We start from the raw sequence: 56304 nt of genomic DNA, 5'->3' as shown, positions 1-56304 counted from the left end.
GCGGTGCTGGGCGCGGCGCTGGCCCGGGCCGGCCACCACGTCGTGGCCGGCTACGGCGTCTCGCTCACCAGCCGCACCCGGGCCGGCGCGCTGCTGCCGGACGTGCCGCTGGTCGACGTGCCGCAGGTGTTCGCCCGGGCCGGGCTCGTGCTGCTGGCCGTCCCCGACGACGCGCTGCCGGCGCTGGTCGAGGGGCTGGCCGCGACGAACACCGTCCGGCCCGGTCAACTGGTCGCGCACGTCAGCGGGCGGTACGGCATCGGCGTGCTCGACCCGGCGACGAAGGCCGGTGCGCTGCCGCTGGCGCTGCACCCGGTGATGACGTTCACCGGCACGTCCGTCGACCTGCAGCGGCTGTCCGGCACCACGTTCGGCGTGACGGCGCCGGAGCCGCTCTGGCCGGTCGCCGAGGCGCTGGTCGTCGAGATGGGCGCCGAGCCGATCCGCGTCGCCGAGGAGCACCGCGCGCTGTACCACGCGGCGGTGACGCACGGGGCGAACCACCTGGTCACGCTCGTCAACGAGGCGATGGACCTGCTCCGCGCCACCGGCATCGCCGAGCCGGACAAGGTGCTGGCGCCGCTGCTCTCCGCGGCGCTGGACAACAGCCTCCGGCAGGGCGACGACGCGCTCACCGGGCCGGTCTCGCGCGGCGACGCGGAGACCGTCGCCAGCCACCTCGCCGAGATCGCCATCGCGATGCCGGAGTCGGTCAGCACCTACGTCGCGCTGGCTCGGCGCACGGCCGCCCGCGCGCTGGCCGCCGGCCGCCTCAAGGCCGCCGACGCCGAGGCGCTGCTCGACGTGCTCGCGGAGCCGCCGGCGCCCTGATCAGGACGTCCGCAGCGGATCGAGCAGGCGGCGCGGTTCGCGCAGCGCCACGCTGACCGCGTCGGTGCGGGTGCTGACCAGGCCGGGGCCGGGCCGGACCTCGACGTCTTCCAGCTCGACGGCGCCGCAGGAGGGGCAACTGCCGTTCCGCAGCCGTGAGCCGCACGGCAGGTGCGTGTAGAGGCGGCGCGGGCCGCGCTCGGTGAGGTGCTGCTCGCCCCACTGGCCGAGCAGGTGCAGCGCCGGCCACAGCTCGCGGCCCTTCGCGGTGAGGACGTACTCCTCGCGCGGCGGTGAGTCCTGGTAGCGCTCCTTCGCCATGACACCCGCGTCGACCAGAGCCTGCAGCCGCGCCGCCAGGACCGCCCGCGGGATGTCGAGGTGGTCGAGGAAGTCGCGGTACCGGCGGACCCCGACGAAGGCGTCGCGCAGGATCAGCGGCGTCCACCGCTCGCCGACCAGCTCCAGCGCCCTGGCCAGCGAGCAGTCCTGACCGCTGTAGTCGGTTCCGAGCGCCATGCGTCCAGTGTACGACGCATGAGTTCATTCATCGAACCTACGTGTGTATGCTGCCATCGGTTCAGTCAACGAACTCAGGAGACCTCGGTGACCCTCCAGACCGCCGCGCCGCCCGCCGTCACCGGCCGCGCGTCCCGGACGACCCTGCTCGTGGCCAGCGCGGCGACGCTGCTGGTGCTGATGAACTACACCGCGCCGTTGGCGACCCTGGGCGAGATCGGCGCTGTTCACCGCGCTGATCCAGGTGCGCGACGGGCTGACGGCGTCGGCCGTGGCGTTCGCGCTGGCCGCCGTCGCGCTGCTGGGGGCGTTCGTCGTCGCCGAGTGGCGCGGCCGCGAACCGATGCTGGACCTGCGCCTGTTCGCCCGGCGCGACTTCGTGGCGGCGACCGCCGGCGCGCTGGCCACCGGTGTCGCCGTCATCGGGTTCTTCAGCTACCTGCCGACGCTGATCCAGCAGGGCCTCGGCCTCTCGGCGCTGTCGACGGCGCTGCTCTCGTCGCTGTGGGCCACCGTCGCGTTCGTCGTCGCGCTGGAGGTGCGCCGGCTGGCCCGGCGCTGGCCCGGCTGGGCGATCGTCGCCATCGGGCTGGCGCTGTCCGCCGTCGGCACCGTCGCGCTGCTCGGCTCCCTCGGCGCTGGATCGTGGCAGCGGCTGCTGCCCGGCCTCATCGTCGCCGGCATCGGCAGCGGCCTGGTCAACGGGATCCTGCCGCGGCTGGCGGTCGACTCGGTGCCGCCCGGCAGCGCCGCGATGGGCTCCGGCGCCAACAGCGCGGCCCGCTACATCGGCGCGGCGGTCGGGGTCGCGGTGGCGGTCGCCGTGGTGGGTGCGGCCGGGCCGGACCCGGCCCGCGCCACCGACGTCATGCTGGCCGTCGGCGCCGGGCTGGCCGCGTTGAGCGCGCTGTTCATGGTGCTGCTGCGGGACCGTCGTCGCTGACCTGGGCCAGGTAGAGGCGGCGGACGACGTCCTCGATGTCGGGTTCCTCGATGGCGAGGTCGCGCACCTGGCCGCGGCGGCCGATCGCCTCGAGGATCGCGCCCGCCGTCGTCCGCTCCGGGGTGAACGCGAGCCGGTGCCGCATCCCGTCGGACTCGACGGCGACGCGGCGGGCGCCGTCGATGGCGCCGAGGTCGGGCAGCGGCTCGACCAGGTCCACGACCATGACGCGTTCCGCGCCGACCTGCGCGGACAGCCCGGGCAGCGTCCCGTCGTAGACGAGGCGGCCGTGGTCGACCACCAGGATGCGGTCGGTGAGCCGCTGCACGTCGTCCATGTCGTGCGTGGTGAGCAGCAGCGTCGTGCCGTGCAGCGCGCGCTGCTCGGCCAGGAAGACGCGCAGCCGCTCCTTGCTCAGCACGTCCAGCCCGATCGTCGGCTCGTCCAGGATCAGCAGCCGGGGCGAGTGCAGCAGCGCGGCCGCGATCTCGCCGCGGATCCGCTGGCCGAGCGACAGCTGCCGCACCGGCGTCGCCAGGAACCCGCCGAGGTCCAGCCGGTCCACCAGCTCGTCGCGGCGGGCCGGCCAGCTCTGCTCCGGCAGCCGGTGGATCGCGGCAAGCGCGCGGAACGACTCGGCCAGCGGCAGGTCCCACCAGAGCTGGCTGCGCTGGCCGAACACGACGCCGATCTGCCGCGCCAGCTCGCGGCGGCGCCGCACCGGGTCCAGGCCGCACGTGCGCACCGTCCCCGCCGTCGGGACCAGGATCCCGGTCAGCATCTTGATCGTCGTCGACTTGCCGGCGCCGTTCGCGCCGATGTAGCCGACGGCAGCACCCTCGGCGAGGTCGAACGTCAGCCCGTCGACGGCGGCGACGACAGTGCGCGCGCGGCGCAGCCGCCCGGCCGGGCTCCTGACGACGAACTCGCGGCGCAGGTCGCGCACCTGGATGATCGGCTCGGTCATGATCCCGTCCCGGTGTAGTGACGAAGTCCGGCCCGCCAGCCCAGCAGGGCGACGGCCCAGACGGCGACGGCGGCCAGCGGCGTGCACCATCCCAGCCACTGCGGCGTGCCCGCGGGCCCGGGCAGGTCCAGCAGCACGAGCACTGGCAGGTACGCGGCGAACGCCGCCGGCACGACGAACGTGAACAGCAGCCGCATCGGCAGGCTGAAGATGCTGGCCGGGTAGGCCGAGGCGTAGGAGCCGCCGTAGGTGAAGGCACTGGTGACCTCCGCGCCCTCGACCAACCAGAACTGCACGGCCGCCGCGCAGACGAACAGCCCGGCGAAGATGGCGGCCGCGGTCAGCGGCGTCAGCACGAGCAGCGCGACCCTGGCCGCCGTCCACTCGATGTCGTTGAGTGGCAACGCGACCGCGAGGACGACGACGGCGACACCGATCCGGCCGAGCCGGCGCAGCGACACGTCGCTGGTGACCAGTTGGGCCAGCACCGGCAGCGGCCGGAGCAGGAACGCGTCCAGCGTCCCCTCGCGCAGGTACACCGGGAGGGTGTCGACGTGCCCGACCAGCAGGTCGGCGAGGCTGAAGCCGAGGTTGGCCAGCGCGAACACCAGGGCGGCGGCGGCGAAGTCCAGCTCGCCCAGCACGTCGACGTTGGCGAAGACGATGTAGACCTCGGCGAACTCCATCACGCCGATCGCGACGCTGCCCAGCACGTCGGACACGAACGAGCGCCGGTACGCCGTCTGCGCGCGCATCCGCGAGCCCAGCAGCACCCGGTACGGACGCCAGCACTCAGCCACCCTGCACCACCAGCTTGCGGGCGCCGCGGGCGAACACCAGCCGGCCGAGCAGCAGGACGCCGGCCAGCCAGGCCACCTGGACCGCCAGCTCGCCGAGCGCCGCCGTCCCCTCGACCCGGGCCGTGACGATGTCGACCGGCGTCTGCAGGATCGACGGGTACGGCGTCAGCGCGGCCAGCGTGGCCAGCCAGTCCGGGAACCAGTGCACCGGGATGGCCAGGCCGGACAGGATCGCCATCGCCACGACGTTCAGCGTGAGCACGCCGCGCAGCTCGACCAGCCAGAACGCCGACAGGTTCACCAGCCACCAGACGCCGAACGACACACAGACGCCCAGCACGACGCTCACCGCGCCGAGCAGGTACGGCAGCGGCGTCGACGGCAGCGCCAGCCCGGTGACCAGCGCTCCGGCCAGCAGCGGCGGCCCGCCGCGCGGGATGAGCTGGTGGATCGCGCGGCCGACGAAGCCGGCGAGGTAGGCCAGCTGCGGGTCCACCGGCCGGGCGAGGTCGATGGCGATGTCGCCGTCGCGGACGCGCAGCGCCAGCTCGCTCCAGTTGAACACGTTGACGGTGGCGACGAGCGCCTGCACCAGCCACGCGTACGTGGCGCCGGTCCGCGCGTCGTAGCCGGCCAGCTCGCCGCCGGCCGCGCCGATCGCGCCGACCATGATGGACGCCTTGATCAGCCCGAACACCGTGTTCGTGAACGCGCCGGCGGCCGTCGCCAGCCGGTACGTCGACCAGCGGCGGAACCCGAGGACGACGAGTGTGGCGAACAGGCGCACAGTCGCAGGACAGTACCGGCAGCACTTGGCGCTGTCATGCGGATTTGTGTTACGTTGCCGCCGGGCACACGCATGACCGTCCGTACCTGGTCCGCGAGGAGCGCGAAGCGTGATTGCCCGTCCACGAGCCGCCGGCCTGGTGGTGTGCGCCCTGGCGCTGACGCTGGCCGGCTGCGGCGAGACCGGTGGCGAAGAGCCCACCGGCCTCAGCGACGCGACCACGACCGCACCGGAAGGCCCGGCGACGACGCCCGCGGGGGAGCCGTCGGAACCGCCGCCCGGCCCGACGGAGCACGCGTTCCCCGAGGCCGGGGTCACGATCGTCACGCCGCCGCCCGGCGGCCCCGCCGAGGAGGCCGCGCTGGCCGCCTACGTCGAGTTCGCTCGCGAGTGGCGCTGGTCGCTGGCCGAGGTGCGGCTCAGCGAGCAGCTCGCGGCGCTGGCGGTCGGGCCGGTCATCGAGAGCGTCCAGCGGTCGCTGGACTACCAGGTCGACAACGGCATCCGCTACGGCGGCCAGATGGTCATCACCCCGGTCGTCGAGGAGAGCAGCGACGCGCTGGTCGTGCTCGGCGGCTGCGTCGACGGCTCCGAGGTCGTGCTGATCGACGACGGCGAGGAACGGGCGCCGGACGGACTGGACGAGAACCCGGTCATCCCCATGCGCGTCGTCGTGGCGAACGACGGCCACGGCTGGCGGGTCAACGAGAACACACTCGACGAGGACGCATCATGCTGAACCGACACGGGATCATCTGCGGCGCCGCCGCCCTGCTCGTCGCCGGCCTGGCCGCGCTCGCCGTCCCACCGGCGGCGGCCGACCCGGCGCCGCGGTGCGGCATCAGCAGCTGCGACGACGAAGGCGGCGCCGAGGGCGGGTCCGGCGACGGCTCCATCACCATCCTGGTGTGGGGCTCGGGCACCACCGGCGGCGGCGACGGCTACGAGATCCCCGGCGAGTCGGTCGTCGTGCTGCCCCCGTGCCGCTACTTCAACACCGACTGGAGCGGCCAGGAGTACTACGAGATGGTCCAGAGCGGCGAGTGGACCGGCGGCCGCGGCCCGGACGGCGAGTCGATCCCGCCGTACCCGAACTACGAGGCGTACAAGGATGACACCGAGGGCCGCTGGTGGTCCGGCGTGTGTTCGAGCGCGGACTACGACGGCCCCATCGACGACTTCATCGAGTACTCCAACGACTGGTTCGAGAACGAGTTCGAGCCGGTCTACGTCGAGCCGGGCGAGGCGGCCCCGGTGCCGCCGATCCCGCCGGAGATCCTGGTCCAGGTCGCCTATGACGAGCTCGAGCTGCCCGACCCGCAGATCGCCTGGAACCCGAGCCGCCCCGGCGACGGCGCGACCGTCGTCAACCTGCCGACCTGGCTGTGGCTCGACGACGGCCCGGTCCAGCTGGAGGTGCACGCGGCCGCCGGCGAGAACGAGGCCCGGGTCGACGCCACGCTGGCCGGCATGAACTTCTCCGCCAGCGACGCCGCTCCGGTCTCCTGTGCGGGCCACGGCGTCGAGTGGACGTCCGGCGCCACGTCGGACTGCGCGCTGACGTTCACCCGGTCCAGCGCGCACCTGCCAGGCGCCGTCACGAACGTCCTGGCCGAGAGCGAGTGGACGATCGAGTGGGCGGCCAACGGCGTGCCGCAGGGCCCGCTGGACCCGCAGACCACGTCGGCGACGTTCGACCTGCCGGTCGCGGAGGTGCAGACCGTCGTCACCCGGTGAGGCCCGGTAGCGAGGCCCGGTAACGTGGCGGCGTGACCGACCCCATCGTCGCCCGCACCCGGGACGAGCTGACCGAGGCACTCGCTCAGGGCGAGAACGAGACCGCCGTCGTCATGACGATGGGCGCGCTGCACGCGGGCCATCGCGTCCTCATGCGCGCCGCCCGCGAGCAGGCCGGCGACGACGGCACGGTGATCGTGACGATCTTCGTGAACCCGCTGCAGTTCGGCCCGGGCGAGGACTTCGACCGCTACCCGCGCGCGTTCGACGCCGACCTCGCCGCCTGCGCCGACGAGGGCGTCGACGTCGTGTTCGCGCCGGCCACCGAGGAGCTGTACCCGTACGGCGAGCCGCTGGTCCGCGTCGACCCCGGGCCGTTGGGGACGCAGCTGGAGGGCGCGGTCCGGCCCGGGCACTTCGCCGGCGTGCTGACCGTGGTCGCGAAGCTGCTCAACCTCACCGTCCCGCACTACGCGCTGTTCGGCGAGAAGGACTACCAGCAGCTCACGCTGATCCGCCGCATGGTCGCCGACCTGGACCTGCCGTACGAGATCCTCGGCGTGCCGACGGTCCGCGAGGCCGACGGGCTGGCGCTGTCCAGCCGCAACCTGTACCTCTCTGCCGACGAGCGGGCCGCCGCACCGTCGCTGGCCAGGGCATTGACGGCGGGCGCGGACGCCGCGGCGGGCGGGCCGGACGCCGTCCTCGCCGCGGCCCGGGCCGAGCTGACCGGCGTCGACGTCGACTACCTGGAGCTGCGCGGCGACGACCTCGCCACCGGGCCGCTGTCCGGTCCGGCCCGGCTGCTCGTCGCCGCCCGCGCCGGCGCCACCCGGCTGATCGACAACATCGCCGTCGACCTGCCCTGACGCGCCCGGGCGTAGGCTGGTGGCGCGTGACCGCCCTACGCATCCCCCGCCGCATGCGCACCGAGGCCCCCGGCTGGACGGTGTCCGCCGACGTCGTCGTGGTCGGCAGCGGCATCGCCGGACTGACCGCCGCGCTGGAGGCCCGCAAGGCCGGCCGGGTCCTGCTGGTGACGAAGACCCGGCTCTCCGACAGCGCCACCGCGTGGGCGCAGGGCGGCATCGCCGCGGCGCTCGACCCGGAGGACAGCCCGGAACAGCACCTGCACGACACGCTCGTCGCCGGTGTCGGGCTGTGCGACGAGGCCGCCGTCCGCACGCTCGTCACCGAGGGCCCGCGGCGGGTCCGCGAACTGGTCGAGCTCGGCGCGCAGTTCGAGCGGACGCCCAACGGCGAGATCGCGCTGACCCGGGAGGGCGGCCACCACCGCGACCGCATCGCCCACTCCGGCGGCGACCAGACCGGCAAGGAGATCTCCCGGGCGCTGCTGGAGGCGCTGGCCGCGGTCCGCGAGGACCCGCAGATCGAGGTCGTGGAGCATGCGCTGGTCACCGACGTCCTCACCGACGCCACCGGCCGGGCCTGCGGCGTCGTCCTGCACGTCATCGGCGAGGGCACGCAGAGCGGCGTCGGCGCGACGCTCGGCCGGGCCGTCGTGCTGGCCACCGGCGGCCTGGGCCAGGTGTACGCGTCGACGACGAACCCGCCGGTCTCCACCGGCGACGGCGTCGCGGCGGCGCTGCGGGCCGGCGCCCAGGTGGCCGACCTGGAGTTCGTCCAGTTCCACCCGACGGTGCTGTGGCTCGGTCGGTCGGCGAAGGGGCAGCAGCCGCTGATCTCCGAGGCGGTCCGCGGCGAGGGCGCCGTCCTGCGCGACGTCGAGGGCCGCCGGTTCATGAAGGGCCGGCACGAGCTGGCCGAGCTGGCGCCGCGCGACGTCGTCGCGAAGGGCGTCATGACGGCGATGGCCGAGACCGGCGCCGAGCACGTCTGGCTCGACGCGCGGCACCTGGGCAAGAAGTTCCTGGAGGAGCGGTTCCCGACCATCGTCGCGCGCTGCCGCTCTTACGGCATCGACCCGGCCACCGACCTCGTGCCCGTCGCGCCGGCCCAGCACTACGCCAGCGGCGGCGTGCGCACCGACCGCCGCGGCCGCACCAGCGTGCCCGGGCTCTACGCGTGCGGTGAGGTGTCCTGCACCGGCGTGCACGGCGCCAACCGGCTCGCGTCGAACTCGTTGCTCGAAGGGCTCGTGTGGGGGCACCGGATCGCCGAGGACCTCGCGTCGTCGCTGGACGACGCGCATCCCGGCGACCCCGTCGAGCGGGACGGCCCGGTCGGCCTGCTCGCCGCCGACGCCCGGCCGTTCGTGCAGTCCGCGATGACCGCCGGCGCCGGCGTGCTGCGCTCGGAGTCGTCGCTGACGACGCTCGCCGCGCGGCTCGCGAGCCTCGCCGCCGAGCCCGTCAGCGACGGAATGACCCCGGATTCGTGGGAGACGACCAATCTGCACACCGTGGCCGTTACGCTCGGTCGGCATGCCGCCATGCGGGAGGAAACGCGTGGCGGTCATTGGCGTGAGGACTTCCCGGACCGGGACGACATCCGCTGGCGTGGCCACCTGGTCAGTGCCGTGGATCCGGACGGAGTGCTCACGACGACATATGAGCCCATGAAGGAGTAACCGATGAGTCTGCCCGAGCCCGTGACACTCGCGCTGCGCGAGGCGGGTCTCGATCCTCGCTACGTCGAGGACCTGGCCCGGGCCACCCTGGAGGAGGACCTCGGCGGCGGCGAGGACGTGACCAGTGCGGCCACCATCCCGCCCGGCCAGCGCGCCGTCGCCGTGCTCGGCTCCCGCGAGGCCGGCGTGCTCGCCGGGCTGCCGGTCGCCGAGGCCGTCTTCGCCGCCACCGACCCCGGCGTCGAGCTGGAACGCCACGTCGCCGACGGCGCCGAGGTCCAGGCCGGTTCCAAGGTGCTGACGGTGCACGGCCGCACCCGCGACCTGCTGCTGGCCGAGCGGACGGCGCTGAACCTGGCCAGCCGGCTGTCCGGCATCGCCACCGCCACCCGGGCCTGGGCCGACGTGCTGGCCGGCACGTCCGCCGCCGTCCGCGACACCCGCAAGACCACGCCGCTGCTGCGGCCGCTGGAGAAGTACGCGGTGCGGGTCGGCGGCGGCGTCAACCACCGGTCGACGCTGTCGGAGTCGGCGCTGATCAAGGACAACCACATCGCCGCGGCCGGCGGCATCACGGCGGCGTTCCAGGCGGTCCGGCAGGCGTACCCGGACGTGCACGTCGAGATCGAGGTCGACGACATCGACGGCGCCCTCGAGGCCGTGGAGGCCGGCGCCGGCCTCGTGCTGCTGGACAACTTCTCCGTCGACGACGTGCTCGAGGCGGTCAAGGCCGTGGACGGGCGGGCCCGGCTGGAGGTGAGCGGCGGACTGACGCTCGCACAGGCCGGCGCGTACGCGGCCACCGGCGTGGACTACCTGTCCACCGGCGCGCTGACGCACTCGGTCCGGGCGCTGGACCTCGGCCTGGATCTCGTCGCCGTCGAGGCGGACTAGCGGCATGCTGCTGGCGATCGACGTCGGGAACACCGAGACCGTCATCGGGCTGCTCGACGGCCTCGAGGTACGGCACCACTGGCGCGTCGCCACTGTCTCCACCCGCACCACCGACGAGCTGATGGCGCTGCTGCGCGGGCTGTTCGCGGGGACCGACGAGCCGATCGACGGCGTCGCCATCTGCTCGACGGTCCCCGTGGTGCAGCGCGAGATGCGCTGGCTCGCGCAGCGCTACTTCGCCGACGTGCCGGCGCTGCTGGTCGAGCCGGGCGTCAAGACCGGCGTGCCGATCCTCATGGACAACCCGCGCGAGGTCGGCACCGACCGGATCGTCAACGCCCTGGCCGCCATGCACAAGTACGGCACGGGGCTGCCGTGCATCATCGTCGACTTCGGCACCGCGACGACGTTCGACGTGGTCTCGGCGCGCGGCGAGTACATCGGCGGCGCGATCGCCCCCGGCATCGACGTGTCGCTGAACGCGCTGCGCGACGCCGCCGCCCAGCTGCGCCGGGTCGAGCTGGTCCGGCCCCGCTCGGTCATCGCCAAGAACACCGTCGAGGCGCTGCAGTCCGGCGCGCTGTACGGCTTCAGCGCCCAGGTCGACGGTGTGGTCACCCGGATGGCGGCCGAGCTCGGGGTCGGCCTTGACGGCGTGACGGTGCTGGCCACCGGTGGCCTGGCGCCGCTGGTGCTCGACGAGTCGGCGACGATCCAGCACCACGAGCCCTGGCTCACGCTGATGGGCCTGCGCCTCGTCTTCGACCGCAACCACCCGGCCTAGCGCTGGTTCAACAGCGCGTTCAGGTCGCCGACGGGGCCGAGGTGGTGCAGCTTGTCGGGGTTGATCTGGTTGTGCACGCCGACCACGTGGCCGTCGGCGATGGTCAACGACAGCACGCCGAGCAGATCCCCGTCCGGCGCCGTCACCAGCGTGCCCGGCTGGCCGTTCACCGTCGCCGGCGTCAGCACGACACCCAGCTCGGCGCCGGTGCGGCCGAGGTTGGCCAGGAACCGGGCCACCTGCAGCGCGCCGGTCAGCGGCTTGCGCACCGCCGCGGTCTTGCCGCCGCCGTCGCCGTGGAAGACGACGTCCGCGGCGAGCAGTCGCTCCAGCGCGCCGACGTCGCCGTCCCGGAGCGCGGCGAGGAACGTCTTGGCCAGCTCGTCGTGGCGGTCGCCGGACGGCTCGAACCGGGGCCGCCGCTCGTCGATGTGCTTGCGCGCCCGGGTCATCAGCTGCCGGCAGCTGGCCTCGCTGCGTTCCACCACCGCGGCGATCTCGGCGTAGCCGTAGCCGAACACCTCGCGGAGCAGGAACACGGCCCGCTCCAGCGGCGACAGCGTCTCCAGCACGACGAGGAACGCGGTGGAGATCGTCTCGGTCTCCTCGACCCGGCGGGCCGGGTCGTCGTCGACGGCGAGCAGCGGCTCGGGCAGCCACTCCCCGACGTAGCGCTCGCGCCGGTGCCGGGCCGAGCGCAGCGCGTCGATGGCCAGCCGGGTCGTGACGGTGGTGGCGTACGCCTCCGGGTTGTCCGCGCGAGTGCCGGACTCGCCGGCCCGGTACATGCGCAGGAACGCCTCCTGCACGACGTCCTCGGCCTCGCTGACGCTGCCCAGCATGCGGTAGGCCACCGAGAACATCAACGGTCGCAGGTCGTCGTGGGAGACCGCGAGATCGGTCACACCGGCGATGGTGTCACAAGATGCCGGGCCGCCTCGTCGGAGGGGCGAGCCAGAAGGAGGCAGTCATGCGAGTCTTCGTTGCCGGCGCCACCGGCGCCGTCGGACGATCCCTGATCCCGCTGCTGGTCGAGGCCGGCCACGAGGTGACCGGCACCACGCGGTCGGAGTCCAAGGTGGCGCAGTTGCGCGCCGCCGGCGCCGACGGCGTGGTGATGGACGGACTGGACGCCGACAGCGTCATGTCCGCGGTCCGCGCCGCCCGTCCGGACGTCATCGTGCACCAGGCGAGCGCGCTGAGCGACCAGACGGGCAACCCGAAGCGGTTCGACCGCGATTTCGCCGTCACCAACCGGCTGCGCATCGAGGGCACCGACCATCTGCTGGCGGCCGCCCGCGAGAACGGCGTGACCCGGTTCGTCGCACAGAGCTACACGGGCTGGACCAACGCCCGCAGCGGCGGCCCGGTGAAGACCGAGGAGGACCCGTTCGTGGCGAACCCGGAGTCCGCCTGCCGCGAGACCCTGCGCGGCATCCAGCACGTGGAACGGGTCACCACCGGCACCCCTGGCATCGACGGGCTCGCGCTGCGCTACGCCAACTTCTACGGCCGCGGCACCGGCATGACCGGCGCCATCGCCGACCTGCTGCGCCGGCGCAAGCTACCGATCGTCGGCGGCGGCACCGCGGTGTGGTCGGTCATCCACATCGACGACGCCGCCGGCGCCACGCTGGCCGCGATCGAGGGCGGGGCGCCGGGCATCTACAACATCACTGACGACGACCCCGCCCCAGCAGGCGAGATGCTGACCACGCTGGCCGCCGCGGTCGGCGCGAAGCCGCCGCGCCGGCTGCCCGCCTGGCTGGCCAAGCCGCTGATCGGCGAGTTCGGCGTCGCGTTCATGACGTCGCTGCGCGGTTCGTCCAACGCCAAGGCCAAGCGCGAGCTCGGCTGGAAGCCCGGCCACCCGAGCTGGCGGCAGGGCTTCTACACGGCGTAGTCGCGGCGGCCCGTGTGCATGCGCGGGCTGTGCTCGACGAACGACCAGCCGTTCGCCTCGAGGGCCCGGTGCGCCGGGCCGCTGAGCGCGGCGAAGGACACCTCGAACCCCGACGACCGGCCGCGGGCGGACAGGTCGCGCAGGAACTCGATCGCGCCCGCGCTCATGCCGGTGACCCGGTGCATGTCGACCACGACGTGATCGAGCGCGTTCAACCGCTCCAGCCGGACCACCTCGTCGATGGCCGGGCCGAACGCGTCGTCGGGCTCGGTGCCGACGTCGCCGGAGAGGAACACGACGATCTCGCGGGCGCCACGGTCGACGACCTCGACTGTGCTCATCGACCTCACCTCCATCCTCCAGCGTGGCAGTTCGCGCAATCGCCGGCAAGCATTCCGCGCCTGCCCATGACGGACCCGCTCGGCCGACGGCCTAGGCTTGTCGCCCATGAGTGGACAGCCGCCGGCCGACGATCTGGATTTGCCCGAGCAGGTACGCATCCGGCACGAGAAGCGTGCGGAGTTGCTGGCTTCGGGGGAACCGCCCTATCGTCTCGGATTCCCGCGCAGCCACACGTTCGGCGCGTTGCGGGCGGCTTATCCCGACTTGCCGCCCGGCACCGAAACCGGTGACCGCGCCTCCGTCGCCGGCCGGGTGATCTTCCTGCGCAACACCGGCAAACTCTGTTTCGCCCGGCTGCGCGAAGGCGACGGCGCCGAACTCCAGGTGATGCTCTCGCTGGACCGCGTCGGTGAGGAGAGCCTTGCCTCCTGGAAGCATCTGGTCGACATCGGCGATCACGTCGGCGTCGAGGGCGAGGTCATCGTCAGTAAGCGTGGTGAGCTGTCGGTGTCGGCCGACCGCTGGACGATGCTTTCCAAGGCGCTGCGGCCGCTGCCGGTGGCGCACAAGGATTTGAGTGAGGAAACCCGGGTCCGGCAGCGTTACGTCGACCTGATCGTGAATCCCGACGCCCGGGCCATGGTGCGAACTCGCGCCGCCGTCACCCGATCGCTGCGCGAAACACTGCACCGGCACGGCTACATCGAGGTCGAGACGCCGGTGCTGCAGCTCATCCACGGCGGGGCGACGGCACGGCCTTTCCACACCCGGCTGAATGCGTTCGACATTCCGATGACGTTGCGTATCGCGCTGGAGCTGTACCTCAAGCGGGCCATCGTCGGCGGTGTGGACAAGGTCTACGAGATCGGTCGCATTTTTCGAAACGAGGGTATCGATTCCACGCATAGTCCCGAGTTCACGATGCTCGAGGCCTACGGCGCGTACGGCGACTACGACACGATGGCCGAGCTCATCCGCGATCTGATCGTCGATGCAGCGCGGGCCGTCGGCACCACCGTCGTCCCCGACGGGCGGGGCGGCGAGATCGACCTCGAGGGGCCGTGGGACCACGTCACGCTGCACGAGGCCGTCTCGCGGGCGGTCGGCGAGACCGTCACCGTCGACACCCCCATCGAGCGGCTGCGCGAGCTGGCCGAGAAGCACCAGGTCGGCCTGGACCCATCCTGGGGCCACGGCGAGACAGTGCTGGAGCTGTTCGAGAAGCTGGCCGAGCACACGTTCGTGAGGCCCACGTTCGTCCGCGACTATCCGGAGGAGGTGCGGCCGCTGGCCCGGCCGCACCGCGACGAGCCGCGACTGGCCGAGGCGTGGGACCTCATCATCCGCGGCGTCGAGATGGGCGTCGCCTACTCCGAGCTGGTCGACCCCGTGATCCAGCGGGAGCGGCTGACGGCGCAGTCGCTGCGGGCGGCCGCCGGCGACCCCGAGGCGATGCAGCTGGACGAGGACTTCCTGCGGGCATTGGAATACGGCATGCCCCCCACCGGTGGCATGGGCCTGGGAATCGACCGGCTGATGATGCTGCTCACCGGAGCGGGCATTCGCGAGACGATCTTGTTCCCGCTGGTGAAGCCGGAATGACGATGCCGGCCGAAATCGAGCCGGATCAGCACTTTCGGGTACGGCGGGCACGCACCGCCGATGTTCGGCACATCCGCGGCCTGCTCGACGGTTACGCCGCTCGGCGGATCCTGCTATCGAAAGAGACCGTCACGCTATATGAGGACATCCAGGAGTTCTGGGTGGCCGAAACGGGCGCAGGCGACGGCTCGGGCACTGTCATCGGCTGTGGCGCGTTGCACGTCATGTGGGAGGATCTGGCCGAGGTCCGAACCCTCGCCGTCGGCACGGAATGGCGCGGGCACGGTGTCGGGCACGCGCTGCTCTCCCGTTTGCTGCGGGTGGCCGAAGAACTCGGCGTGGCGAGGGTGTTCTGCCTCACCTTCGAGGTCGACTTCTTCGCCCGGCACGGATTCGAGCGAGTGGAAGGCACGCCAGTAGACACCGACGTCTACGCGCAGTTGTTGCGCTCGGCCGACGAAGGGGTTGCCGAGTTCCTGGACCTGGACCGCGTCAAGCCGAATACTCTGGGTAACGTCCGGATGCTTAGGCGTTTGGGGACCACCTCACAAAACGACCGGGCCGGCTCGCGCCAGGCGAATTGAAATTCTGTGTACCGGGGCGTAACAATAGTGTTGTCACACTAATCTTCGAGTACACCCCCCGCAGGAAGGATCAACGATGGCGCAAAAGGTTCAGGTCATTCTGCTCGACGATCTCGACGGCGGTGAAGCCACCGAGACCGTGAGCTTCGCCCTGGACGGAGCCTCGTACGAGATCGATCTGTCGGCCAAGAACGCCGGCAAGCTCCGTGACGCGCTGGCGCCGTACGTGGCGTCGGCCCGCCGCGCGTCGGCACGGCGGGGACGCGGGCGCGCCGCGGCCACCGGCGGGCGGGCCAGCCGCACCGACACGACGGCTATCCGTGAGTGGGCCCGCGACCAGGGCCTGAAGGTGTCCGACCGGGGCCGCATCCCGTCGGACATCCTCGCGAAGTACGAAACCGCGCACGGCTGACGGCGGAGTCGTCAAAGCATCGTCGCGGAGATGCAACGGGGGATTTGACGCGGGAAGGGGCCGGCGCCCGACATCGGGCGGCCGGCCCCTCGCGTTGTCCGGGGATGGCTGAACGTCAGGCGTCGGCGAGGACCTGCCGCTGCCGGCCGAGCCCGTCGATCTCCAGCTCCACGACGTCGCCGGCGCGCAGGTAGGGCTGGCCGGGCAGCCCCAGCGCCACGCCGGCCGGGGTGCCGGTGTTCACCAGGTCGCCGGGCTCGAGCACCATGAACTGGCTCAGGTACCAGACGACGTGCCCGATGCCGAAGATCAGGTCGGCCGTCGTGCCGTCCTGCCGCTGCTCGCCGTTGACCCACAGCCGCAGCCCGAGCTTGCCCGCGTCGGGGACCTCGTCGGCCGGCACCAGCCATGGCCCGAGCGGGTTGAACGTCTCGCACGACTTGCCCTTGTCCCACTGGCCGCCGCGCTCGAGCTGGAACTCCCGCTCGGAGACGTCGTGGGAGATGGCGTAGCCGGCGACGACGTCGAGCGCGTCCTCGGGGGAGTCCAGGTACCGGGCCTCCTTGCCGATGACGACGCCCAGCTCGATCTCCCAGTCGGTCTTCACGCTGCCGCGCGGCACCAGCACGGTGTCGTCGGGCCCGATGACGGTGTTCGGCGCCTTCATGAAGATGATCGGCTCCGCCGGGATCGCCGCGCCGGTCTCGGCGGCGTGGTCGCGGTAGTTCAGCCCGATGCACACGATCTTGCCGGGCCGGGCGATCGGCGCGCCGACGCGCCCGCCGTCCGGCAGCCGCGGCAGCTCACCGCCGGCCAGCGCCGCCCGGGCCCGCGCGACCCCGTCGCCGGCCAGGAACGCGCCGTCGATGTCGCCGGTGACCGAGCTGAGGTCGTAGACCGCGCCGTCGTCGGCGCGGACGGCCGGACGCTCCGCGCCGCGGTCACCGATGCGCATCAGTTGCATGTCGTCTCCTCGTTTCTGTGTGGGTGCGGGTCAGGGCAGCCGGACGTGGTCGGGGTTCAGCTCGTTCACGCTACGGGCTCCGAGCAGCTGCATGGTGCGCCGGACCTCGGTGGTGAGGATCTCGGCGGCCCGGGCGACGCCACGCTCGCCGCCGGCCATCAGCCCGTAGAGATAGGCGCGGCCGACCAGGCAGGCGTCGGCGCCCAGCGCCCTGGCCGCGACGATGTCGGCGCCGCTGGTGATGCCGGTGTCGAGGTAGATCTCGGTCCGGCCGCGCAGCGCCGCGGCGACGTCGGGCAGCAGCCGCAGCGGCACCGGCGCGCGGTCCAGCTGCCGGCCGCCGTGGTTGGACAGCACGATCGCGTCCGCGCCGGCGTCGACCACCCGCTTCGCGTCGTCGACGGTCTGGATGCCCTTGACGATCAGCGGGCCGGACCAGATCGACCGCAGCCAGGCCAGGTCGTCGATGGTCATCGTCGGGTCGAACAGCAGGTTCAGCAGCTCGGCGATGGTGCCCTTCCACGACGTCAGCGAGGCGAACTGCAGCGGCTTCGTCGTCAGCAGGTTCAGCCACCACGCCGGGTGCAGGCTGGCGTCCAGCACGGTCTTCGCGGTCAGCGACGGCGGGATGGTGAAGCCGTTGCGGGCGTCGCGCAGCCGGGCGCCGGCGACGGGGACGTCGACGGTGAGCATGAGCGCCTCGAAGCCGGCGCTCGCGGCGCGCTGGACCAGGTCCTCGGCGGCCGAGCGGTCCTTCCACACGTAGAGCTGGAACCACTTGCGCGCCCGCGGCGCCGCGGCGGCGACGTCCTCGATGGACGTCGTGCCCATGGTCGACAGCGAGTACGGGATGCCGATGCGCTCGGCGACCCGGGCGACCGCGCTCTCGCCCTCGTGGTTCATCATCCGGGTGAACCCGGTCGGGGCGAACGCGAACGGCTGCGCGGCCGGCTGCCCCAGCATGGTCGTCGCAGTGTCGACCGCGGAGACGTCGTGCAGGATCGACGGCCGGAACTCCAGGTTCGCGAACAGCGACCGGGCCCGGCGCAGGCTGATCTCGGCCTCGGCCGCGCCGTCGGTGTAGTCGAACACCGACCGCGGCGTGCGCATGCGGGCGATGCGGCGCAGGTCGGCGATGGTCAGCGCCTTCGCCAGCCGGCGGTCGGTCGGGTTCAGCACGGGTGGTTTCGCCCGCAGCAGCGGCTTCAACTCGGACCAGCGGGGTAGTTGTCGGTCGGTCATCGGAATGGCTCCATGGGCGTCGGCCATGTGGTCAGACCACAAGGTATCAGTAGGGTTCATCCCGTGCGGACCCACGAGCTGGTGTTGCGCCAGGTCGAGGCCGACCTGGCGGCCGGACGGCTGCGCCTGGGCGACCGGCTGCCCGGCGAACGTGCCCTGGCCGGCCAGCTCGGCATCAGCCGTCCGTCGGTGCGCGAGGCGATCCGCGTCCTCGAGGCGATGGGCGTCGTGCGGACGGCGGTCGGCTCCGGCCCCGACGCGGGCGCCGTCATCGTCGCCGATCCCGCGTCGCCGCTGACCGCGACGCTGCGGCTGCACCTGGCCACCAGCCACCTGCCGATGGGCGACATCGTGCAGACCCGGGTGCTGCTGGAGTCGTGGGCGGTGCGCGAGGCGGCCGGCCGGGCGTCCCCGTCGCAGGTAGCCGCGGCGCAGCAGCTGCTCGACGCGATGGACGATCCGGAACTGCCGCGCGAGCGGTTCCACCTGCTCGACGCCGAGTTCCACGTGGCGCTGGCGGCGCTGGCCGGCAACGTGCTGGTCTCGACCATCATGGCGTCGCTGCGCGAGGCGATCCACGGCTACGTCATCGCCGCCGTGCCGACCATGGCGGAATGGTCGCCGATCGCGACGCTGCTGCGGTCGCAGCACCAGGCGGTCCTGGACGCCGTCGCCGCCGGTGACGGTGAGCTCGCCGCCCGGCTGGTGGCCGACCACATCGAAGGCTTCTATCGGACGTCGCGGCTGGCCTGACCGCCCCTCACGCGTCCGGGAACGGGTCCTCGGGCAGCAGGCCGTCCAGCTCGGCGTCCGCCGCGTGCACGGCCGCCACGTACTCGTCGTCGATCTCGTAGGAGCGGCCGCCGAGCCGGAACGTCGGCGTCGGGGCGAACTCGACCGGGCCGATCCGGGTGGCGCGCGGGTACTGCAGGCTCAGCTCGGTCGGCCCACTGCGGCGCACCAGGCTGCCGGTCAGCACGACGATGCGCCGGCTGGTGATCGCGACGTAGCAGTCGATGCCGGACATCACCGGGCCGAGCCAGACGGCGACGATCGGGATCAGGTAGTCGATCCGCTCACCCGCGCCCAGGAGGTCCTGGCAGCGGCGGCGGATGGACGCGGGCACCGGCATGCCCCACTGTGGCACGCAGCGCGGCTGTCGCGGCGCCGTGGCCGGGTCCGGACACTCGTCCCCGCTCGCCTTGACGGTGCCGGAGCGGCGATCGAAGGATGACGGCATGACCACCGTGCCAGCAGACCGCATCGTCGCCGTCCGGACGTACTTCCACGAGCTGCCGGCGGCCACGACGTCGCTGCCCGGCGGCGCGACCACCGGCGACGAGCGGCCCGCGCACTGGTTGCAGGGCAAGGTCGCCAACCCGATGACGAAGTACGCGGAGTTCCGCGACAACCGGCACGCCGCCATCGGGCCCGACGCCAACCGCACAGTCGTGGTCGAGGTCGAGAGCGCCTCCGGAGAGGTGGGGTACGCCACGACGTCGGGCGGGCTGGCCGCGGCCGCGATCGTGGAACAGCACCTGGAGTACCTCGTCGTGGGCGAGAGCGCCTCGGCCCACAGCCGGTTGTGGGACCGGATGTTCTCCAGCACGCTGCTGTACGGCCGCAAGGGCATCGTCCTGCACGCGATCTCCGGCGTCGACCTCGCTGTGTGGGACCTGCACGGCAAGCTGGCGGGGCTCCCCGTCCACGCCCTGCTCGGCGGCAAGATCCGCGACGCCGTGCGCGTCTACGCCACCGGGCCGGAGCCGTCCACCGCCCGCGAGCTGGGCTTCGCCGGCGCCAAGTTGCCGCTCACCTACGCCCCGTGCGAGGGCGAGGCCGGCTTCCGGGCCAACGTCGAGATCGCGGCGAAGGCGCGGGAGGCGCTGCCGGCCGACTTCCCGCTGATGTACGACTGCTGGATGTCGCTCGACGTCGACTACGCAGCCCGGCTGGCCGACGCCGTCGCGGGGCTCGGCGTGCGCTGGATCGAGGAGCCGCTGCCGCCGGACGACTACTCGGGGCTGCGCCGGCTGCGCGACCGGATGCCGCCGGCGATGATGCTCGCGACCGGTGAGCACGAGTACACCGCGCCTGGCTTCCGGCTGCTGTGCGAGGCCGGCGTCGACGTCGTCCAGCCCGACCCCGCCTGGTGCGGCGGGCTGACGGAACTGCTGCGGATCTCGGCGGTGGCCCAGGCGTTCGGGGTCCGGGTCATCCCGCACGCCGGCGGCATGCCCGCCTACCACTTCATGGTCACCCGGACCGACGGCGACCTCGCGGAGTTCCCGGTGCTGTCGGCCGACGGCGCCACGGTCGCCGGGCAGCACGAGCCGCTGTTCCGCGGCGAGGTGCTGCCGGTCGACGGCTGGATCGCGCCGAACGACGAGCCCGGGTTCGGGCTCACGCTGGACCCCGGCGCCGAGCTCCGGCCCGCGCTGGGCGGTGCCTGATGGAGCGGCCGCGGATCGCGGTCGCCGGGACGGGGTGGTGGTCGGCCGGCCACCACATCCCCGCGCTGGCGGCGTACGAGGGCGCCGAGCTGGTGGCGCTGTGCGATCCGGTGGTGTCCAGGGCACAGACGCTCGCGGACCGGTACCACGTGCCGCGGGTGGCGGCGCGCCTCGACGACGTCCTTGCCGGCGGCGGTGTCGACGGCGTGGTGGTCGCGACCCCGCACGCCACCCATCACGAGCTGGCCCGGGCCGCGCTCGACGCCGGCGCGCACGTGCTGGTCGAGAAGACCATGACCACGACGGCCGGCGATGCCTTCGACCTGGTCACGACCGCGGAGAAGGCCGGCCTGCACCTCGCCGTCGGCTACACCTACCAGTACGCCGCCACGGCCGAGTTCGCCCGCGAGACGGTCCAGGAGGCGATCGGCGAGCTGGTCCAGGTCGTCGCCGAGTTCACTTCCGACACGGCCGGCCTGTTCACCGCGGCCGAGACCGGCGCCGGTGGCGGCCCGGTCGACGGGATGCACCCGGTCAGCTACTCCGCCCGTCTCGGCGGCGGCCAGGCGCACACCCAGGTGACCCACGTGATGGGGATGGTGTGCTGGGCGACCGGGCGCGAGGTCGCCGACGTCGTGGCGTTCGCCGAGCGCCGCGGCCTCGAGGTCGACCTCGACGACGTCGCCGCCTTCCGGTTCGCGGGCGGCGGGACCGGGACGGTGGCATCGTCCGGGCGGGGCCGGCATGGCGTGCGGCACCACGTCCGGTACATCGGCACCGAGGGCGTCGTCGACCACGACCTGCTCGCGGCCCGGGTGGAGCTGCGCCGGGCCGACGGCTCCGGGCTCGTCCGGGTGCCGCCCGCCGACGAGCCGCCCTATCCCACCACGGCGCCGGCCCGGTCGTTCGCCGACCTCATCGCCGGCCGCGGGCCGAACCACGCCCCCGGACGGAGCGCGGCCGCTGCCGTGGCGTTCATCGAGGCGATGCTGACCGCGACGGAGTCCGGGCGGGTCGTCCCTGTCGCGCCGGTGCCACAGCCCGCCGACCTGGACCGACGAGACTAGGATCTATGGATGCGAAGTACCATGCACAACCATGACGACTCGGGCGCCTCGCCCGCAGTCAAGTCGGCCGACCGGGTGCTCACCATCCTCGAGTACCTCGCCGACCACCGCGGCGCGACCTTCGCTGCCATCGTCCGCGACCTCGGCCTGCCCAACTCCTCGGCCCACCAGCTGCTGCGGACCGTCCGTCAGCGCGGCTTCGTCGAGTTCGACGAGCTCACCCGCGAGTTCAAGCTCGGCTTCCGGCTCTGGGAGGTCGCCCAGTCCTACTCCAGCGTCCAGCACCTGGCCGACGTCGCACAGCCGTTCATGGACGAGCTCACCGCGATCACCAAGGAGACGGTGCAGCTGTCGCGCCTGGACGGCCTCGAGAACGTCTACCTGGCGATCTCGGAGTCGCCGCACCCGATGAAGCTGGTGTCCTCCGTCGGCCACCGGCTGCCCGCGCACACCACCGGCCTCGGAAAGGTGCTGCTGTCCGAGCTGCCCGACGCCGTGATCGACGAGCGGCTCGACGGTGTCGTCCTCGAGCGCTTCACCGACAACACCATCGTCGACGTCGCCCAGCTGCGGGCCGAGCTGCGGCGCATCCGGGAACGCGGCTACGGCGAGGACCGCGAGGAGTACGTGATCGGCTGCCGCTGCGTCGCGATGCCGATCCACGACCCCGGCGGCGCCACCATCGCGGCGATGTCGGTGTCGGTGCCGACGCCCCGCTTCAACCAGCAGGTCGCGCGGCTGATCCGCGAGGCGCTGCCCGAGACCATCCGCCAGCTGGAGGTCAAGCTGGGCGCGAAGGCGTGATCACCCCCGCTTGGGCAGCAGGTCGAGCAGGTTGATCGCCACGATGTCCGGCATGATCGCCATCCCGCCGTAGAGGCCGGTCGTGGCGTTGTGGGTGTCGGGCAGGCACATGTCGAAGCGGCCCTGCCGGTACGACTCCAGCGTGTCCGGCAGGTTGTGCGGACGCCAGGTGTCGTCGCGATGGTCCAGCAGCCAGCGCACGGCGGCCCAGGTCACGCCCTCCTGGTAACGCCGCCAGTCGATCAGCGGGTCGGCGGCGGCGAGGTCGATGCCGTGCTCGACGGCGAGCGCGAACGTCGTCAGCACCTCCCACTGGACGTGGTCGCGGACCCAGTTGGCGAAGTACCAGTCCGACGAGCACAGGCACGGCTTGGTGTTGTACGCCATCGGCATCCCGCGCGGCTCCCACAGGTGCGTGAACGCCAGCAGCGACCGCAGCCAGTGCGTGGTGCGCTCGCGGTAGCGCTGGTCGCCGAAGGCTCGGAAGCCGAGCTCGTAGGCGACGGCGGCGTGCCCGGCGGCGAGCAGGTTCGGCGCGTGCAGCGGAGTCTCCCAGTAGTCGCCGCCCTCGGGCCGGTACAGACTCAGGCACGCGTCGAGCGCACGCCGCGCGCCGTCGGCGAAGGCCCGCTCACCGGTCCGCTCGGCCAGCTCGAACAGCCGGATCGCCGGCGTCATGCTGAGGTCGAGCGCGGTGTCGCCGGCCTGGCCCATCGGCGCGACCAGGTCGCGGGCCACCAGGAAGTCGTCCTTGACGAGGTGCCGGCCGTCGGGCTCGAAGCCGAACGATCCGTCCGGACGCTGCTGCCCGAGCAGCTCGCGGCCCTCGGTCAGCAGCGCCTCCGTACCGGGCTCCGGCTCGGGCGCGAGCGACGCCAGCTGCTCGCGCATGCGCCGCGCGTGCGGGCCGTCCGGGAAGCGCTCGAGATAGGCCGCGGCGAACAGCGGCGCGGAGCGGAACGGGTCGGTCTCGGTCTGCGCGGTGCCGTAGCCGCGGCCGTCGTGCCACAGCCGCGTGGTCACGGCCTCGGCGATGCGGTGCAGCGTCTCCTCGATCGGCCACCGCGGCGCCGGCGGCTCCGGCAGGCCGTGGCGCGCGACCCAGTCAGTCACGGCGTCCAGGCTCCGGCCGGGCACCACCGAGACCACGGCCGTCAGCTCGATCCGCTGGCCCCGGTGCAGCTCGAGCGGCGGGTCGGCGTGCCAGCCGTCGCCGGAGCCGTCGCGCGCCTCCGGCAGCATCAGCCCGAGCAGCGAACCGTCGCGCCGCTCGACGAGGTTCGGCGCCGCGAACACCGGCTGCGGGTGCTCGCGGGGCATGCTGAACCAGCCGGTGCAGTCCTGGTCCGGTTCCCAGGACAGCGCGACCGCCGTCCCGCCCCGCGACACCGCCATGACGGGGACGGCGACGGTGTTGCGGTGCGGCGTGACGCGCATCGCCCACGGGTCGCGGAACCAGTCCGTCCCGCTGGTCCACTCGTGGCCGGCGGTCCACTCCACGCCGGGCAGGATCGCGTCGTCGCGCTCGGCCCCGAACGATCCCTCGCCGACCCGCAGCCACGGGCCGCGCAGGTAGCGCAGGTAGAGGTCCTGCTGCGACTCCAGCCGGTAGTCCAGCCGCAGCCGCGCCCCGTCCGGATCGAGCGTCAGGACGACCCTCCCGGTCAGCGCCGGTCCGGTGAACGGTGAGCCGATCCAGCTGGCGAACGAGGTGTCCCGCAGCGCGTCGGCGACGACCGCCGACCGTACGTCGAAGACCAGCTCGGGCCCGGTGCCGGTGACCTCGGTGGCTTCCAGTCGCAGTGGGACGGGCGAGTCGCGCAGGCAGAGCTCACCCAGGTGGTCGAGGACGGCGAGCAGCGTCCCGTCCGGCGCCACGATCTCCGCCCAGCCCCAGCCGGTGGTGCGGCGATGCACCTCGACCCGGAGCGTGTCGTTCTCGAGCACCCGGGTCTGCCCGCCGTAGGCGGCGTGCCGGTAGCGCGGCTGCGTGGTCATGGTCGGGAGCCTCCGAGGAGTCGGTCGAGGGTTCCGCCCAGGACGAGTGCGCGCTCGCCGGCGCTCCACCAGGGCGTGTGGTCGCGGACGACGGCCAGCGACTGGGCGTAGGTCACGTGTGGCCGGGCGGCCGGGAAGTCCGATCCCCAGGCCAGCCGGCCGGCGCCGAACGCCGTCGCGATCGGCCGGAGCAGCCGGGTGCGCGCCTCGGTGTAGGGCACGTCCCAGGGTGGCGAGCTGACGTAGTGGAATCCCGAGACCTTGACGTAGACGTTCGGCAGCTCGGCGAGGCCGAGCAGGTCGGCCAGCTCGGCGTCGAAGCGCGGCGCGTCCAGCCGCACCATGCCCTGGTGGTGCAGGAGCAGTGGCAGCGTAGGGTTCGCCGCGGCGACGGTGCGCAGGTCCGCGAACCACGCCGGCGAGAGCGAGAGCGACGCCACCAGGCCGAGGTCCGCGGCGGTGGCGAAGAACTCCCGTCCGTCGTCGGTGCGGAACCAGCCGTCGTTCTCGTCGCGGACGTAGTGCGTGAACGCCGTCAGCCCGTACCGGCCGGCGGCGTCGCGCAGCCGGCCGGCCGCGCCGGGGCGGTGGTGCTCGGGCCGCCAGGAGCCGTCGACGTCGGCCACGAGCGTCAGCCGGTCGGGGTGCCGGCGGACCGCCGTCGCGACGTAGTCGTTGTTGTCGTCGTTGGCGAAGTCCGGCCCCACGTCGGCGCCGATGCGGGCGCAGACGACAGCGGCCCGATCGACGCCGTTGGCGTCCAGCTCGTAGAGCAGGGCGTCCACCGAGCCGCGATGATCCGGATCGGGGACGCGCGCGTCGTACGGCCAGCGTCGCCACGCGTGGCAGTGACTGTCGGCGATCACGGGGACCCGGCGCTCAGATCAGGCGTCGGCGTGCGGCCCAGGCCACGACCTGGATGGTGGTCGTCACGCCGATGCGATCGCACAGCGCGCGCGACCGGCGGCGGATGGTGCGCTCGGACAGCTCCAGCCGCCGCGCGATCGTCTCGATGCACAGGCCCTGCGCGAACAGCGAGATCAGGGCCAGTTCGTCGCGGTCGAAGACCTCTCGGTGCATGACGCCGACGGCGTCGTTCTCTGCGACTGTCACGGACAACGGACTCCCACTTTCTCCGGATGTCGGGGATGTGAAGTTCGTATCACGCATGTGAACTTACATCGCGAGTCGCTGTCGGTCAATCGGCTGGGCGCCGGCCGTGATCCGGTGTCCCGGGGCGATCGAAGAAGTGGCCTGATCCGGTCATCCGCGGCCTTGACGGCCGGATTCCTTGACACCCTTGTCGGCGGTGGGTGAACGTCTGAATCGTTTCGCCCCGGTCCCCAACGTCCACGGCACGGAGGACATCGAGCATGGCCACGACCGCCGGCACCCCAGTGGCTGCCCCGCCGGCCGAGGCGCCGCCCGGAGGGCCGCGCCGGCGGGCCAGGATCTCCTGGGCCGCCTATCTCGCACTTCTCCCGCTCCTGGTGGTGCTGGCGCTGTTCCAGTACTACCCGGCGCTCAACGGCATCGTGCGCTCGTTCTGGGACTGGAACCCCGGGCAGGTGTCGACGTTCGTCGGGCTGGACAACTACGCGAAGATGATGGACGACGCCATCTGGTGGCGCTCGTTCCGCAACCTCGGCTACATCTTCGTCTTCGGCGTCGTCTCGTGGGTGATCCCGCTGGTCGCCGCGGAGCTGCTGATCACCCTGCGCAGCCAGCGGGCACAGTTCGTCTACCGCACGCTGCTGATCGTGCCGATGGCGTTCCCCGGCGTGGTCACGGCGCTGGTGTGGTCGTTCATGTACCACCCGAACAACGGCGTGATCAACCGGGCGCTCACCGCGATCGGCCTGGAGAGCTGGACCCAGAACTGGGTCGGCGACCCGTCGTACGCGCTGTGGTCGCTGCTGTTCATCGGCTTCCCGTTCATCGCGGGGCTGCCGTTCCTGATCTTCTACTCCACCCTGCAGAACATCCCGCGGGAGATCTTCGAGGCCGCGGCGCTGGACGGTGTCGGGCGGATCCGCCGGTTCTGGACCATCGACCTGCCGCTGATGGCGCGTCAGGTCCGGCTGCTGTTCTTCCTGGCCGTCATCGGGACGCTGCAGTACGGCTTCATGGCCTACATCGTCACGTCCGGCGGGCCGGACAACTCGACGATGGTGCCGGTGCTGCGGATGATCAACGTGGCGTTCCAGGGGCAGGACTGGGGCTACGCCGCGACGCTGTCGACGACGCTCTTTGTCTTCACGCTGGTGCTCAGTGCCGTGGTCGTGTTCGTCCGGAGATCGGACCCGGCCTCGACCAACGTCAGGGGACTGCGATGAGCCGGCAATGGGGCATCAAGACGGCACTGTCGGTGCTCGTCTTCGTCAGCCTGTTCCCGTACCTGTTCATGCTCACGACGTCGCTCAAGGACAACCTGCAGTTCGCCGAGAACTACTGGGTGCCGACGCTGCCGTTCCACTGGGAGAACTACTCGGCGGCGTGGGAGCAGATCCGTCCGTACATGGTGGCCTCGGTCGTCGTGGCCGCGGCGGCGATCGTGCTCATCATCGCGTTCTCACTGGTGGCCGGGTTCGTCCTCGCGCGGTACTCGTTCCCCGGCCGGACCTTCTTCTTCGTGATGATCGCGGCGCTGATGATGGTACCGAGCATCTCCAGCCTCATCCCGCTGTTCGTCATGATGCGCGACTTCGAGCTGCTCAACACCTATCCGGTGCTGATCATCCCGCACGTGGCCGGCGGCGTCGTCATCGGCACGATCCTGATGAAGACGTTCATCGAGGGCATCCCTCAGGAGCTCTTCGACGCCGCCCGGGTCGACGGCGCGGGCGGGGTCCGGCTGTTCCTGTCGATCATGACCCCGCTTTCGCTGCCCGTCATCGGCACCGTCGCCCTGATCACCATCAACGGCGTCTGGAACGACTTCTTCTGGCCGCTGCTGACGATCACGGAGAACGAGCTGCGAACCGTCTCCGTCGGGCTGCTGTTCTTCCAGGGGCAGTCGGGGACGGAGTACGGGCCGATGTTCGCCGGCTACCTGCTCGCCAGCGTGCCGCTGCTGGTGCTGTTCACGTTCCTGTCCAAGTACTTCCTCGCCGGCGTCCAGGGCGGCCTGCCCGGCTCGCACTGATCTCCCGGCGTCGCTGGCCGGTTCCGGTCAGGGACGCCGGGTAGCGGCCGATCGCCGGGCACGATGAGGGAGCCCACCGAAGCTGAAACGTTCAAATGTCGAAGGAGTCGCCATGTCCGTGCCAGTCCGACGTCGTACGCGGGCGACGGTGCTGCTCGCCGTTCTCGGAATGACCGCATCGCTGGCCGCGGCCTGCGGATCCGGTGATTCCGGCGGTGACGGCGATCAGATCACCATCACGCTGTCCGGCCCGAACCAGTGGAACAACGACCCGCAGAGCTTCGGCCCGGCGTGGGAGGACCTGATCGCACGGTTCGAGGAGGAGGAGCCGGGCATCGACATCGAGACGACGGTGCTGCCGGTCGCCGAGTTCGCCCAGACGCTGTCCACCCAGCTCTCCGCCGGCACCGCCCCGGAGCTGATCTTCAACCAGGCGCCGCACACGCCGGACCAGGTGCACGCGCTCGACGAGTATCTCGAGCAGCCGAACCCGTACGTCGAGGGCAACGAGCGCTGGCTGGACCTGTTCAACCAGGACTACTTCGGTCCCGACGCCGGCACAGCGCGCAACGCAACCGGCAACTACGAGTTCATCCCCTTCAACCTGGCCATCATCGGCGTCTACTACAACGCCGACATCATGGCCGAGGCCGGCGTCGAGGCGCCGATCGAGACCTGGGGCGAGCTCCTGGACGCCTGCGGGGCCATCAACGACGCCGGCTACGTGCCGTTCTCGATGGACCAGGGCTGGCTCGGCCAGGGCTGGACGCTCGGCATCATCGGCTCGATGCTGCTCTCCTCGCACGCCGAGGAGTGGAACCAGTTCGCCGCCGACGGCCAGCCGGGCACCGCGACCCAGCTCACCCAGAAGAGCATGGCGCGCGCGATCCTCACCGGCGAGCTGGACCCCGTGGAGACGCCGGAGGTGGCCGAGACGATGCGGCTGCTCAAGCAGTTCTTCGACGAGTGCGCCACCCCGAATTGGTCCGGGGTCGCCGGCGGGGCGGCGTTCATCGGCTACGACGACTTCATCGGCGGCCGGGCGGCCATGACCTACGGCACCAACTTCGCCGCGGAGAACCTCGCCGACGTCGACTGGGAGTGGGCGACCATGCCGTTCCCGACCATCGCCCCGGAGGACAGCGAGCTGTCCACCGGGCAGGCGGCCCAGTTCGGCGCCTCGACCGGCGGCACGAGCTACATGATCCCGGCTACCACCGAGGGCGAGGAACTCGAGGCGGCGATCAAGTTCCTGCAGTTCGCCAGCAGCCCCGAGGGCGGCCAGCCCTGGCTGGACGGCTCCGGCGGCATCCCCGCGGCGGCCGACGCCGAGCCGGCGCCCGGCCTGGAGGGCCTGATGACCGGAGCATGGTTCGAGGCGCCGACCGTGCCGGCCGTCACGTTCGTGCCGAAGGCCAAGAACGGGCAGTCCGTCTACGACGGGTTCTTGCTCGGGTCGAAGTCGCTGGACGAGCAACTGGCCGAGATGCGGACCGACTGGACGGAGTGGGCCCGCGAGCTGGCCGCGGACGGCGGCTGGACCGAGGACTGGGCGCAGCAGTAGCCGGCCGGTTCCGGCCTGGCCGCTTCCGGCCGGATCGTGGTGCGCCGTGAACGGCCGCCGTTACGTTCTGAATCGATTTATCCGTGGGCGCCCCTCGGGGAGTCCGGGTAGGAGGAGGCTCGCATGATCGATGTCCGCTCGCTGCCTCGCCGCGCCGCGATGGTCGTCGCGGCCGGAACGCTCGCCCTGATCGCCGGCGCGCTGACGCCCGCCGGCGCCGTCGATGACCCAGCCCCGGTGGCGGCCGCGGAGGGGGTGTCGTCGGTCACCGCCGCCGACGACACCGTCACCGTCGCCGGGACCGTCGCCGCGGGCGCCGAGGTCGAGGTGTACGCCTTCGGCATCGAGCAGGAGGAGGCGGACTGGCCGTCGGGCGAGGTCGTCGGCCGCGCGACCGCGACGGCCGACGGCGCCTTCTCCGTCGAGGTGCCGCGCGATCCGGACGCCGGCCCGGACCCGCTGTACTCCCGGTACGTCGCGGTCGTCGACGGCACGCTGGTGGGCACCTACCGGCACGTCGACGCCCTCGACCTGACACCGTCGTCGGACCGCGCCTACCCGGATGCCCTGAACAAGAAGGGCCTGCAGGTCAAGATGACCGACGACGCCGAGGAACTGGGCGTCCAGCACGCGGCGATCAACCTGGTGGTCAACGACCTGATGATCGCCGCGGAGCGCGACGCGGCCGACACCATCCGGTTCGCCTCCGGCGGGCAGACGTACTACTTCGACAAGAGCGAGGTCGAGAAGCTCGACCAGCAGATCAAGCCGCTGTCGGACAACGGCGTGCTGGTCTCGCTCATCCTGCTGGCCCGCCACCCCGACCAGGTGCCGAACCCGGACAACGACGTGCCGCAGCTGGTCCATCCCGACGCGGCGCTCGGCGGGCCGGGCGCACTGCTGTACGGCTTCAACGCGGTGACGGCGGACGGCGTGCGGTACCTCACCGCGGCGATGGAGTTCATCACCCAGCGGTGGAGCGGTGCGGGTGCGGAGGACACGCACGGCCTGGCCGTCGGCTACATCGTCGGCAACGAGGTCGACATCGCGTGGTCGTACTACAACTCCGGGCCGAAGACGATGGAGGAGTTCCTGCCGGAGTACGAACGGGCACTGCGGATCACCCAGCTCGCGGCCGCCAAGGCGTGGAGCGACGCCCGGGTGTACACGACGCTCACCCACGCCTGGGCGCAGCCACTCAACGCCGGCGTCCCGACGCGGTCGTACCCGGTCAAGGACCTGCTCGAGCTGCTCACCGAGCTCACCCGTGCGCACGGCGACTACCCCTGGCACATCGCCTACCACCCGTATCCCGAGAACGCCTTCGACCCGCGGTTCTGGGAGGACACCCTGGCGACGGACGACGTCGAGACGACACCCAAGATCACGCTGAAGAACATCGAGCTGCTGACGGAGTACCTGCGGCGGCCGGAGTTCACGTACGACGGCCGGCAGCGGCGGGTCATCCTGTCCGAGCAGGGCTGCCACACGCCGGGCGCCGACGAGTACGCCCAGCGGGTCCAGGCGGCGTGCTACGCGCTGGCCTACTACAAGGTCGCCTTCGAGGACGGCATCGACAGCTTCATCCTGCACCGTCACGTCGACCACCTCGCCGAGGGCGGGCTGCGGCTCGGCCTGTGGACGTGGGACGCGGAGCGCTCGGCCGGCGGCGGGAACTGGTCCGGTGCCGAGGGCGACGCGCCGGAGGATCGCAAGGCGATCTACGACGTCTTCCGCTACATCGACACCGAGCGGTCGCTCGAGGTCACCGAGTTCGCCAAGGAGATCATCGGCATCGACGACTGGTCGGAGCTGGTGCCCGGGTTCGACCCGGCGCGGCTGGCCGACCGGCCGCTCGAGGTCGAGGCCGGCACCAGCCTCAAGGCCCGGTCGCTCACCCCGACGGTGCTGTCGGACTTCGCCGGCGGCACCGGCGGCTGGCGTGCGTCGGACAACGCGACCGGCGTCGCGGCGGCGAACGGCGCGCTGACGGTCACGTTCGACGCCAACTCCCGGCACTGGCGCGGCGCGGACGTCGTCCTCCCGGACCCCGTGGACGCCCGCGGGACCCCGTACCTGAGCCTCACCGTGCGCACCGACCCGGCCGACCTCGCCGACACCGGGCCGCTGACCGCCAAGGTCAGGGTGTACGGGACCGACGGGACGATCGCCGAGGGCGTGGCCCGGCTGGCATCGGGCTCGGCGCCGGACCGGCTGACGCTCGACCTGTCCCGGTGGTCCGGCCGTGAGGGCATCGAGCGGGTGAAGGTCTGGGTCCGCGGCGCGACCAACCTGGACTGGGAAGGCTCCTACGCCCTCGACGACGTCGTGCTCGCCCCGTCGGCGGCGCCGCTCAACCGGGTGACGAACCTGGAGCTCTCCGGCGAGCTCCAGGGCGACCCAGAGGCGGGCACGCAGGTCGAGTTCACCGTCGTCAACCGTGACGTGGCGCCGACGGCGACCAGCCTCGGCGTCGTGGCCTGCGACGGAGTGACGCTCGACCGCTCGACGCTGCCGATCGGCACGCTGGACCCCGGTGAGCGGACCACGGTGACGGCGACGATCACCGGCTACGACCCGGCCGACGCCGACCACCCGGAGGTCTGCCTCACCATGGCCGGCGTCACCTTCACCGTCGGTCTCGACGTGCCGCCGCCCGCGCCGACGCCGATCTTCGACTTCGAGGACGGAACCGCCGGTGGCTGGGTGGCGGGCGCCGAGGTCACCACCGTCGGCCCCGTCACGTCGTTCCTCAACCGTCCCATGCACCCGTACGCCGGGCGGTACGCACTCGCGGCGGACAGCACCGACGCGGCCGGCTCGGTACCCCGGACGATCCAGGTGGAGCCGGTGACGCCGCTGGACCTGACCGAGGCGCGGGAGGTCGCCGTCCAGGTCAACAGCTACGGCGGCGCGCCGGGCGCGACGAAGTACGAGGCGACGGTGCGGCTGTGGTCGGGCTCGGAGGAGCTCGTGGTGACCAAGCCGCTCGTGGTGCGCAGCTGGAACGAGATCGTCGTCCCGGTGGCGGACTGGGCCGGCCGCGGCGCCGTCACCAGGATCGAGGTCTCGGTCGCCGCGCCGGACGCCACGGGTCCCTGGCCGATGCAGTTCCAGATCGACGACGTCGCCTACTACACCCGGACCCGCCCGTAACCCCTCCACCCCGGGAGCTGCCGATGATCTCGTTCGCTGACCAGTCCGCCGTCGTCGTCGGCGCCGGCGCCGGGATCGGGCGGTCCACCGCCGCCCTCCTGGCCCGGCTGGGCGCCGCGGTCACCTGTGTCGACCGCGACGCCGCGGCGGCGGCCACGGTGGCGGACGAGATCGCGGCCGCAGGCGGGCGGGCGCTGGCCGCCACGGCGGACGTCACCGACCCAGCGGCGGTGCGGGCCGCGTTCGGCGCCGCCGCCGACGAGTTCGGCCCGATCCACGCGGCGGTGAACTGCGCGGGCGTCACCGGCCAGACCGGGGCCCCGAGCCACGAGGTGAGCCTGGACGACTTCGCGCACGTGCACCGCGTGAACGTGCACGGCGCCATGGTGGTGAGCCAGGTCGCCGTCGGGCACATGTTGCCGCACGGCTACGGCCGCATCGTCCACGTCGCGTCGATCAGCGGCAAGGACGGCAACCCCAACATGGTCGCGTACTCGTCGTCGAAGGCGGCACTCATCGGCATGGTGAAGGTGCAGGGCAAGGAGTACGCGCAGCACGGGATCACGGTCAACGCGATCGCGCCGGCGGTGATCCGCACGGACATGGTGGCCGCCCTGCCCGACGACGTGGTCGCCTACATGGTCTCGAAGATCCCGATGGGGCGGACCGGCGAGCTGGACGAGGCCGCCGCGATGATCGCGTTCGTCGCGTCGTCGGCGTGCAGTTTCACGACCGGGTTCACCTTCGACCTGACCGGTGGCCGGGCGACGTACTGAAATCGGGTCATATCGCCCTCTTGTGGATCTAGCGGGTTACGGCACGTTGCCGCTACTGTTTCACCAACATCGGGGCGGCTTTCAACACTTCTCGTAGAAAGTCTCGGCCGCAGCCGGCTCCCGGTGCAGCGAGCATCGAGCAACGGTCCGCACTTTCGACGGAGCGAGGAGAGACCATGGCTCAGGACCACAGGTTGAGCCGCCGCCGGCTGCTGACCATCAGCGCCGGCACACTGGCGGTGGCGGCGGTCGCGCCGAGCGCGCCCGCACTGGCCGGCGAGCTGGTGAGCAACGTGCCCAACCCGCTGCTGCCGCCGGGCAAGCGCGGCACGATCCTGTACACCCAGCGCGACGCCACCGGACGGCGCGGCATCTGGAACAACCCGGCGCCGACCATGGGCCACCTCGGCGGGCCGAACTTCCCTGCCGACCCGAACGACCTCGGGCCACTCGTACCGCTGCCGGGCGGATTCCGCGAGGTGTTCCAGTTCCTCGCCAACGCCGGCTTCAAGCAGGTGGAGTTCGCCGGCTACGGCCAGCACGCCGAGAACCAGGGCGGTAGCCCTCCGCCGCTCACCGCGAGTGGCCAGCTGCTGCGCGAGAACTTCCCCGCCTATCTGAACTACGCGCGGACGCTGCGCGGCTTCCTCGACGAGGCCGGGCTGGAGGCGATCGGCAACCACGGCTTCATCCCGAACAGCTGGCCGGGCGGCCCGAACGGCGGCATGACCACCGACGACTACGACCGCTTCCAGATCGAGCTGGAGTTCGCCTCGATCCTGGGCATGCCCTTCATGGGCACCGGCGGCGACCCGACCGGCAGCTCGGCGAAGGAGGCCTGGGACGTCGCGGCGCAGAAGTGGGAGGCGATCAACGACCTCGCCACGCCGTGGCGCATCTCGATCTACCCGCACAACCACGCCGACGCCTACGGCTTCCTGCAGGACGGCCCGATGGTGCAGGTGACGGTCGACCGCGTGACGGGCGCGCCGCTGCCGCAGCCCCAGATGGTCCGGGGCGAGTCCGGCATCCGCAAGATGCAGTACTACTTGGACATCACGCCCAGCACGAAGTGCTACTGCGAGATCGACATCTACTGGGCGCACTCGGCGCAGCACCGGTTCCGCTGGTACTACGACTGGAACGGCCAGCGCCAGGAGAGCATCTTCAGCCCGATCGACCAGATCGCCGCGCAGCCGCTGCGCTACCCGCTCTACCACGCGAAGGACGGCGAACGCCGCGACGAGCAGCCGGTCGGCGTCGGCGAGGGCTACCGGATGATCCCGTTCGGCGACCCGCGCAGCGACATCGACTACGACGCGATCTTCCGCCGGCACCGTCCGCGCGGCTACCACAACCCCAACTACGAGGACGACACCGCGCCCGGCGGCGCCGCCGACCCCGGCCGGTCGCTCCGGCACGCGGTCATCAGCGGCACCAACATGGCGAATATGGCGCGCTGAGACTCCCCGGCCGGCCGGGCGACCCCCGGCCGGCCGGGTGATTCAGCTCGCCCGGCTCAACACCCGCTCCACATAGCTCGGGGCGGGCTCGTCGGTGGCGATGCGGCCGTCCGCGACCTCGACGACGCGGTCGACCCAGTGCAGTGACTGCGGCCGGTGCGTCACGACGATCGTCGTCCGGCCGGCCGAGGCGACCCGCATCGCCTGGTTGACCTTCCGCTCGCTGGCGAGGTCGAGGTTCGACGTCGCCTCGTCGAGGATCAGGATCGACGGGTCGCCGAGCAGCGCCCGGGCCAGGCACACGAGCTGCCGCTGGCCGGCCGAGAGCGACCGGCCGCGTTCGGCCACGACGTGGTGGTAGCCGCCCGGGAGCCGGGTGATGAACTCGTGCGCCCCGACGGCGCGCGCGGCCGCCTCGACCTCGGCGTCGCTGGCGTCCGGCCGCGCGTAGGCGATGTTGTCCCGGATGGTGCGGGAGAACAGGAACGGCTCCTGCGGCACGTAGCCCAGGTGCCGCCGGTAGCTGGTGACGTCCAGCTCGTCCAGCGGCCGGCCGTCGACCAGCACCCGGCCGTCGGTCGGGTCGTAGAACCGGGCGACCAGCTTCGACAGCGTCGACTTGCCGGCGCCGGTGCGCCCGACGAACGCGACCCGCTGGCCGGCCGGCACGTGCAGGTCGACGTCGCGGACGGCGTCGGTGGCGGCGCTGGCGTAGCGCAGCCGCACCTGCTCGAACCGCAGGTCGCCGTCGAGCCCGTCGACCGGGACGGCGTCCGGCCGCACCGGTGTGGACGTCTCCAGCGCCAGCAGCGCGCGCACCCGGACCAGCCCCGTACGGGCCCGCTGGTAGACGTCGAACACCGACGACAGCTGCTGGACCGGCGCGAACACCTGGGCGAGGTAGAGCAGGAAGGCGATCAGCGTGCCGAGGGCCAGCGTGCCGGCCTCGATGCGCTGCGCGCCCACCCACAGCACCGCCGCGATGGCCAGCACCGAGAGCAGCTCGATCGCCGCGACGTAGACCGCCGTCGCGTACAGCCCGCGCAGGCTGGCCGTGACGTACTGGCGGCCGAGGCCGGCGAACCGCTCCAGGTTGACCGCCTCGCGCCGGAACGCGTGGGTGACCCGGATGCCGGCCATGCTCTCCTGCACGTCGGCGTTGATCGTCGCGAGCAGCTCGCGGGCGTCGTCGTAGGCGACCGAGGCGTGCCGCCGGTACCACCAGGTGACGGCGCCGGCGAGCGGCACGACCCCCAGCACGACCAGCGCCAGCATCGGGTCCAGCGCGACGACCACCAGCGTCATGCCGGCGAACGTCGCCACGCTGACGACGGCGTTGATCAGGCCGACCTGGAACAGCTGGGCGATCGCGTCGACGTCGGACGTCATCCGCGTCATCACCCGGCCGGCCTGGGTGCGGTCGTAGAAGTCGATGCCCAGCCGCTGCAGCTGGCCGAAGATGCGCACCCGCATCGCCAGCAGCAGCCGCTCGGTGCTGCGCGCCGTCCACAGGTAGGCGGTGCGCTGGTCCAGCCAGAGCAACCCGACCAGCAGGGCCGCCACCAGGCACACCCACAGCAGCACGTTCACCGCGCCCGCGCGCATGCCCTCGTCGACCGCCCGCTGCACCAGCATCGGGTTGACCAGCGTGATCGCCGCCTCCAGCACGACCAGCCCGAGGCCGACCAGCAGGCCGCCGACGTACGGGCGCAGGAACGACGCCAGCCGCAGCGGGCCGCGGGCGCCGCCCTCGCGGTCGAGGTCGACATCCGGCGGGTCCTTCGGCGGCGGCAGCGCGGCGATCTGCTCGGCCACCGCCACCGGCACCGCGAGCTGCAGGCTGGGCAGCGAGCCGGTGGCGTCCTGCCGCGACTCCCAGGCCGACGCGGTCGCCTCGAACCGGCCGGCGCGGGCGTGCGACATCAGGTCGTCCGGTCGTTCGTCCGCCCCAGGGCCATCGCCGAACAGGTCGCGGTACAGCGCGTTGCGTTCCAGCAGCTCGGCGTGGCCGCCTTCGTCGACCACCCGGCCGTCGTCGACCACGACGACGCGGTCGGCCAGGCGCAGGGTGGACTCGCGGTAGGCGACCAGCAGCACCGTCCGGCCGGCCAGGAACGGCTCCAGGTTGGCGTGGATCCGCTCCTCGACCTTGACGTCGACCGACGAGGTGGCGTCGTCGAGCAGCAGGATGTCGGGCTCGGCCAGCAGCGCGCGGGCCAGCGCGACCCGCTGCCGCTGCCCGCCGGACAGCGTGATGCCCTGCTCACCGACGACGGTGTCGTAGCCGTCGGGCAGCGCGTCGACGAACTCGTCGGCCAGGGCCGCGCGGGCGGCGGCGCGGATCTCGTCCATGCCGGCGCCCGGCTTGCCGTAGGCGATGTTCGCGGCGATCGTGTCCGAGAACAGGAAGCTGTTCTCGAACACCACCCCGATACGGCGGCGCAGCTCCGGCAGCGACCAACGACGCACGTCGATGCCGTCGACGGTGATCGTCCCGGCGTCGGCGTCGAAGAACCGCGGCAGCATCGACAGCGCCGTCGACTTGCCGCAGCCGGACGGCCCGACCAGCGCGACCGTCTCGCCGGGCTTCACGTCGAGGGTGAAGCCGCGCAGCACCCGGTGCCCGTCGCCGTCGGCGTAGGCGAACCGGACCTGGTGGAACGACACCGCCCCGCCCCGCTCGTCGGCGGCGACCGGGCGCAGCGGCTCGGTGATCTCCGCCTGCAGGTCCAGCAGCTCGCCGACCCGTTCGGTGGCGGCCTTGCACAGCGGTGCGTTCGTCAGCACCATGCCGGCCACCCGGGCCGCGCCGATCAGCTCGGCGAGGTAGCCGGTGCACGCCAGGAAGACGCCGATGGTCAGCTGGCCCCGGATGACCAGCAGGCCCCCGGCCAGCAGCACCAGCACCTGGCCGAACAACGGTGCGCCCTGCAGCGACGCGATGAACGGGGCGCCGAGCCGGACCGACCGGACCCGGGCCCGGAACATGTCGAGCAGCGCGCCGTGCAGCCGCGCGGTCTCGGCCGGCTGCTGGCCGAACGCGCGGACCACCCGGACGCCGGTGACGGCCTCCTCGACCCGCGAGGTCACCTCGGCCTCGCGGTCCTGGGCGTCCCAGCCGGCCGCGTACACGCGGCGGCGCTGCCGGTTGGTGACCACGAACACCACCACGATCACCGCGAGGACGAGCGTCGCCACCAGCGGCGACAGCGCGAACATGACGATCACCGCCAGCAGCGACGACAGCAGGGTCGCGGCCACCTGCGGGATCCAGCTGAGCAGCATGTGCACGTAGCGCAGGTCGCCGCTGATGCGCGAGACGAGCTGGCCGCTCTGCAACTGCGCGTGGCCGGTGAAGTCGAGGCGCTGCAACGTGTCGTACACGTCGCGGCGCAGGTCGTCTTGGATGCGGAACGCGGTGGTGCCACCGACGTAGCGCCACCAGCCGGACAGGAAGAAGCGGGCCACCGCCAGCCCGATGAGCAGCACGATCATCGGCAGCAGCGGCGCCGTGCGGTCCGTGATCGCGTCGTCGACCACCCGCCCCTGGGTGACCGGCACGGCCGCGACTGCGACCGCCCAGGCCAGGGCCACGACGACGGAGACGATCAGGGTTCCGCGATGGCGGAGGAGGTACGGGGCGAGGCGCCGGAACGCCCCTGGCGGCTGTGATGGTTCGGCTGACGCGACGGCCAGCGACGGCGTTGACGGGGTGGCGGTCTGGGCTGAAGGACGCGCGGACGCGGTGCGGCTGGGCACAGGGAGCTCCCGAAGCAGCGGTCGGATTGTGATCCCCGAGTGGGGTCGCCGACAAGAGTACGCCCGGCCGGTCGGGGGGATCAACGGTCCGGAGCCGGCTTCGCAAGAACGAGTTCGACCCCGGAACGGCTGATTCCGAAGGCGGCACCAATCCGCGCCCAGGACGGCGCCGAACACCCGGCATGATCGCGACGACGGACCGTCAGCCCGGCCGCAGAGGCGCGAGCGCCGCCGTGGCCGCGCTGGCCGGGATCGCGGCCGGTGCGCTCACGCTCGGCGTCGGCGAGTTGGTGGCGGCCGTGGCGGTCGAGCCGGCCGCGGCGCCCTTCCTGGCCGTCGGCAACGCGTTCGTCGACCTGACGCCGGAGTGGCTGAAGAGCTTCGCGATCCGCACGTTCGGCGAGAACGACAAGCAGGTCCTGCTGGCCGGGATGGGCGCGGTGCTGCTGGTGCTCTCCACGGCCGGCGGGCTGCTGGAGCTCCGGCGGCGGCGGGCCGGGGTGATCCTGCTGACGGCGCTCGGCGCGGTCGCCGTCGTCGCGGCGGTCAACCGGCCGACGGCGACCGCGGCCTGGGCGCTTCCGGCCGTCGCCGGGGTGATCGCGGGCGCCCTCGCGCTGACGTTGCTCGTGGGGCGACTCCGGGCGGCGCCGGCGGAGGCCGGACCCGGCGCCGATGCTCCGCGGCCGCCGCGGCGTCAGGTCCTGCTGCTGACGGCGGCCGTGGCCGGCCTGGCCGTGCTCACCGCCGTCGGCGGGCGGCGGTTCGGGCGGACGCTGGCCGACGTGCGGGCGGCGCGGGACGCGCTGCGGCTACCGGCCGCGGCCGATCCGGCGCCGGCACCACCCGCGGCCGCCCGCCTCGACGTCGCCGGGCTCACCCCGTACGTCACCGCGAACGGCGACTTCTACCGCGTCGACACCGCGCTCGACCTGCCGCGGGTGGTGCCGGCGGACTGGCGGCTGCGCATCCACGGGATGGTTCGCCGGGAGGTCGAGCTCGACTTCGACGACGTCCTCGGGCTGGACCTGGTGGAGCGCATGATCACGCTCACCTGCGTCTCCAACGAGGTCGGCGGCGAGCTGGCCGGCAACGCCGTCTGGCTCGGCTATCCGCTGGCCGACCTGCTGGCCCGCGCGGACCCGGACCCCGACGCGGACCTGCTGCTCTCGACCAGCGCCGACGGCTTCACCGCCGGCACCCCGGTGGACGTCGTGACCGACGGGCGGGACGCGCTGCTGGCGATCGGCATGAACGGCGAGCCGCTGCCGGTGGAACACGGCTTCCCGGCCCGGCTCGTCGTGCCCGGCCTCTACGGCTACGTGTCGGCCACCAAGTGGGTCACCGACCTGGAGCTGACCCGGTTCGACCGCGCCACCGCCTACTGGACCGACCGCGGCTGGGCGGCGAAGGCGCCGATCAAGACCGCGTCGCGCATCGACGTCCCCGGCTCGTTCGCCGACCTGACCGCCGGGAGGAACGTCGTCGCCGGGGTGGCGTGGGCGCAGCACCGCGGCATCGCCGCCGTCGAGGTGCAGGTCGACGACGGCGACTGGCGGCGGGCGCGGCTGGCGGCCGAGGCGTCCACCGACGTCTGGCGGCAGTGGTCCTGGGAGTGGGACGCCGAGCCCGGCAACCACACGCTGCGCGTCCGCGCCACCGACGGCGCCGGCGAGCGGCAGACCGACGAGCAGGCGCCGCCGTTCCCGGACGGGTCCAGCGGCTGGCATTCGGTGGTGGTGCGCGTGACCTGACGCCCGAGTCCACCCGAGAACCAACCCACCACGAGAGGAACCGACATGAAGCGCATGACCAGGCGAGTCCCCGTCCTGCTGGCGACGGCGGCCGCGTTCACCCTGACCCTGTCCGCTTGCAGCGACGACGACGGCGGCAGCGACGGCGGCGACAGCACCGCCCAGCCCAGCGAGGAGGCGCCGCCGGCCGACGAGCCCGATGAGACCGACGCGATGACGGAGGAGCCGGCGGCGGCCGGACCGGTCGGCCCGGGCTGCGCCGACTACGCGTCCCAGGTGCCCGACGGCGAGGGATCGGTCGCGGGCATGTCCGACGACCCGGTCGCCGTGGCGGCGTCGAACAACCCGATCCTGACGACGCTCGTCTCCGCGGTCTCGGGTGAGCTGAACCCGCAGGTGAACCTCGTCGACACGCTCAACGGCGCCGAGTTCACCGTCTTCGCGCCGGTGGACGAGGCGTTCGCCGCGGTCGACCCGGCGACGATCCAGACGCTGACGACCGACGCCGACCTGCTCACGACGGTGCTGACGTACCACGTGGTGCCGGGTCAGCTGGCGCCGGAGGACGTCGTCGGCGAGCAGACGACGGTCCAGGGCGGCGCCGTGACGGTCGCCGGGACGCCGGACGCGCTGACGGTCAACGACGCCAACGTGATCTGCGGTGGCGTCACGACCGCCAACGCGACCGTCTATCTGATCGACGGCGTGCTGATGCCGCCGATGTGATGCGGGCCGCGCGGGTGAGCGAGGAGCGTCGGACCACCGGCGTCCCGCTCACCCGCGACCACAACTCCGAAACACCTGCGACGATGCAGGGGCGAGAGGACGGACGATGGTGACGTTGCGATCGGTGCCGGCCGGCGAGCCGGACCCCGAGCCGGGCGACCGGCTGGGCCGGCTGCTGGATCGCTGCGCCCGCGGCGACACCGCCGCGTTCGAGCAGGTCTACGACGCCGTGGCCGGCCCGGTGCTGGGCATCGCCACCACGGTGGTGCGCAACCGGGCGCTGGCCGAGGAGGTCGCGCAGGAGGTGCTGGTCGAGGTCTGGCGGACGTCGTCGCGCTACCAGCCCGACCGGGGCAGCGCCCGCGGCTGGATCCTCACCATCGCGCACCGCCGCGCGGTGGACCGGGTCCGCAGCGAGCAGGCCGACACGGACCGGGCCGAGCGGGTGGCCCGGCGCGACGACGAGCGGCCCTACGACCACGTGGCCGACGAGGTGGAGGCGACGGTGGAGCGCGAGCAGGTGCGCCGCTGCCTGGACTCGCTGACCGACCTGCAGCGCGAGTCCGTCGCGCTGGCCTACTACGACGGCTACACCTATCGCGAGGTCGCGCAGCTGTTGCATGCTCCCCTCGGAACGGTCAAGACGCGGCTGCGCGACGGCCTGGCCCGGCTGCGCGACTGCATGGGGGTGGGGCGATGAACAAGCCCGTTGACGCCGGCATCCACACGCTGGCCGCGCCATACGCGCTGCACGCGCTGCCCGCGGACGAGGCGCGCCGGTTCGAGCAGCACCTGGAGCGGTGCGCGGACTGCCGCGTCGAGGTCGACGAGTTGCGCGAGACCGCCGCCCGGCTGGGCGCGGCCGCCGCCGTCACGCCGCCGCCCCGGCTGCGCGAGAACGTCATCTCCCGCATCGCCGAAGTGCGGCCGCTGCCGCCGCGGGTGGCGGACGGCCAGACACTGCGGCGCTGGTGGCCGCGGATCGCGACCGGGCTGGTCGCGGCGCTGGTGGCCGGCATCGTCGTGCTGGGGATCCGGCTCGACGACGCGCGCGACGAGCTGGACCGGTCCGAGCAGATCAGCGCGCAGCTGCAGCAGCTGGTCGGCGCCGACGATCTGGAGGTGGTGCGGACCCAGGCGGGCGACGGCACCGGCACCGTGCTGCTGGCCCGCTCCCTGGACCTGGCCGTGTTCAGCGGCGACGGCATGGCCCCGGCGCCGGCCGGCCACACCTACCAGCTGTGGGTCATGCACGACGACGGCAGCGTCGTCTCCGCGGGGGTGCTGGGCAGTCCGCCGGACGGCCGCGTCGGCCCGGTGACGGCGCGCGGCCTGGCCGGCGCCGGCCGACTGGGCATCACGGTCGAGCCCGGCGGCGGGTCGCGGCAGCCCACCACGGACCCCGTGATGGTGATCGAACTGCCGGATTGATCCAAAAGTGGATCACGACAATTCGGTCCACATAGTCATAATCCGGTATACACTCCCGCCGAAGACTGATGGTCAGGAACCGCGAGCCTGACCTGCTCGGTGGGTTCGGTCTGGCGCTGCCATGCCGTACGCCGGTGCGCAGGTCTGTGCGACACCTCGGGGGGAGGCGTCGGCGTTGCGCGACACAGTGTCGACTCTTCCTGCGCTGCCGCTGGACCTCGACGAGCTGCGGCTGCCGATCCCGGTACAGCCGCGCCCGCCGCGGCCGCGTCCGGTGCGCACCTGGTTCCGCCGGCACGGCCCGGACGTCGCCTGGCTGGTGCCGCTGCTGGTGCTGACCGGCTTCGTCCACGCCGCCGGGATGACCCGCTCGCCCGGGTTCGCCGAGGTCGAGGGCCGGACAGTGGAACGGATCGCCGCCGGTGCGTGGTCGCTGCCCGGCGACCTCGGCATCGCCCAGCTGGCCGCGTGGGTCGACCTCGCCGGCGCGCTGGACCGGGCCGGCTACGCCGTCGCCGCCGGACGCGAGGCGATGCTGGTCGTGCTGCTGCTCGGCGTGGTCCTGCTGTGGCTGCTGGCTCGCCGGCTGGCGGTGCCGCGCCCGGCCGCCGCGGTCGCCGTCGTCGTCTTCGCCGTCTCGCCGCTGGCCCTGCACGTCCACCGGATGGTGCTGGTCGAGCACGTCGCCGTGCTGTGGACGCTGCTGGCGTTCGCGCTCGCGACGGCCCGCCGCCGGCAACCGGTCGCGTTCGCCGCGGCCGCGGCGGCCCTGCTGCTCGCCGTGCTGACCGAGCCGAGCTTCCTGCTGTTCGCGCCGTTCGTCGTGTGGACGATGTGGCAGCAGGTGAGGGCGCGGGCGGCGCGGCTGGCGCTGACCGCGGCCGCCGCGACGACGGCCGCGGGTGGCTACCTGTACGTGCTGCTCACGCTCGGCGACGCCGGGGTGCCGGCGCCGGAGCGATGGTGGACGCTGGACCCCGTGCTGGTCGTGGCCGGCCCGGCCGCGGCCGCCGCCGCGATGCTGTTCCGGCCGCTGCGCCCGCCGGCCGCCGCGCTGCTGACACTGGTGCCGCTGATCGTCGTGCCGGCCGGCCCGGTGCCGGTCGCGCTCGTGGTCGCGGGGCTGCCGCTGGCCGCGCTGCTGATCCCCGCCACCGCGCACCGGCTGATCGTCCGGCTGCTGCGGGTGCGCGGCCGGCCCGAGGCGACGCCGCTGGGCATCATGGCCGCGACGGCCGCCGCCGCGCTGGTCGTGGCCGTGACGGCGACCTGGCCGGGCGAGCTGCGCCCGCTGCTGCGCGCCGACGCGACGACCACCGTCGGCCAGGCGGAGCGGTGGCTGCAGGCGAACGTCGACCGCGACGCCCGGCTGATCGTCGACCACACGATCCGCACCGACCTGCTCCGGTCCGGGTTCGCCGTCAGCGCCGTGCTGCCGTTCACCAGCTTCCCGGCCGCGGTGACGCCGGAGGACGTGCTGCCGGCCGTCACCGTCGCGACGACGGAACCGCTGAGGCCGGCGCCGCCGGACTGGACCCACTACGACTACGTCGTGTCGACGCCGGCGCTGCGCGGCGACGAGACCGAGCGGCCCGAGGTGCGCACCGCGCTGGCCGAGTCCACCGTCGTCGCCGCGTTCGGCGCCGGCGCCGCCCGGATCGAGATCCGGGCGATCCATCCGCTCGGCCGTGACGTCGCGGAGGCCGTCGCCGCCGCCGACCGGCGCACCGTCCGCTACTCGACCCGCCAGCTGCTGCGCAACGACGCCCTCACCTTCGACGCCGGCGCGCGTGCGATCGCGACCGCCGGCCGGATCGACCCGCGGCTGGTGATCGTGCTCGGCAAGCTCTCCGGCACGCACGAGCTGGACGTTTCGCTGCCCGCGCTGCCCGGCGAGGACGACGGCGTGCGCCGCCGGGTGGTCCTCGGCGGGCTGCCGACCGACGACGAGGCCGCGCGGCTGGCGCTCTGGCTGCTCGGGCAGCCGCCGCCGTTCACGCCGCTGTCGGTCGACACCGACGGGACCACCGTCATCGCCACCTACTCGCTGGTCGCACCCCGCGACCTGCTCCCCGATCCACCGCAGCACTAGGAGATCTGAATGAACCGCATCGTCATGTCACTGGCCACGGCCGTCGGAGTCGTCGCCCTGGCCGCCGGCGCCGCCACCGGCGCCCAGGGGACCGAGGAGCCGGCGGCCGCGGGCTGGGCCCGGCTGGCCCACCTGTCGCCCGACACTCCCGAGGTCGACGTCAGCCTGACCGGCCTGGACGGCGCGTCCGTCCTGGAGCTGGAGGACGTCGGCTACGGCGACGTGTCCAACTACGCCCGGCTGCCCGCCGGCACCTACTCCGCCGCGATGCGCCCGGCCGGCGCACCGGCCGACTCCGAGCCGGTCATCACGGCCGCGGTCGAGGTCGAGGACGGCGTCGCCATCACCGTCGCCGCGGTCGGCATGAACGCCGAGCTGTCCGGCCGGATCCTCGTCGACGACCTGACGGCGCCGGCGGCCGGCCAGGCCCGGGTCCGGCTGATCTCGGCCGCGGTCTCGTCGCCGTCGGTCAGCGTCACCACCGACACCGGGACCGTGCTCGCGGACAACGCCGAGTTCGGCACCGCGACCGCCTACAGCGAGCTGGCCGGCGGCCGCTGGGCGCTGGACATCAGCAGCGACGCCGGCACCGGCAGCACCGACGTCGACCTCGCGGCCGGCAGCGTCAACACGCTGTTCGTGCTCGACGTCGACGGTGAGCTGAACGTCATCGGCGTCGTGGACAGCACCGGCACGCCGGAGGCGCCGGCCGGCGGCGTGCAGACCGGCGGCCGCGGGATGACGGAGGACTCCGGCTGGTCGACGCCGCTCGGCGCGGTCGCGCTGGTGGCCGGGCTGGCCGCCGTCACCGCGGTGCTGGCGCGCCGCCGACGGGTGGCATGAGGCGGACGGCGGCGCTGGTCCTGGCCGTCGTCGCCGTCCTGGGCGGCTGCTCCGGCGATGACGCGACGGTGTCCGCGGCGGGTGGCGCCCCGGCCGCGGCCGCCGTCACGCCCGACGCCCCGACGAGCCCGGCGAGCCCGGCGAGCCCGGCGGCCGACACGGCCGCCGGGCCGCGGCCGATCCCCGTCGACGACACCGTGCCGGTCCGGGTGCGGATCCCGGCGATCGGGGTCGACAGCGGGCTGGAGACGCTGCACCGCGAGGACGACGGCCGGCTGGCCGCGCCCCAGGACTGGCAGTCGGCCGGCTGGTTCGCCGGAGGGCCGGTGCCGGGCGCGTCCGGCCCGGCCGTCCTCGCCGGCCACGTCGACTCGCCGGACGGCCCGGCCGTCTTCGCCGACCTCGCCCGGCTACGTCCCGGCGACCGGGTCGAGGTCGAGCTCGGCGACGGCGCCGTCGCCGTGTTCGAGGTGGACGGCAGCCGGACCGTGCCGCAGGCGGACTTCCCGACCGACGAGGTCTACGGCCCGGTGCCGGACCGGCAGCTCCGCCTGATCACCTGTCACTCGTTCGACGAGGCCGCCGGCCACTACGTCGACAACCTGGTGGTCTTCGCGACCGCTCAGGACCAGTAGACGATGACCTTGTCGCCGACCCGCACCTGATCGAACAGCGACTCGATGGCGTCGCGGTCGCGGACGTTCACGCAGCCGTGCGAGCCGCCGTTGTAGCCGTTGGCGGCGAAGTCGGGCGAGTAGTGCACCGCTTGGCCACCACTGAAGAACATCGCGAACGGCATCGGGGTGTCGTACAGCGACGACACGTGGTCGCGGGACTTCGAGTTGACCTGGAACGCGCCCTCGCGGGTCGGGGTCAGCTCGGTGCCGAACCGGACGTCGAGCGTCATGCGCACCTCGCCGTCGACCACCCAGCGCAGCGTGTTCGTCGACTTGTCGACGCACAGCGCCCGGCCGGTGAGGCAGCGCGGGTCCAGGCCGGCGGTGTCGCCGCCGTTGTTCTCAGGCGCGACGTTGTGCAGCTCGTCCTCGGTCGGCGTGCGGGTCATCGAGACCAGCTTGTCCCAGGTGCGCTGGTCGACCTCGCCGGTGGCGGGGAAGCCGCGCTTGTCCTGGAAGCCCTTGACCGACGCGGTCGTGGTGTCGCCGTAGGTGTCGGTGACGTCGCCGCTGAACCAGTCGATCTGCTTGAGCCGCGCCTGCAGCTCGCGGACCTGGTCGCCGGTGTCGCCGGGGCCGAGGATCGTCGGGCCGGGGGTGAGGACGTTGTTCAGCTCGTCCTCGGTGGGTGTATGGGTCATGTCGACGAGCAGATCCCAGGTGGCCTGGTCGACCTCGCCGGTGGCGGGCAGCTCGCGCTTCTCCTGGAACCCGCTGACGGCGGTCGCGGTGACGGCGTCGAACTCGCCGGTGATGTCCGGCGCGTACCACTGCAGCTGCTTGAGCCGGGCCTGCAGCTCGCGCACCTGGTCGCCGGTGGCGCCGGTGGCCATCAGGGCCGTCGGCGTGGGTGTCGTGGTGGGAGTCGGCGTCGGGGTGTCCGTCGGAGTCGGGGTGGACGTCGCCGTCGGGGTCGGGGTGTCCGAGGGCGTCTCAGCGGGCGGCGTCGCGCTCTGACCGGAGTCCTGTGGGCTGGCCGACGCCGGCTCGTCGCGGCCGAACTGGTTCAGGCCGATGAGCACGGCCGACACCACGGCGACGGCGAGCACGGCGATGAGCGCGCCCATGCCGGCCTTCCTGCCACGCGTCACGTTGGTTCCTCCCCCTCCTGACGGCGTCCCCTCGACGCCGCTCCCACCCTTCAAGACTCACCAAGCCGCGACCAGGTTGCCGTATGGAGGCGGCAATCTCCATCACGACTCGGTATCGGCTACAGGGATTTCTCGGGTGATTCGCAGTTATCCAGGCAAAACAGCAGTAACCGAGCGCACTCTGCCAGGGAATCGGCCACCCCCGCAGGCGGTTGCATCGATTGTGATGCTGGGCACGCGCGGACCGCGCAGGGTGATGATGCTGAGCGTCCACACCTCGCCGCTCGACCAGCCCGGCGGCGGCAACGCCGGCGGCATGAACGTCTACGTCGTCGAGCTGGCCAGGCGGCTGGCCGGGCTCGGCGTCGAGGTCGAGGTGTTCACCCGGGCGACGTCGTCGGACCAGCCGCCGGTGGTCGAGACGGCGCCCGGCGTCCTCGTCCGCCACGTCGCGGCCGGGCCGTACGAGTTGCTGCCGATCGCCGAGGTGCCGGGCCAGTTGTGCTCGTTCACGTCCGGCGTGCTGCGGGCCGAGGCGCGGCGCCCGCCCGGCTGGTACGACGTCGTGCACTCGCACTACTGGCTCTCCGGCCACGTCGGCTGGCTCGCGACCAGCCGGTGGGGCGTCCCGCTGGTGCACTCCATGCACACCATGTCCAAGGTGAAGAACCTGGCGCTGGCCGACGGCGAGCGTCCCGAGCCGCGCGAGCGGGAGCTGGGCGAGGAGCAGGTGGTCGCGGCGGCGGACCTGCTGGTCGCCAGCACCGCCGACGAGGCCGGGCAGCTGGCCCGGCTGTACGGCGCCGACCCGGCCCGGGTCGCCACCGTCCCGCCGGGCGTCGACCTCGACGTGTTCGCGCCCGGCCCGGCGGCCGCGGCCCGGGCCCGGCTGGGGCTGCCCGCCGACGCCGTCGTGCTGCTGTTCGCCGGCCGGATCCAGCCGCTGAAGGCGCCGGACGTGCTGGTGCGGGCCGCGTCCCTGCTGCTGGCCCGCGACCCGGCGCTGCGCGAGCGGCTGGTCGTCGCCGTCGTCGGAGGGCCGTCGGGTTCCGGCCTGGCCGAACCTCATGCGCTGGCTCGTCTGGCCGACTGCCTCGACCTCGCCGACGTCGTCCGCTTCGAGCCGCCGGTGGACCAGCGGGAGCTGGCCGACTGGTACCGCGCCGCCGACGTCACCGCCGTGCCGTCCTACAGCGAGTCGTTCGGGCTGGTGGCGCTGGAGTCGCAGGCCTGCGGGACGCCGGTCGTCGCGGCCGCGGTGGGCGGGCTGCGCACCGCCGTCGCCGACGGCGTCTCCGGCCTGCTGGTCGACGGGCACGACCCGGCCGACTGGGCCGACGCGATCGCCGGGCTGATCGGCGACCCGGACCGGGTGCGCCGCCTCGGCGCCGGCGCGGTGGCACACGCGGCGGAGTTCGGCTGGGACGCGACCGCGGCTCGTATGCTCGACGTCTACACGACGGCGCTGCAGCGACGGCAGGTGATGACGGCATGACCAACGGCGACGGCCCGGCCGCGGTCGTCCGCGACTACCTCGCCGGCTCCGGCCAGCCGTGGGACGAGCCCGCTCCCGGCGAGTTCGCCGTCGAGCTGCCCGGCGAGCGCAAGCTGAAGACGTCCTGCAGCCTCGCCGTCCGCGACCACAGCCTCCTCGTCAGCGCGTTCGTCGCCCGCAAGCCCGACGAGAACCACGAGGCCGTCTACCGCTGGCTGCTGGAGCGCAACGCCCGGCTGTCCGGCGTCGCGTTCGCCGTCGACCGGGCCGGCGACATCTACCTCGTCGGCCGGCTGCCGCTGCACGCCGTCACAGCGGAGGAGGTGGACCGGCTGCTCGGCATCGTGCTCGACACCGCCGACTCCTCGTTCAACACCATCCTGGAGCTGGGGTTCGCCGCGTCCATCCGGCGGGAGTGGGAGTGGCGGCTCGCCCGCGGTGAGTCCACCCGGAACCTGGCCGCGTTCGAGCACCTCAAACCCGCACCGTAAGCTGGCGCCCATGACGTATCGCCTGGTGCTGCTCCGTCACGGCGAGAGCGAGTGGAACGCGAAGAACCTGTTCACCGGGTGGGTCGACGTCGACCTCACCGCGAAGGGCGAGGCCGAGGCCCGCCGCGGCGGCGAGCTGCTGAGGGCGCGCGGCGTGCTGCCCGACGTGCTGCACACCAGCGTGCTGCGCCGGGCCATCCGCACCGCCAACATCACCCTCGACGTCGCCGACCGGCACTGGATCCCGGTGCGGCGGTCGTGGCGGCTCAACGAGCGCCACTACGGCGCGCTGCAGGGCAAGGACAAGAAGCAGACGCTGGCCGAGTTCGGCGAGGAGCAGTTCATGCTCTGGCGTCGCTCCTACGACACCCCGCCGCCGCCGATCGACCCCGGCGACGAGTTCGCCCAGACCGGCGAGCCGCGCTACGCCGACCTGCCGCCGGAGCTGCTGCCGGCCACCGAGTGCCTGAAGGACGTGCTGGAGCGGTTCCTGCCGTACTGGTACGACGCGATCGTGCCGGACCTGCGCCGCGGCCAGACCGTCGCCGTCGTCGCGCACGGCAACTCGCTACGGGCGCTGGTCAAGCACCTCGACGGCATCTCCGACGACGCCATCGCCGGCCTGAACATCCCCACCGGCGTGCCGCTGGTCTACGAGCTGGACGAGTCGCTGCGCCCGGTCACGGCGGGCGGGGAGTATCTCGACCCGGACGCCGCCGCGGCGGCCATCGAGGCGGTCAAGAACCAGGGCCGCTAGTCCGGTCGCAGTTCGAACGCGTTGGCGATGGCCTCGGCGAGGTCGGCTTCCTGCTCTTCCCAGAGGTAGCCGACCTGCCGGCCGACCGCGTCGACCGGCACGGTGACGATGTTGTCGCAGGAGACCACGCACTCGTGGTCGACGCCGTTCCTCGGCCCGAGGCGCACCTCGGTCGAGAGACCTCTGATGGTGCTGGTGATCGGCGCCACGGTGAAGCGGCCGATGTACGGGCGGACGGCTTCCCTGGTCAGCACCAGGGCTGGGCGGGACTTGTCCAGCCTGACGATGTGGATCGGGCGCATCAATCGAGCCCGAGCGGCTTCCCCACGGCCCATTCGGCCAGACCCTGCAGGTCATCGGGATCGTCCTCGAGGGCGGCGTAGATCTTGGCGTCCCGTTCGGCAGCGGCTCGGCGGCGGGCGGCTTCGAGCGCCTCCGTCACGACGGCGGCGCGGCTGGGTGCGTCGCCTGAGGCGACGCGTTCGTCGAGGTATGCCACGACATCGTCGGGCAGCCGGACCGCGATCTGAACCGTCATGCAGTGAGCATACCAACTTGGGATTCAATCTGGTGTGCTCGCCGTGAGCGCATATAGTCCGGCCAGAACCGCGAGGGGGAACGATCGTATGGCCGTGACCGACGACGCCATCGAGAAGATCAAGCAGATGATCGTCAGCGGGGAGCTGAGCCCCGGCGACCGGCTGCCACGCGAGGCCGACCTCGCCGAGCGGCTGGGGCTGTCGCGCAGCTCCCTGCGCGAGGCGGTGCGGGCGCTGTCGCTGATCCACGTGCTCGACGTGCGGCAGGGCGACGGGACCTACGTCACCAGCCTCTCGCCGCACCTGCTGCTCGACGCGATGGCCTTCGTCGTCGACTTCCACCGCGACGACACCGTCCTGCAGTTCCTGGAGGTCCGCCGCATCATCGAGCCCGCCGCCGCGGCCATGGCGGCGACGCGGATGAGCGACGAGGCGCTGGCGAAGCTGGACGCGACGATGGCGCCGCTGGGCCCGGACACCGGCGTCGAGGAGCTGGTCGCCAGCGACCTGGAGTTCCACCGGCTGATCGCCGAGGGCTCCGGCAACCCGGTGCTCTGCTCGCTGGTGGAGAGCCTGTCCGGGCCCACGCACCGGGCCCGGGTGTGGCGTGGCCTGACCCAGGAGTCGGCGGTGGAGCGGACCCTGCAGGAGCACCGCGCGATCGTCGAGGCGATCCGGTCCCGCCAGCCCGACGTCGCCCGCTCCTGGGCGACCGTCCACGTCGCCGGCGTCGAGCAGTGGCTGCGCGAGGCGCTGACGCCCTGACGCGCCGAGCCGCCGGCGCCGCACCGGAGTCGCGGCCTTGGCACGCCGTGGCGTCCCACAATCGCGACATTTCCGGCGCGCCAGGTCACCTGCGGCGTGCCAAGGGCGACGCTGGGGCGTGCCAAGGCGCGACGAGCCCCGTGCGACTAGGTCAGTGGCCGGCGGTGCTGTCGGCCCACTCGATCTCGCCGGTCACCAGGTAGCGCACGTTGGTGGCGATGTGCACGGCGTGGTCGGCGAACCGCTCGTAGTAGCGGCCCAGCAGCGCGATGTCGACGGCCGCCTCGACGCCGCGGTCCCACTGGTCGTCGAGCAGCGCGTGGAACAGCGACCGGTGCAGATGGTCCATCTCGTTGTCGTCCTGGGCCAGCTCGGCGGCGGCCTCGAGGTCGCGGGTGCGCAGCACCTCGGTGGCCTTGGTCGACATCTCGCAGGCGGCCTTGCCCATGGCGGCGAACGTGCCGCGCAGCTCGTCGGGCACGGCGTGGTCGGGGTAGCGCATGCGCGCGACCTTGGCGACGTGGACCGCGAGGTCGCCCATCCGCTCGGCGTCGGACGTGGTGCGCATGGCCGAGGTGACGATGCGCAGCTCGGAGGCGACCGGGCCCTGCGTGGCCATCAGCTCGAGGACCTGCTCGTCGATCTCCAGCTGGTCGCGGTTGATGCTGGAGTCCGATGCCATCGCCTTCTCGGCCGCGTCGAGGTCGGCCTCGAGCAGCGCCTTGGTGGCCAGCCCCATCAGCTCACCGGTCTTGCGGATCATCCCGATCAGGCGGCCGTTGACCTCGTCGAGCTGCTCGTGGTACGCCTCGCGCATTGGCTTCGTCATCCCTGTCGTCCTGAGGGTAGGCAGGCTGGTCCTGTCTGATCAGCGTAGGTGCAATTGATGGACGGTCCGCTCCGGAAGGTGAATGGGCCGCGAAGTCTCGGTGAACAAGCGCCCGAAATCGCGCCGTGAAGTGTCTTGAAGTGGAGAGGAACTCCGCTGTGGCACATACCATCGGTGGATGTGGATGCCGTGACAGCCGGAGCGCTGGCCGCGTGTGTCGGCGCAGCGGTCGGCCTCGCGGCGGGTCTGGCGTTCAAGGCCAGTGAGCGCGCGCAGCACCCGCCGGAGCCGCCACGGACGTCCCGCGTCCCCGAGGGCGTCGACGAGGTGCTGTCGGTGCTGCGTTCCAGCGCCATCGTCCTCGACAGCGCCCTCGACGTGGTCAAGGCCAGCCCGTCCGCGTACGCGTTCGGCCTGGTCCGCCACGACCGCGTGGCCGTGCCGGAGCTGGTGGAGCTGACCGAGCGGGTCCGGCGCGACGGCCAGATCCGCGAGGTCCAGCTGGAGATCCCGCGCTCGCGCGACACGACGCAGACGCTGTACGTGTCGGCCCGGGTGGCGCCGCTGAACAGCAAGCTGCTGCTGGCGCTGATCGAGGACCGCACCCACGAGATCCGCGTCGACGAGGTCCGCCGCGACTTCGTCGCCAACGTCTCGCACGAGCTGAAGACGCCGGTCGGCGCGCTGCTGCTGCTCGCGGAGGCGGTCGAGGACGCGAAGGACGACCCCGAGGCGGTCCAGCGCTTCGCCGAGCGCATGCAGCGCGAGGGCGCCCGGCTGACCCGGCTGGTGCAGGAGATCATCGACCTGTCCCGGCTGCAGTACGACGACCCGGTCGCCTCGCCCGAGTCCGTCGACGTCGACAGCGTCGTCGAGGCGGCGCTGGACCGCAGCCGGGTGGAGGCCGAGAAGCACAAGATCCGGCTCACCGCCGGCGGCACCCCCGGCCTGCAGGTGCTGGGCAACGTCGAGCAGCTGGTCATCGCACTGGGCAACCTGGTCGAGAACGCGGTGAACTACAGCCCGCCCAACACCCGGGTCGCCGTCGGCGTGCGCCGCCGCGACGACCTCGTCGAGATCAGCGTGACCGACCAGGGATTCGGCATCGCCGAGAGCGAGCTGGAACGGGTCTTCGAGCGGTTCTACCGCGTCGACCCGGCCCGGTCCCGTGCCACCGGAGGCACCGGGCTGGGACTGTCCATCGTCAAGCACATCGCCGCCAGCCATGGTGGCGAGGTAGGCGTGTGGAGCGTGCAAGGAGCGGGGTCCACCTTCACCCTGCGACTGCCGCTGCACCCGCACCGAACCGGGCAACCGTCCGCGTTCGAGACGCCAGTTGGTAAGGAGACGCCGTGACCCGCGTGCTCGTCGTCGAGGATGAGGATTCGTTCAGCGACGCCCTGTCGTACATGCTCCGGAAGGAAGGCTTCGAGGTCGCGGTCTCCGTCACCGGCGACGACGCCCTCGACGAGTTCGACCGGGGCGGGGCGGATCTGGTGCTGCTCGACCTCATGCTGCCGGGCCTGTCCGGGACCGAGGTCTGCCGCCAGCTGCGGCAGCGCTCCAACGTCCCGGTCATCATGCTGACCGCCAAGGACTCCGAGGTCGACAAGGTCGTCGGCCTGGAGCTGGGCGCCGACGACTACGTCACCAAGCCGTTCTCCTCGCGCGAGCTGGTCGCGCGGATACGGGCGGTGCTGCGCCGTGGCACCGAGCCGACGGAGACCAGCCAGGCGGTGCTGGGCGCCGGCCCGGTCCGCATGGACGTCGAGCGCCACGTGGTCACCGTCAACGGCGACACCGTCCGGCTGCCGCTGAAGGAGTTCGAGCTGCTCGAGCTGCTGCTGCGCAACGCCGGCCGGGTGCTCACCCGCGCCCAGCTCATCGACCGCATCTGGGGCGCCGACTACGTCGGCGACACGAAGACGCTGGACGTCCACGTCAAGCGGCTGCGCGCCAAGATCGAGCCCGACCCGGCGGCGCCGACCTACCTGCTGACGGTGCGTGGCCTCGGCTACAAGCTCGAGGCCTGACCCAGGCTCGTCCGGAGGACGGCGGCCAGCTCGTCGCGGACGACACAGGCGTCGAACGCGAACGACGCGGCCAGCTCGGCGGCCTCGTCCGGCGATGCGCCGTCGAAGCAGCCAGCGAACCGCTCGGCCATCGGCTCGGCGAGCAGGATGTTGCGCACCAGCAGGCCGAGCCAGGCGCGCCGGCCCCACGGGTACGGCGCGAAGTCCGGGAACTCACGGTCGAACAGCTTCTCGATCGGCTCCATGACGGCGCGGATGTGGCGGTCGGTGCCGCCCCACGAGTCGGTTCCGAGTCGGTTCTTCCGCTCCAGCTCCGGCGCGATGCGGCGCAGGTACGGCGAGTCGGCGCGGGCGTGCACCAGTCCCTGGAGCCCGACGTCCTTGTACGTCCACAGCGACCAGCTGGCGCCGTGCTCGTCGTAGATCGCCAGTTGGTCGGCGAGCAGTCGTAGGCAGGCATCGTCCCGGTCGCGGTCGCCGGTGTAGATGGGGCCGAACTCGCCGATCCAGATCGGGGTGCCGGTACGCCGCATGAACTCGGTGCGGCGCAGGAAGGTCTGTTCCAGCACGTCGCGGTCGAACCACTCGCCGCGGGTCGTGCCCGGGTAGGCGCCGTCGCGGGCGATGCCGGGCAGCGCGTAGTCGTGCGCCGTGTAGACGGCGCCCGGGAACGGCTCGGCGAACATCGAGAAGTCGGTGGAGTAGCGGTTGCCGTCGAGGAACAGCACGTGCCGCGGGTCGACGGCGCGGATGGCGGCCTCGAGCCGGGAGTAGAACGGTCCGATGACCTCGCCGCTGGGGTCGGCCGGCTCGTTGAGCGGGTTGTAGCCGGCGACGGCGGGCTCGTCGCGGTAGCGGTCGGCCAGCGCCTCCCACAGGTGGACGACGCGGTCCTGGAAGTGCCGGTGCTGCCAGAAGAACGCCTGGTGGGTGGGGTTGTCGCTGTGCCAGTTCTGGTTCTGGTAGCCGGGTGCGGCGTGCAGGTCGAGGATCGCGTACAGGCCGTGCCGCGCGCAGGCCCGGACCGCCTGATCGAGTCGGCGGAACCCGGACTCCTTCAGCTCGAACGGCCGGTCGTCGTCCTCGAAGTGGCGGTAGCCGAACGGGATCCGGACGGCGTTGGCGCCCAGCCGGGCGAGGAACGCGGCGTCGGCGTCGGCGAAGAAGTCGTCGAGGAACCGGTCGAAGAACCGCGCGTAGCCGTCCGGGCCGAGCGCCGCCCGCAGTGCGGCGCGGTGCTGAGACTCCGTCCCCGCGTAGCCGGTGATGAAGTTCTCCATGTTCATCCAGCCGCCCAGGCCGACGCCGCGCAGCCGGACCGTCCGGCCCCGCTCGTCGGCGAGCCGGCTGCCCTCGACCCGGAGCCAGGGCAGCGTCGTCATGGATCCTCCTGGGGATAACGGCTTAGAAACCGGTTCCTCGGCAGGCTAGCCAAGAGCGTCGAGCGCGTGCAACTATGACGCACCAGCCCACGTAAACCGATTCAAGTCTACGGTTCCAGGTCGGGAAACCGGGCACTCGCAGGCGTGTGCCCGGGGAGAGAGGATGACCATGAGGCACCCAAGAGGACGCGGCCCGGCCCGGCGCCGCGCAGCGCTCGCCGCGTCGGCCGCGGCCCTGCTGACGCTGGCGGCGTGCGGTGGCGGCGACGACGGCACGGGCACGGACGGCTCCGGCGGCGACGTCACCCTGCGCTTCTCGTGGTGGGGCAACGACGATCGGGCCCGCATCACCCAGCAGGCGATCGACGCGTTCGAGGCGGAGCACCCGGACATCACCGTCGAGGGCGAGCCGCTGGACTTCGAGGGCTACTTCGACCGGTTGGCCACCAGCGTGGCCGCCCGCGACGCGCCCGACGTCATCACGCTGGGCGGCGCCTACCCGCGCGAGTACGGCGACCGCGGCGCGCTGCTCGACCTCTCCACCGTCGAGGAGCAGCTGCCCACCGACGGCATCGACGCGGCGGCGCTGAGCAACGGGTTCTTCAGCGGCGTCCAGTACAGCGTCCCGACCGGCGTCAACACCTACGCCGTCGTCGTGAACCCGGCGGTGTTCGAGGCGGCCGGCGTCCCGCTGCCCGACGACTCGTCGTGGACCTGGGACGACTTCGTCAGCATCGCGCAGCAGATCTCCGACGCGTCGCCGGAGGGCACCTACGGCGCCGCCGACCCGACCAGCGCCGACACCCTCGACCTCTACGCCCGCCAGCACACCGGCGACGGCCTCTACACCGAGGACGGCGGGCTGGCCATCGAGGCCGGCACGCTGGAGGACTGGTGGACGATGACCAAGGCGATGAGCGAGTCCGGCGCGACGCCGCCGGCCACCGTCACCGCCGAGGTCGGCGGGCAGCCCTCGCCGGAGCAGACGTTGATGGGCCGCGGCCTCGCCGGCATGCAGTTCGACTGGAGCAACCAGCTCACCGCGCTGCGCACCGCATCCGGCGCGCCGCTGGAGCTGCTGCGCGCGCCCGGCGAGACCAGTGGGGCCGAGCCGGGCATGTGGCTGCAGGCGTCGCAGTCCTACGCCATCTACTCCGGCAGCGACCATCCCGAGGAGGCGGCGATGCTGATCGACTTCCTGGTCAACAGCGAGGAGGCCGCGTCGTTCATCCTGGCCGACCGCGGGCTGCCGGCGAACGCGGAGGTGCTGGAGGCGATCACGCCGCAGCTCGACGAGAACACCGCGGCGCAGGCGGAGTTCATCGCCGCCATCCGCGACCACGTGAGCGAGG

At 72.5% G+C, this 56304-nt stretch carries 54 protein-coding genes (1 of these 54 only partly in view); 36 read left to right on the top strand and 18 right to left on the bottom strand.

Going from position 1 to position 56304, the window contains the following annotated elements; all coding sequences use genetic code 11:
* Positions 1-3: 3 nt before the first annotated feature.
* Positions 4-831 (top strand): Rossmann-like and DUF2520 domain-containing protein, encoded by an 828-nt coding sequence (locus C1I92_RS05765; protein ID WP_111253711.1) that lies wholly within the window; start codon positions 4-6, stop codon positions 829-831.
* On the opposite strand, the gene C1I92_RS05760 is transcribed toward C1I92_RS05765, so the two are convergent.
* Positions 832-1350, bottom strand: a complete 519-nt coding sequence (locus C1I92_RS05760; protein ID WP_111253710.1) for a winged helix-turn-helix transcriptional regulator — start codon at positions 1348-1350, stop codon at positions 832-834. It lies immediately after the preceding gene.
* Positions 1351-1594: 244 nt separating this feature from the next.
* Here C1I92_RS05760 and C1I92_RS05755 point away from each other — a divergent pair, with 244 nt between their 5' ends.
* The gene (locus C1I92_RS05755; RefSeq protein ID WP_111253709.1) at positions 1595-2293 is read left to right on the top strand and encodes an MFS transporter; all 699 of its coding nucleotides are present in this window, start codon (positions 1595-1597) and stop codon (positions 2291-2293) included.
* Here the strand turns inward: C1I92_RS05755 and C1I92_RS05750 are convergent.
* The 3 genes from C1I92_RS05750 to C1I92_RS05740 are packed head-to-tail and all read right to left on the bottom strand — an operon-like array spanning position 2262 to position 4847.
* Positions 2262-3260 carry an ABC transporter ATP-binding protein gene (locus C1I92_RS05750; protein WP_111253708.1) on the bottom strand — a complete coding sequence of 333 codons (999 nt, stop codon included), beginning with the start codon at positions 3258-3260 and terminating at the stop codon, positions 2262-2264. The genes C1I92_RS05755 and C1I92_RS05750 overlap by 32 nt on opposite strands.
* On the bottom strand, positions 3257-4060 hold the full coding sequence (locus tag C1I92_RS05745) for an ABC transporter permease (RefSeq protein WP_111253707.1): 804 nt from the start codon (positions 4058-4060) through the stop codon (positions 3257-3259). The genes C1I92_RS05750 and C1I92_RS05745 overlap by 4 nt, the downstream gene beginning before the upstream one ends.
* Positions 4053-4847 (bottom strand): ABC transporter permease, encoded by a 795-nt coding sequence (locus tag C1I92_RS05740; RefSeq protein WP_199520984.1) that lies wholly within the window; start codon positions 4845-4847, stop codon positions 4053-4055. The genes C1I92_RS05745 and C1I92_RS05740 overlap by 8 nt, the downstream gene beginning before the upstream one ends.
* Before the next feature lie 109 nt (positions 4848-4956).
* Between C1I92_RS05740 and C1I92_RS05735 the strand changes: the two genes are divergently transcribed.
* From C1I92_RS05735 to C1I92_RS05715, 6 genes are read left to right on the top strand one after another with little or no spacing between them, the layout of a single operon-like run.
* Positions 4957-5586 (top strand): hypothetical protein, encoded by a 630-nt coding sequence (locus C1I92_RS05735; RefSeq protein ID WP_146605032.1) that lies wholly within the window; start codon positions 4957-4959, stop codon positions 5584-5586.
* Complete coding sequence (locus C1I92_RS05730; RefSeq protein ID WP_111253705.1) at positions 5580-6584, top strand: hypothetical protein; 1005 nt, start codon at positions 5580-5582, stop codon at positions 6582-6584. The genes C1I92_RS05735 and C1I92_RS05730 overlap by 7 nt, the downstream gene beginning before the upstream one ends.
* A 32-nt stretch (positions 6585-6616) precedes the next feature.
* Positions 6617-7453 (top strand): pantoate--beta-alanine ligase, encoded by an 837-nt coding sequence (panC, locus tag C1I92_RS05725; RefSeq protein ID WP_111253704.1) that lies wholly within the window; start codon positions 6617-6619, stop codon positions 7451-7453.
* Positions 7454-7479: 26 nt separating this feature from the next.
* A complete protein-coding gene (locus C1I92_RS34310) occupies positions 7480-9135 on the top strand; it encodes an L-aspartate oxidase (RefSeq protein ID WP_199520983.1) in 1656 nt (551 codons plus the stop codon).
* 3 nt (positions 9136-9138) lie between these two features.
* Entirely contained in the window at positions 9139-10029 is an 891-nt protein-coding gene (nadC, locus tag C1I92_RS34305; protein WP_199520982.1) for a carboxylating nicotinate-nucleotide diphosphorylase, read from the top strand.
* Positions 10030-10033: 4 nt separating this feature from the next.
* Entirely contained in the window at positions 10034-10813 is a 780-nt protein-coding gene (locus tag C1I92_RS05715; RefSeq protein ID WP_111253703.1) for a type III pantothenate kinase, read from the top strand.
* Here the strand turns inward: C1I92_RS05715 and C1I92_RS05710 are convergent.
* Positions 10810-11718, bottom strand: coding sequence for an RNA polymerase sigma-70 factor (locus tag C1I92_RS05710; protein ID WP_199520981.1), 909 nt, complete (start codon positions 11716-11718; stop codon positions 10810-10812). The two genes, C1I92_RS05715 and C1I92_RS05710, sit on opposite strands and share 4 nt — an antisense overlap.
* Positions 11719-11783: 65 nt before the next feature.
* On the opposite strand from C1I92_RS05710, the gene C1I92_RS05705 reads away from it, so the two are divergent.
* Positions 11784-12716 (top strand): NAD-dependent epimerase/dehydratase family protein, encoded by a 933-nt coding sequence (locus C1I92_RS05705; RefSeq protein WP_111253701.1) that lies wholly within the window; start codon positions 11784-11786, stop codon positions 12714-12716.
* Here C1I92_RS05705 and C1I92_RS05700 read toward each other — a convergent pair.
* Positions 12704-13057 (bottom strand): STAS domain-containing protein, encoded by a 354-nt coding sequence (locus C1I92_RS05700; RefSeq protein ID WP_158564014.1) that lies wholly within the window; start codon positions 13055-13057, stop codon positions 12704-12706. The genes C1I92_RS05705 and C1I92_RS05700 overlap by 13 nt on opposite strands.
* A gap of 106 nt (positions 13058-13163) precedes the next feature.
* Between C1I92_RS05700 and lysS the strand changes: the two genes are divergently transcribed.
* From lysS to C1I92_RS05685, 3 genes are all read left to right on the top strand, one after another.
* On the top strand, positions 13164-14660 hold the full coding sequence (gene lysS, locus C1I92_RS05695) for a lysine--tRNA ligase (protein ID WP_111253700.1): 1497 nt from the start codon (positions 13164-13166) through the stop codon (positions 14658-14660).
* Positions 14657-15244 carry an amino-acid N-acetyltransferase gene (locus C1I92_RS05690; RefSeq protein ID WP_233506861.1) on the top strand — a complete coding sequence of 196 codons (588 nt, stop codon included), beginning with the start codon at positions 14657-14659 and terminating at the stop codon, positions 15242-15244. The genes lysS and C1I92_RS05690 overlap by 4 nt, the downstream gene beginning before the upstream one ends.
* Before the next feature lie 76 nt (positions 15245-15320).
* Entirely contained in the window at positions 15321-15656 is a 336-nt protein-coding gene (locus C1I92_RS05685) for a histone-like nucleoid-structuring protein Lsr2 (RefSeq protein WP_111253699.1), read from the top strand.
* 115 nt (positions 15657-15771) lie between these two features.
* Here C1I92_RS05685 and C1I92_RS05680 read toward each other — a convergent pair whose 3' ends face one another.
* Entirely contained in the window at positions 15772-16620 is an 849-nt protein-coding gene (locus tag C1I92_RS05680) for a fumarylacetoacetate hydrolase family protein (protein ID WP_111253698.1), read from the bottom strand.
* 30 nt (positions 16621-16650) lie between these two features.
* Positions 16651-17862, bottom strand: a complete 1212-nt coding sequence (locus C1I92_RS05675; RefSeq protein WP_111253697.1) for an alpha-hydroxy acid oxidase — start codon at positions 17860-17862, stop codon at positions 16651-16653.
* A 63-nt stretch (positions 17863-17925) separates the two neighbouring features.
* On the opposite strand from C1I92_RS05675, the gene C1I92_RS05670 reads away from it, so the two are divergent.
* Positions 17926-18615 carry a FadR/GntR family transcriptional regulator gene (locus C1I92_RS05670; protein WP_111253696.1) on the top strand — a complete coding sequence of 230 codons (690 nt, stop codon included), beginning with the start codon at positions 17926-17928 and terminating at the stop codon, positions 18613-18615.
* Positions 18616-18622: 7 nt separating this feature from the next.
* Here the strand turns inward: C1I92_RS05670 and C1I92_RS33315 are convergent, their stop codons facing one another.
* On the bottom strand, positions 18623-18988 hold the full coding sequence (locus tag C1I92_RS33315) for a hypothetical protein (protein ID WP_146605031.1): 366 nt from the start codon (positions 18986-18988) through the stop codon (positions 18623-18625).
* A gap of 112 nt (positions 18989-19100) precedes the next feature.
* Between C1I92_RS33315 and rhmD the strand changes: the two genes are divergently transcribed.
* Genes rhmD through C1I92_RS05655 form a run of 3 tightly spaced genes read left to right on the top strand, consistent with a single transcriptional unit; the run spans position 19101 to position 22186 of the window.
* Positions 19101-20315 (top strand): L-rhamnonate dehydratase, encoded by a 1215-nt coding sequence (gene rhmD / locus C1I92_RS05665; protein WP_158564012.1) that lies wholly within the window; start codon positions 19101-19103, stop codon positions 20313-20315.
* Positions 20315-21382 (top strand): Gfo/Idh/MocA family protein, encoded by a 1068-nt coding sequence (locus C1I92_RS05660; RefSeq protein ID WP_111253694.1) that lies wholly within the window; start codon positions 20315-20317, stop codon positions 21380-21382. Before rhmD ends, C1I92_RS05660 begins: the two co-directional genes overlap by 1 nt.
* A 9-nt stretch (positions 21383-21391) precedes the next feature.
* Positions 21392-22186 carry an IclR family transcriptional regulator gene (locus tag C1I92_RS05655; RefSeq protein ID WP_199520979.1) on the top strand — a complete coding sequence of 265 codons (795 nt, stop codon included), beginning with the start codon at positions 21392-21394 and terminating at the stop codon, positions 22184-22186.
* Here C1I92_RS05655 and C1I92_RS05650 read toward each other — a convergent pair whose 3' ends face one another.
* The 3 genes from C1I92_RS05650 to C1I92_RS05640 are packed head-to-tail and all read right to left on the bottom strand — an operon-like array spanning position 22187 to position 25297.
* A complete protein-coding gene (locus C1I92_RS05650; RefSeq protein WP_111253692.1) occupies positions 22187-24184 on the bottom strand; it encodes a hypothetical protein in 1998 nt (665 codons plus the stop codon).
* Entirely contained in the window at positions 24181-25050 is an 870-nt protein-coding gene (locus C1I92_RS05645; RefSeq protein ID WP_111253691.1) for an amidohydrolase family protein, read from the bottom strand. Before C1I92_RS05645 ends, C1I92_RS05650 begins: the two co-directional genes overlap by 4 nt.
* A gap of 13 nt (positions 25051-25063) precedes the next feature.
* Positions 25064-25297: a helix-turn-helix domain-containing protein gene (locus C1I92_RS05640; RefSeq protein ID WP_199520978.1), complete on the bottom strand. Its 234-nt coding sequence runs from the start codon at positions 25295-25297 to the stop codon at positions 25064-25066.
* 260 nt (positions 25298-25557) lie between these two features.
* On the opposite strand from C1I92_RS05640, the gene C1I92_RS05635 reads away from it, so the two are divergent.
* From C1I92_RS05635 to C1I92_RS05610, 6 genes are all read left to right on the top strand, one after another.
* On the top strand, positions 25558-26520 hold the full coding sequence (locus C1I92_RS05635; protein ID WP_111253689.1) for a carbohydrate ABC transporter permease: 963 nt from the start codon (positions 25558-25560) through the stop codon (positions 26518-26520).
* Positions 26517-27329, top strand: coding sequence for a carbohydrate ABC transporter permease (locus tag C1I92_RS05630; RefSeq protein WP_111253688.1), 813 nt, complete (start codon positions 26517-26519; stop codon positions 27327-27329). Before C1I92_RS05635 ends, C1I92_RS05630 begins: the two co-directional genes overlap by 4 nt.
* A 112-nt stretch (positions 27330-27441) precedes the next feature.
* Positions 27442-28893 carry an ABC transporter substrate-binding protein gene (locus C1I92_RS05625; RefSeq protein ID WP_111253687.1) on the top strand — a complete coding sequence of 484 codons (1452 nt, stop codon included), beginning with the start codon at positions 27442-27444 and terminating at the stop codon, positions 28891-28893.
* 123 nt (positions 28894-29016) lie between these two features.
* Positions 29017-32049 carry a DUF5722 domain-containing protein gene (locus C1I92_RS05620; protein ID WP_111253686.1) on the top strand — a complete coding sequence of 1011 codons (3033 nt, stop codon included), beginning with the start codon at positions 29017-29019 and terminating at the stop codon, positions 32047-32049.
* Between the two features lie 23 nt (positions 32050-32072).
* Entirely contained in the window at positions 32073-32825 is a 753-nt protein-coding gene (locus C1I92_RS05615) for an SDR family NAD(P)-dependent oxidoreductase (protein WP_111253685.1), read from the top strand.
* A 176-nt stretch (positions 32826-33001) separates the two neighbouring features.
* Positions 33002-34288 (top strand): sugar phosphate isomerase/epimerase family protein, encoded by a 1287-nt coding sequence (locus tag C1I92_RS05610; RefSeq protein WP_111253684.1) that lies wholly within the window; start codon positions 33002-33004, stop codon positions 34286-34288.
* A gap of 42 nt (positions 34289-34330) precedes the next feature.
* Here the strand turns inward: C1I92_RS05610 and C1I92_RS05605 are convergent, their stop codons facing one another.
* Positions 34331-38047, bottom strand: a complete 3717-nt coding sequence (locus C1I92_RS05605; protein ID WP_267896710.1) for an ABC transporter ATP-binding protein — start codon at positions 38045-38047, stop codon at positions 34331-34333.
* 182 nt (positions 38048-38229) lie between these two features.
* On the opposite strand from C1I92_RS05605, the gene C1I92_RS05600 reads away from it, so the two are divergent.
* The 7 genes from C1I92_RS05600 to C1I92_RS05570 all read left to right on the top strand — a co-directional run bounded on the left by C1I92_RS05600 (position 38230) and on the right by C1I92_RS05570 (position 45528).
* A complete protein-coding gene (locus C1I92_RS05600; protein ID WP_111253682.1) occupies positions 38230-39801 on the top strand; it encodes a molybdopterin-dependent oxidoreductase in 1572 nt (523 codons plus the stop codon).
* Between the two features lie 45 nt (positions 39802-39846).
* Complete coding sequence (locus C1I92_RS05595) at positions 39847-40527, top strand: fasciclin domain-containing protein (RefSeq protein WP_111253681.1); 681 nt, start codon at positions 39847-39849, stop codon at positions 40525-40527.
* Between the two features lie 106 nt (positions 40528-40633).
* Complete coding sequence (gene sigK / locus C1I92_RS05590) at positions 40634-41227, top strand: ECF RNA polymerase sigma factor SigK (RefSeq protein WP_111253680.1); 594 nt, start codon at positions 40634-40636, stop codon at positions 41225-41227.
* The gene (locus C1I92_RS05585; RefSeq protein WP_111253679.1) at positions 41224-41958 is read left to right on the top strand and encodes an anti-sigma factor; all 735 of its coding nucleotides are present in this window, start codon (positions 41224-41226) and stop codon (positions 41956-41958) included. Before sigK ends, C1I92_RS05585 begins: the two co-directional genes overlap by 4 nt.
* Positions 41959-42133: 175 nt before the next feature.
* On the top strand, positions 42134-44050 hold the full coding sequence (locus C1I92_RS05580) for a hypothetical protein (RefSeq protein ID WP_146605030.1): 1917 nt from the start codon (positions 42134-42136) through the stop codon (positions 44048-44050).
* A 9-nt stretch (positions 44051-44059) separates the two neighbouring features.
* Entirely contained in the window at positions 44060-44893 is an 834-nt protein-coding gene (locus C1I92_RS05575; RefSeq protein ID WP_111253677.1) for a DUF4397 domain-containing protein, read from the top strand.
* Complete coding sequence (locus C1I92_RS05570; RefSeq protein WP_111253676.1) at positions 44890-45528, top strand: class F sortase; 639 nt, start codon at positions 44890-44892, stop codon at positions 45526-45528. Before C1I92_RS05575 ends, C1I92_RS05570 begins: the two co-directional genes overlap by 4 nt.
* Here the strand turns inward: C1I92_RS05570 and C1I92_RS05565 are convergent.
* Entirely contained in the window at positions 45516-46661 is a 1146-nt protein-coding gene (locus C1I92_RS05565; RefSeq protein ID WP_199520977.1) for a L,D-transpeptidase family protein, read from the bottom strand. The genes C1I92_RS05570 and C1I92_RS05565 overlap by 13 nt on opposite strands.
* Positions 46662-46887: 226 nt before the next feature.
* Here C1I92_RS05565 and mshA point away from each other — a divergent pair, with 226 nt between their 5' ends.
* From mshA to C1I92_RS05550, 3 genes are read left to right on the top strand one after another with little or no spacing between them, the layout of a single operon-like run.
* Positions 46888-48156, top strand: a complete 1269-nt coding sequence (mshA, locus tag C1I92_RS05560; RefSeq protein ID WP_111253674.1) for a D-inositol-3-phosphate glycosyltransferase — start codon at positions 46888-46890, stop codon at positions 48154-48156.
* Entirely contained in the window at positions 48153-48647 is a 495-nt protein-coding gene (locus C1I92_RS05555; RefSeq protein ID WP_111253673.1) for a type III secretion system chaperone family protein, read from the top strand. Before mshA ends, C1I92_RS05555 begins: the two co-directional genes overlap by 4 nt.
* Positions 48648-48657: 10 nt before the next feature.
* Entirely contained in the window at positions 48658-49404 is a 747-nt protein-coding gene (locus tag C1I92_RS05550) for a phosphoglyceromutase (protein WP_233506860.1), read from the top strand.
* Here C1I92_RS05550 and C1I92_RS05545 read toward each other — a convergent pair.
* Both C1I92_RS05545 and C1I92_RS05540 read right to left on the bottom strand, forming a co-directional pair.
* Positions 49401-49706, bottom strand: a complete 306-nt coding sequence (locus C1I92_RS05545; protein WP_111253672.1) for a type II toxin-antitoxin system PemK/MazF family toxin — start codon at positions 49704-49706, stop codon at positions 49401-49403. The two genes, C1I92_RS05550 and C1I92_RS05545, sit on opposite strands and share 4 nt — an antisense overlap.
* Complete coding sequence (locus tag C1I92_RS05540; RefSeq protein ID WP_111253671.1) at positions 49706-49942, bottom strand: ribbon-helix-helix domain-containing protein; 237 nt, start codon at positions 49940-49942, stop codon at positions 49706-49708. Before C1I92_RS05540 ends, C1I92_RS05545 begins: the two co-directional genes overlap by 1 nt.
* A gap of 88 nt (positions 49943-50030) precedes the next feature.
* Here C1I92_RS05540 and C1I92_RS05535 point away from each other — a divergent pair, with 88 nt between their 5' ends.
* Complete coding sequence (locus C1I92_RS05535; RefSeq protein ID WP_111253670.1) at positions 50031-50708, top strand: FadR/GntR family transcriptional regulator; 678 nt, start codon at positions 50031-50033, stop codon at positions 50706-50708.
* A 151-nt stretch (positions 50709-50859) separates the two neighbouring features.
* Here C1I92_RS05535 and phoU read toward each other — a convergent pair whose 3' ends face one another.
* Positions 50860-51537: a phosphate signaling complex protein PhoU gene (phoU, locus tag C1I92_RS05530; protein WP_233506858.1), complete on the bottom strand. Its 678-nt coding sequence runs from the start codon at positions 51535-51537 to the stop codon at positions 50860-50862.
* A 174-nt stretch (positions 51538-51711) separates the two neighbouring features.
* Here phoU and C1I92_RS05525 point away from each other — a divergent pair, with 174 nt between their 5' ends.
* Together C1I92_RS05525 and C1I92_RS05520 are read left to right on the top strand one after the other, a co-directional pair.
* Positions 51712-52893 carry a sensor histidine kinase gene (locus tag C1I92_RS05525; RefSeq protein WP_111253668.1) on the top strand — a complete coding sequence of 394 codons (1182 nt, stop codon included), beginning with the start codon at positions 51712-51714 and terminating at the stop codon, positions 52891-52893.
* Entirely contained in the window at positions 52890-53570 is a 681-nt protein-coding gene (locus C1I92_RS05520; protein ID WP_111253667.1) for a response regulator, read from the top strand. The genes C1I92_RS05525 and C1I92_RS05520 overlap by 4 nt, the downstream gene beginning before the upstream one ends.
* Here the strand turns inward: C1I92_RS05520 and C1I92_RS05515 are convergent.
* Entirely contained in the window at positions 53552-54952 is a 1401-nt protein-coding gene (locus tag C1I92_RS05515) for a glycoside hydrolase family 5 protein (protein ID WP_111253666.1), read from the bottom strand. The genes C1I92_RS05520 and C1I92_RS05515 overlap by 19 nt on opposite strands.
* A 169-nt stretch (positions 54953-55121) precedes the next feature.
* On the opposite strand from C1I92_RS05515, the gene C1I92_RS05510 reads away from it, so the two are divergent.
* On the top strand, positions 55122-56304 hold the 5' portion of the coding sequence (locus C1I92_RS05510; RefSeq protein ID WP_233506856.1) for an ABC transporter substrate-binding protein. It continues 140 nt past the right edge of the window; 1183 of the gene's 1323 nt are visible here — the first part of the coding sequence; it begins with the start codon at positions 55122-55124; its stop codon lies off the right edge, out of view.

It is taken from the genome of Jiangella anatolica (assembly GCF_003236295.1).
Taxonomy (GTDB): Bacteria; Actinomycetota; Actinomycetes; order Jiangellales; family Jiangellaceae; genus Jiangella; species Jiangella anatolica.
Note: the sequence above shows the minus strand (reverse complement) of the source record. Positions and strands in the feature narration are given on the sequence as shown.

Coding starts and splice junctions, on each gene's coding strand:
- C1I92_RS05760 (WP_111253710.1), bottom strand. CDS start 1,350: ATGGCGCTCGGAACCGACTACAGCGGTCAGGACTGCTCGCTGGCCAGG.
- C1I92_RS05750 (WP_111253708.1), bottom strand. CDS start 3,260: ATGACCGAGCCGATCATCCAGGTGCGCGACCTGCGCCGCGAGTTCGTC.
- C1I92_RS05730 (WP_111253705.1), top strand. CDS start 5,580: ATGCTGAACCGACACGGGATCATCTGCGGCGCCGCCGCCCTGCTCGTC.
- nadC (WP_199520982.1), top strand. CDS start 9,139: ATGAGTCTGCCCGAGCCCGTGACACTCGCGCTGCGCGAGGCGGGTCTC.
- C1I92_RS05715 (WP_111253703.1), top strand. CDS start 10,034: ATGCTGCTGGCGATCGACGTCGGGAACACCGAGACCGTCATCGGGCTG.
- C1I92_RS05705 (WP_111253701.1), top strand. CDS start 11,784: ATGCGAGTCTTCGTTGCCGGCGCCACCGGCGCCGTCGGACGATCCCTG.
- C1I92_RS05700 (WP_158564014.1), bottom strand. CDS start 13,057: ATGAGCACAGTCGAGGTCGTCGACCGTGGCGCCCGCGAGATCGTCGTG.
- lysS (WP_111253700.1), top strand. CDS start 13,164: ATGAGTGGACAGCCGCCGGCCGACGATCTGGATTTGCCCGAGCAGGTA.
- C1I92_RS05690 (WP_233506861.1), top strand. CDS start 14,657: ATGACGATGCCGGCCGAAATCGAGCCGGATCAGCACTTTCGGGTACGG.
- C1I92_RS05685 (WP_111253699.1), top strand. CDS start 15,321: ATGGCGCAAAAGGTTCAGGTCATTCTGCTCGACGATCTCGACGGCGGT.
- C1I92_RS05680 (WP_111253698.1), bottom strand. CDS start 16,620: ATGCAACTGATGCGCATCGGTGACCGCGGCGCGGAGCGTCCGGCCGTC.
- C1I92_RS05675 (WP_111253697.1), bottom strand. CDS start 17,862: ATGACCGACCGACAACTACCCCGCTGGTCCGAGTTGAAGCCGCTGCTG.
- rhmD (WP_158564012.1), top strand. CDS start 19,101: ATGACCACCGTGCCAGCAGACCGCATCGTCGCCGTCCGGACGTACTTC.
- C1I92_RS05660 (WP_111253694.1), top strand. CDS start 20,315: ATGGAGCGGCCGCGGATCGCGGTCGCCGGGACGGGGTGGTGGTCGGCC.
- C1I92_RS05655 (WP_199520979.1), top strand. CDS start 21,392: ATGCGAAGTACCATGCACAACCATGACGACTCGGGCGCCTCGCCCGCA.
- C1I92_RS05650 (WP_111253692.1), bottom strand. CDS start 24,184: ATGACCACGCAGCCGCGCTACCGGCACGCCGCCTACGGCGGGCAGACC.
- C1I92_RS05635 (WP_111253689.1), top strand. CDS start 25,558: ATGGCCACGACCGCCGGCACCCCAGTGGCTGCCCCGCCGGCCGAGGCG.
- C1I92_RS05630 (WP_111253688.1), top strand. CDS start 26,517: ATGAGCCGGCAATGGGGCATCAAGACGGCACTGTCGGTGCTCGTCTTC.
- C1I92_RS05625 (WP_111253687.1), top strand. CDS start 27,442: ATGTCCGTGCCAGTCCGACGTCGTACGCGGGCGACGGTGCTGCTCGCC.
- C1I92_RS05620 (WP_111253686.1), top strand. CDS start 29,017: ATGATCGATGTCCGCTCGCTGCCTCGCCGCGCCGCGATGGTCGTCGCG.
- C1I92_RS05615 (WP_111253685.1), top strand. CDS start 32,073: ATGATCTCGTTCGCTGACCAGTCCGCCGTCGTCGTCGGCGCCGGCGCC.
- C1I92_RS05610 (WP_111253684.1), top strand. CDS start 33,002: ATGGCTCAGGACCACAGGTTGAGCCGCCGCCGGCTGCTGACCATCAGC.
- C1I92_RS05600 (WP_111253682.1), top strand. CDS start 38,230: ATGATCGCGACGACGGACCGTCAGCCCGGCCGCAGAGGCGCGAGCGCC.
- C1I92_RS05595 (WP_111253681.1), top strand. CDS start 39,847: ATGAAGCGCATGACCAGGCGAGTCCCCGTCCTGCTGGCGACGGCGGCC.
- sigK (WP_111253680.1), top strand. CDS start 40,634: ATGGTGACGTTGCGATCGGTGCCGGCCGGCGAGCCGGACCCCGAGCCG.
- C1I92_RS05585 (WP_111253679.1), top strand. CDS start 41,224: ATGAACAAGCCCGTTGACGCCGGCATCCACACGCTGGCCGCGCCATAC.
- C1I92_RS05575 (WP_111253677.1), top strand. CDS start 44,060: ATGAACCGCATCGTCATGTCACTGGCCACGGCCGTCGGAGTCGTCGCC.
- C1I92_RS05570 (WP_111253676.1), top strand. CDS start 44,890: ATGAGGCGGACGGCGGCGCTGGTCCTGGCCGTCGTCGCCGTCCTGGGC.
- mshA (WP_111253674.1), top strand. CDS start 46,888: ATGCTGGGCACGCGCGGACCGCGCAGGGTGATGATGCTGAGCGTCCAC.
- C1I92_RS05555 (WP_111253673.1), top strand. CDS start 48,153: ATGACCAACGGCGACGGCCCGGCCGCGGTCGTCCGCGACTACCTCGCC.
- C1I92_RS05550 (WP_233506860.1), top strand. CDS start 48,658: ATGACGTATCGCCTGGTGCTGCTCCGTCACGGCGAGAGCGAGTGGAAC.
- C1I92_RS05545 (WP_111253672.1), bottom strand. CDS start 49,706: ATGCGCCCGATCCACATCGTCAGGCTGGACAAGTCCCGCCCAGCCCTG.
- C1I92_RS05540 (WP_111253671.1), bottom strand. CDS start 49,942: ATGACGGTTCAGATCGCGGTCCGGCTGCCCGACGATGTCGTGGCATAC.
- C1I92_RS05535 (WP_111253670.1), top strand. CDS start 50,031: ATGGCCGTGACCGACGACGCCATCGAGAAGATCAAGCAGATGATCGTC.
- phoU (WP_233506858.1), bottom strand. CDS start 51,537: ATGACGAAGCCAATGCGCGAGGCGTACCACGAGCAGCTCGACGAGGTC.
- C1I92_RS05515 (WP_111253666.1), bottom strand. CDS start 54,952: ATGACGACGCTGCCCTGGCTCCGGGTCGAGGGCAGCCGGCTCGCCGAC.